Genomic DNA, 49,492 nt, shown 5'->3' with positions numbered 1-49,492 from the left:
TCTTGGAGTTATCCCAGAGCTGAGGGCAGGTTGCCCACGTGTTACTCACCCGTTCGCCGCTAGGGCACCACCCCGAAAGGTGGGCCTCGCTCGACTTGCATGTGTTAAGCACGCCGCCAGCGTTCGTCCTGAGCCAGGATCAAACTCTCCGTAGATGATTTGATCACAGGCTGAGACCAAGAGTTGGCACTCTCGTTCAATCAACCAAAGGAACCCAAACACCACGATCAAAGACCGCAGTGTCCAGGGATTTGTTACTTGGCACTGACTTTCGGCACGCTGTTGAGTTCTCAAGGAGCGGACGCGCACGAACCCCGACCAATTTCTTGGCCGTTGTCTCGTGGCGGTGATTTCCACTTTACACCAAGTTCCGCAGCAGTCGAACCTCGGGGGTTCATCCGGCGGTTTCCCAGGTCTTGCGACCCGGTCCGTTCTCGCTTGGTGCATGGAGAACGATACACGCCCTCAGAGGGGTCCTGCAGGGGGGGTCCCCGGGGGGTCTGCGAACGTCCCCCCGGCCCTGTTGACCAGCGAGAAGGCCGGTCAGGCCACCCCGCGGGGCCGGTACTGCACGCTCACCCGCGGACCGACGGGCTTCGTCGTCTTGGGGATGCAGTGCTCCCACGTCCGCTGGCACGAGCCGCCCATGACGACGAGGTCGCCGTGCCCGAGGGTGAACCGGAGGCTCTCCCCGCCACCGACGGGTCGCAGCATCAACGGGCGCGGCGAGCCGAGGGACACGATGGCCACCATCGTGTCCTCGGTGCGGCTCCGGCCCACCCGGTCGCCGTGCCAGGCCACACTGTCCCGACCGTCGCGGTACAGACACATGCCGGCGGTGACGAAGGGCTCGCCGAGCTCGGGCCCGTAGTGGCCGTTGAGCGCGCTGCGGGCATCGGTCAGCGCGGTGTGCGGCAGGACCTCGTCGCCGCCGTACCAGCGGAGGAGCCGTGGGACCGCCACCTCACGGTCGTACATCTGTCGCCGGTCAGCGCGCCAGCCGATGTCACCGAGCAACACGTCGAGCACGGCGTCGGAGCCCTCGACCCAGCCGGGCAGGTGGTCGACCCAGGCCCCTCGGGACAACTGGTGGCGGACGACGCGCCCCGGCAGGGGGGTGAGTGCGGCTTCCTCGGCGACGTCCCACATCGACGGCTGGTGCGCGAGCGACATGCACCGAGACTACTCCCGGTTTCGCACAGGTGTTCGAAACCCTGTGGACAACTGCAGCCTGGCCGACCTCGAGTGTGGGCACGGGCCGCGCGCTGGAGAGGAGACGGGCCGGCCGCCCCCTCGAGACCTCAGGCGCTGCCGACCTCAGGCGCTGAGCGCGAGGGCGAACGGCAGCACCGAACCCGCCCCGGCGAGGCGGAGCTCCCGCCCGGCGACGGTCATGGTCCAGCGGGAGTCGGCGAGGTCGTCGACCAGCAGCACCGGTGCGTCCCCGAGCTCGGCGAGCCGGTCGCGCAGCTCCGAGCCGACGACGATCCGCTGCCACACCCCGGCGAGGCGGAAGGCGCTGTTGCCCCCCGGCCCGCCGGTCGGGCCACCGTGCGCCAGCTCGAGGGTGCCCAGGTACGGCAACCGCCCGACCCGGGCCAGCCCCTGGGCCACGCCGGTGACCAGCGCCGGCCGGCGGCGGGACGGCATGGCGACCACAGCCCCTGGGCGCTGGGCCCAGTCCCAGGCGCCGAGCACCCGGGCGCAGGCCTTCAGCAGCTCCTCGTCCGGCGGGGCGTCGTCCGGCAGGCCAGGGCGGATCACCCGATGGCTGACCTCCAGCGCGGCGTCCGGGTCCTCCTCCAGCGGCGGGGCCTCGAGATCATCGGCCAGGGTGGCGACCCCGCCGACGCCGTCGTCCCCCAGCAGGGTGCGGAGCCGCTGACCCCAGCCGAGGTCGGTGAGCCGGGCCACGGCCCGGCCCGTGGCGATCTGCTCCCCCGGCGCGATCTTGCCCTTCACCTCGACACCGAGCCGGTCCGCGCCGGTGGGCCACTGGGCCCGGGGCGGGAGCTCCACGCCAGGCCGGTCGAGCCGCGCGGAGGCCGCCTCGGAGGCGGCAGCCGGGACGTCGGTGGCGTACCAGGGGCCGGCGCAGACGTCGCAGCGGCCGCAGGGTGCAGCGGTCGGGTCGTCCAGGGCCTCCTGCAGGAAGGCCATCCTGCACTCGGCGGTGCCGACCGGCTTGGCGTAGTCGAGCATCGAGCGCTGCTCGGCCTCCCGGGTGGCGGTGACCCGGGCGTACCGCTCGGCGTCGTACACCCAGGGCACGCCGGTGGACCGCCATCCGCCCTGCACTCGTTCCACCGCCCCGTCGACGGCGAGCACCTTCAGCAGCAGCTCCAGCCGCGACCGTCGGACGTCGGCGACGGTCTCCAGCCGGGCCACCGACCAGGCCCTGCCGTCGGCCATGGCGGTGAGCACTGCGGCCGCGTGGTCCTCCCGCGGCATGGACGAGGTGGCGAACCACTGCCAGATCGCGATGTCCTCCGGGCCGGGGAGGAGGAGCACGTCGGCGTGCTCGACGGCGCGGCCGGCGCGGCCGACCTGCTGGTAGTAGCTGACCGGGGACGACGGCGCCCCCAGGTGCACCACGAACCCGAGGTCGGGCTTGTCGAAGCCCATGCCCAGCGCGGAGGTGGCGACCAGCGCCTTCACCCGGTTCTCCCGGAGCGCCTCCTCGGCGTCCTTGCGATCGGCGTCGTCCAGGCGGCCGGTGTAAGCGCGCACCTCGTGGCCGGCGTCGCGCAGCAGCGCCGCCGTCTCCTCGGCCGCGGCGACGGTGAGCGTGTAGACGATGCCGCTGCCCGGCAGGTCGTCCAGGTGCGCGGCCAGCCAGGCCAGCCGCGCGCGGTCGGTGTCCAGCCGCAGGACGCCCAGCCGCAGCGAGTCGCGCGCCAGGGGCCCGCGCACCGTGGTGACGTCGACCCCGCCGGCGCCCAGCTGCTCGGCGACGTCGGCGACCACCCGCTCGTTGGCCGTGGCAGTGGTGGCCAGGACCGGGGTGCCGGGCGGCAGCTGGCCGAGCAGGTCACGGATGCGCCGGTAGTCGGGGCGGAAGTCGTGACCCCAGTCGGAGACGCAGTGCGCCTCGTCGACCACCAGCAGACCGCACCGCTCGACCAGGCCGGGCAGCTGCTCGTCGCGGAAGCGGGGGTTGGTCAGCCGCTCCGGGGAGACCAGCAGGACGTCCACGTCGTCGGCGGCCAGCCGGGCGTTGACGTCGTCCCACTCGGTGACGTTGCTGCTGGAGATCTCCACGGCCTTGATGCCGGCCCGCGCGGCCGCGGCCACCTGGTCGCGCATGAGCGCGAGCAGCGGGCTCACCAGCAGGGTCGGCCCGGCACCGCGGCGGCGCAGCAGTGCGGTGGAGACGAAGTAGACGGCCGACTTGCCCCAGCCGGTGCGCTGCACGACCAGCGCCCGCTGGTGCCGTTCGACCAGCGCGGTGACCGCGGCGTCCTGGCCCTCGCGGAAGACGGCGTCGGCGCGGCCGGTGAGCTCGCGCAGGACGCCGAGGGCCTCGTCGGCCAGGTCGGTCTCGACGGCGGTGCTCATGCCCCGACCCCCACCGTTGCGTGGCCGCCGGCCCGCCCAGCCGTGTGCGCCCTGCCGTCGCCTGCGGTGTTCATGCCCCGACCGTAGGCGGCGGCACCGACATCTCCGGACCTGGGCGTGCGGTGCCTGTGGACGACCGGTTGGATGGACCCCGATGCTGCCGCCCGACAACCACGTGCACTCGGAGTTCTCGTGGGACACGGGGCCCCGGGCCTCGCTGCTGCGCGCCTGCGAGCGGGCGGTGGAGATCGGGCTGCCGGCCATCGCGTTCACCGAGCACCTGGACTTCACCGTCTGGGACGCCGCCGACCGCGCGACCGCCCGCGGGCTCACCGACCGCCACCCGGCCAACCAGCTGCCGATCGACGTCGACCTGTACGCCGAGACGATCTGGGAGGCGCGTCAGCGCTTCCCGTCGTTGCGGGTCTGGTCCGGCGTCGAGGCCGGCGAGCCGCACCTGTTCGGGGCCAGCGTGGACGCCCACCTGAGCGCCGCACCGGTCGACCGGGTCCTGGGCTCGCTGCACTCCCTGCCGGTGGACGGGCGGCTGATGGGGGTCAACCGGCTGCTGCACGCGCCGGGCGTGGACGTGATCGAGACGATGCGCCGCTACCTGACCGAGATGGTCGCGATGATCGAGACCAGTGACGTCTTCCAGGTGCTGGCGCACTGCGACTACCCGCGGCGCTACTGGCCCGGCGGGCGCGAGCAGTACCCGGAGGCGCTGTTCCAGGAGGAGTACCGCGCGGTGTTCCGGGCGCTGGCCGCCAGTGGGCGGGCACTCGAGGTCAACACGACCAGCCCGCTGTGGTCGGTGGAGCTGCTCCGCTGGTACCGCGAGGAGGGCGGCGACGCGGTGAGCTTCGGCAGCGACGGGCACCAGCCGCACCTGGTCGGGCAGCGGTTCGACCTGGCGGTCGACGTCGTCGAGCAGGCCGGCTTCCGCCCGGGCCGCGACCGCTTCGACTTCTGGCGTCGGTGAGCCCGTTCCGGACTGATCGAGACCGGTTGGTGTCGATCGCGTCGGACGCTGCTGATGACAGGGGCATGACCGCTCCGGCAGCTCCTCAGGACGTCACCGACGCCGTCCCCTTCGGCCCGCTCACCTTCGTCCAGGAGATGGCCCGCGCCGGCCATGCCACCATCGCCCAGCTGTACGACGAGGCCCTGGCGGCCATCGCGGCGCTGGCCGAGAGCTGGGACCAGCCCGCCGCCGAGGCGCAGGTGCTGCGGATGAACGACCGGCCGGCCGTGCAGGTCCGACCGGTGGGATCCGCAGCCGCCTGAACCCCGGGTGCCCTGATCCGGCGAAGTCGCACCAGGTACTTCACCGCTAAGGCAACTTGCGGCTAGGGTCGCGCAATGGCCCTCCCGCGTCGCGTCGTCATCGCGCTGGGCGGGAACGCCATGACCGGTCCCGACGGGTCCGCCACGCCCGGCGCCCAGCGGGACGCCATCGCCGGTGCCGCCCGGCACGTGGCCGCCGTCGTCGACACCGGCGCGGAGGTCGTGCTCACCCACGGCAACGGCCCGCAGGTGGGCAACCTGCTGGTCAAGAACGAGCTGGCCGCGCACGAGGTGCCGCCGGTCCCGCTGGACTGGAACGTCGCCCAGACCCAGGCGACCATCGGCTTCACCCTCGCCGACGAGCTGGACGCCGCCCTGGCCGCCCTCGGCTCGGCGAAGCGCACCGCGGCCCTGGTCACCCGCACGCTCGTCGACCCGGCCGACCCGGGGTTCCGCACGCCGACCAAGCCGGTCGGCCGGCACCTGCCGCGGGAACGGGCCCAGCACTTCATCGACCTCGGCCAGGTCTGGGAGGACCGCGGCGAGCGCGGCTGGCGCCGGGTGGTCGCCTCCCCCGAACCGCTGTCGGTGGTCGACGTCCCGGCGATCTCCGCGCTGAGCGCGGCCGGCTTCGTCGTCGTCTGCGCCGGTGGCGGCGGCGTCCCCGTGGTCGACGACGGGCGGGACGGCGCTGCGCTGCGCGGCGTGGAGGCCGTCATCGACAAGGACCTCACCGCGGCGCTGCTTGCCCGCGAGCTGGACGCCGGCACGCTGGTGATCGCCACCGACGTCCCGCACGTGATGGTCGACTTCGGCAGCCCACGGGCCCGGCCGCTGGGCCGGGTCACCGCCGCGGAGCTGCACGCGCACGCGACGGCCGGCCAGTTCGCCCGCGGCAGCATGGGCCCCAAGGTCGACGCCGCGCTCCGGTTCGTCCAGCAGGGCGGCGACCGCGCCGTCATCACCTCGCTGGAACACATCGCCGACGCCGTCGCCGGTGACGACGTCGGAACCGTCCTCACCGCATAGGAGAAGCCGTGCCCGCACCGATCGAGGTCCGCAAGGTCCCCCTGCACAACGTCAGCGACGCCTCCGAGCTGGCCAAGCTCATCGACGACGGCGTCATGGAGGCCGACCGGGTCGTCGCCGTCATCGGCAAGACCGAGGGCAACGGCGGGGTCAACGACTACACCCGGATCATCGCCGACCGCGCCTTCCGCGAGGTGCTGCTGGAGAAGGGCACCCGCACCAAGGAGGAGGTCGGCGAGGTCCCGATCGTGTGGTCCGGCGGCACGGACGGCGTGATCAGCCCGCACGCCACGATCTTCGCCACGCTGCCCGAGGACGCCGTGGAGAAGACCGACGAGCCGCGGCTGACCGTGGGCTTCGCGATGAGCGAGGTGCTGCTGCCCGAGGACATCGGTCGGCTCACCATGGTCGAGAAGGTCGCCGCGGGCGTGCGCCGGGCGATGGCCGAGGCGGGCATCACCGACCCGGCCGACGTCCACTACGTGCAGACCAAGACGCCGCTGCTGACGATCGAGACGATCCGCGAGGCGAAGTCGCGCGGGCAGGAGACCTACTACGACGAGCCGCACGGCTCGATGGACCTCTCCAACGGCACGACGGCGCTGGGCATCGCGCTGGCCCTCGGCGAGATCGAGATGCCGGAGCAGAAGCAGGTCATGCGCGACTTCGACCTGTTCAGCGCGGTCGCCTCCTGCTCCTCGGGCGTGGAGCTGGACCGGGCGCAGATCGTGGTCGTCGGCAACGCCCGCGGGCACGGCGGCAACTACCGGATCGGCCACTCGGTGATGAACGACGCGCTCGACTCCGACGGCATCTGGGACGCCATCAGGGACGCCGGCCTCGACCTGCCGGAGCGGCCGCACACCTCCGACCTGGGCGACCGGCTGGTCAACGTCTTCCTCAAGTGCGAGGCCGACCCGACCGGCTACGTGCGCGGCCGGCGCAACGCGATGCTCGACGACTCCGACGTCTTCTGGCACCGGCAGATCAAGGCGACCGTCGGCGGTGTCGCCGCGTCGGTGACCGGCGACCCGGCCGTCTTCGTGTCGGTGGCCGCGGTGCACCAGGGCCCGTCCGGCGGCGGCCCCGTCGCCGCGATCGTCACGGCCTGAGGTACCGCGGACGGCGCCGGTCGGGGACACCCCGGCCGGCGCCGCTGTCGTGTCAGGGCGACGTCAGGCGATGCAGCTGGTGTCCTCGGCGGTGCGGTCGCTGGCGGCATAGGTGTTGCCCGGCGTCTCCGCGACCGGCGCGCTGACCGCGGCGCCGACGCCGTCGAAGTCCGAACCCAGCACCAGCTGCACCGTGCCGGCGGCGAGGGTGTCGTCGACGGCGACCGCCGCACCGGGCACCTGGGCGGCGACCGCCGCGGCCAGCGCCTCGTCCCCGGTCGCGTGGCTGATCGTGGTGACGTCGGTGGCGTCGGCGTTGCCGCCGCTGCTGGCCAGGAAGCCCTCACCGGCCAGGGCGTCGGCCGCGGTCGCCGCCGCGCCGGTGACCCCGGAGCCGTTGAGCACGCTGACCGTGACGTCGGCGGGGTCGGCCGTCTCCACCGGCGCCGCGGACGGCGCCGGCTCCGGATCGGCGCTCAGCGAGGCGAAGAACGCCTTCATGGCCGCCGGGTCGACCGGCTTCAGCACCTTTCCGGCGTCCTCGGTGCCGTCCTGCAGCCCGGGGATGGTCTGGAAGGTGATGTCGGCGGGCTGCACCGACTGCATCTGCGCCGCCAGGTCGAACAGGCTCAGCCCCTCGTCGACGGTGACGCTGGTGCCGACCTGCTCGATCACCTGGCGCTGCTTGGCCGGGTTGAGCAGCAGGTCCTCGGAGAGCACGTTGCGGATCAGCCCGGCGAGGAAGACCTGCTGGCGCACCTGCCGGTCGAGCTCGCTGTTCAGGCCGTACCGCTGGCGGACGAAGGCGAGCGCGTCGGCACCGCTGATGGTCTGCACGCCGGCCGCGAAGTCCGCCCCGGACGCGGGGTCGGTGGTGGCCTCGCACAGGTTCACCTCGACGCCGCCGACGATGCTGCTGATGTTGATGAACCCGAGCAGGTTGATCTCGGCGTAGTGGTCGATCTGGACGCCGGTCGCGCCGCTGATGGTCTGGATGAGCAGCCGCGCGCCGGCCGCCTCCTTCTCCGCTTCGCTGCCCTCGGCGGCGGCGTACCCGCGCCCGAAGGCGGAGTTCAGCTTGGACTCGCCGTACCCGGGGATGGAGACGTACAGGTCGCGCGGGATGGAGACGAATGCGGCGGCCGAGCCGTCGGCCGGCACGTGCGCCAGGATCATCGTGTCGGTGTTCAGCAGCCCGTCGGGGTCGCCGGTGCTGTACTCCTGGACCTGCTCGGGGGTCAGCCCGGCGCGTGAGTCGCGCCCGACCAGCAGCAGGTTCATCGCCTCGCCGGCGTGGTCGCCACCCTGGGCGTCGGAGTTGCCGTCGACGGGGATCGCGTCCGTGCGGCCGACTGCCGCCTCGGCCACCCGCCCGAGGTACCACCCCCACCCGCTGCCGGCCAGCACGAGCACGGAGAGGACGGCGGCCACGACTCGCACCACCACGGCGAGGCGCCGGGGGGCGCCGGCGGACGCGGCGTGCGGACCACGGGGGCGCCCGGCCCGCGGGTCCAGCCGTGGGGGCAGGCTCGGTGCGGGCTCATCCCGTGACATGGCTCGCCTCCGACGCCTCGCGTGACCTGATCGTCATCCCCACGGAGCGTCGCACACCCGGCTGTGCGATCGGCCGGGGCGCGCCACCCCTGGTCAGGGCAGGATCGTGTCCACGTAGCCGCCGTCGACCCGCAGCGCACCGCCCGTGGTGGCCGACGCCAGCGGCGAGGCGAGGTAGACGCACATGTTCGCGATCTCCTCGGGCTCGATCAGCCGCTGCAGCAGCGACTGGGGCCGGTGCGCGCGCATGAACTCGCGCTGGGCGTCGTCCCAGGGCAGGTCGTCGCCGACCAGCGACCGCACGAACTCCTCGACGCCACCGGTGTGCGTCGGGCCGGCGATCACCGAGTTGACCGTGACGCCGGAGCCTGCGGCCTCCTTGGCGAAGCCACGCGAGACCGCGAGCAGCGCCGTCTTCGACATCCCGTAGTGGATCATCTCGGCCGGGATGGTGACGGCCGAGTCGCTGGCGATGTACTGGATGCGCCCCCACCCGCGGTCGCGCATGCCGGGCAGGTACGCGCGGGTCAGCCGGACACCGGTGAGCACGTTGACCTCGAAGTAGCGGCGCCACTCGTCGTCGGTGATCTCCAGCGCGGGCCGGGCGCCGAAGACCCCGAGGTTGTTGACCAGCACGTCGACGTCCGGCACCGCCTCGAGCAGCGCCGCCGTCCCGTCCTCGGTGGTCACGTCACCGGCGACGGTGGTGACCTCACCGGTGATGCCGGCGGCGGCCGCCGTCAGCTTCGCGGCGTCGCGCCCGGTAAGGACGACGGAGGCCCCGGCCGCCGCCAGCCCGGACGCGATCGCCAGGCCGATGCCCTGCGACGAGCCGGTGACGAGGGCCTTCTTGCCGGTGAGGTCGATGCGCACGACCACTGCCAAGGCGGCGCCGGGGTGGGGTGTTCCCCGTTACGCGACCGTCGTCTCCAGGGTGACCGGGACGTTGCCGCGGGTGGCGTTGGAGTAGGGGCAGACCTGGTGCGCGGCCTCGACCAGCTGGTCCGCGGTGGCCTGGTCGACGCCACCGAGCTCGACGTGCAGCGCGACCTCGAGGCCGAAGCCGCCGGCGTCGTTCGGGCCGATGCCGACCTCGGCGGTCACCCCGGCGTCGCTGATCGGGGCCTGCTGCTTGCGGGCGATCATCTTCAGCGCGGACAGGAAGCAGGCGGCGTACCCGGCGGCGAAGAGCTGCTCGGGGTTGGTCGCCCCACCCTCGCCGCCCATCTCCTTCGGCGTGGCCAGGTCGAGGTCGACCAGCCCGTCGGAGGAGCGGGTGTGGCCGTTGCGGCCGTCCCCGGTGGCGGTGGCGACGGCGGTGTAGACGCTGGGCATGAGTGGTCCTCCAGATGATCGGGTGCGACTCGTCGACTACCCCCGCTCGCGCCGACCACGCGCCGACCTGCGTCACGCCCGCCGGCCCGGCCGGACGGCGTCCTGGTCAGGCCGCCCGGCCACCCAGCTCCGCCTTGACGTCGGCGGCGTACCGGTCGACGTACTCGGCACCGGAGAGCCGCTGCAGCTCGGCCATCACGCGGTCGGTGACGCTACGCAGGACGGCGCGGTCCTCGGCCGATGCCGACTGGTCGGCGAAGTCCATGGGCGGGCCGAACCGCACCACCACCCGCCCGGGCTTGGGCAGCCGGGCGCCGGCCGGGTAGAGCGCGTGGCTGCCGATCACGGCGACCGGCACGACGGTTACGCCGGTGGCCAGCGCGAGCCGCGCCACGCCCGTCTTGCCGCGGTGCAGCCGGCCGTCCGGGGATCGGGTGCCCTCCGGGTAGATGCCGAGCAGCCCGCCGTCGGCGAGCACCTCCCGGCCGCGCCGCAGCGCCGCCTCCGCGGCCGTGGCACCGCCGCGGTCCAGCGGCACCATGCCGATGCCCTCCAGCAGCAGGCGCATGACGTGCCCCAGCGGCCCGGGGCGGGTGAAGTACTCGCTCTTGGCCAGGTAGGTCACCCGCCGGCGGGTGAGCAGCGGCGGGAAGAACTGGTCGAGCGTGGAGGGGTGGTTGCCGGCGAGGATGACCGGGCCGTCGGCCGGCAGGTGCTCGATCCCCTCGACCCGGGGCCGGAAGAGCCCCAGCACCAGCGGCCGGGCCAGCGCGCGGACGACCGGGTAGGCGTCCACGGTCAGCGCTCGTCCGGCGCCCTGCCGGCGTGGTCGACCAGCTCACCGGCGCTCTCCGGCGTGCCGTGCATCCGGGCGCAGGACGCGCAGCAGAAGAAGACCCCGTCGGCCTCGACGCCGTGCCCGACCACCTTCACCCCGCAGTGCTCGCAGACCGGGGCCAGTGAGTGGATGGCGCACTCGAAGCTGTCGAAGGTGTGCACCGCCCCGGCGGCGTGCACCTCGAAGCTGAGCCGGTAGTCGTTCCCGCAGACCTCGCAGCTGGCCATGGGGTTCCTCTCGCTCGTCGGGTGACCGGCGCTGGTCACGTGCGAGGCGGGCTACCCGACGACGCCGCCGGGTAACAGTCGCCGCTCACGCCGAGGCGCGGTAGAGCAGGAAGGCCACGTCGTCGTCGGGGGCGTCGGCCAGCAGCTGGTCGGTGAGCAGCCCGGCGAGGGCCGGGGTCGCCAGGTGGCGGCCGCTGACCAGGGCCTCGACCGCGCGGGTCGTGCCCTCGTCGATCGCCTCGTCCCGGCGCTCGACCAGGCCGTCGGTGTACAGCAGCAGCGTCGAGCCGGGCGGCAGGCTCACCTGCGCCTCCGGGCGGTCGCCCTCCAGGACGGCCAGCGGCAGCCCGCCCGCACCCTCCAGCAGGTCCGACCGGCCGAGCTCGTCCACCAGCACCGCCGGCGGGTGGCCGGCGCTGCTGTAGCGCAGCGTGAGGGCCGCCGGGTCGATGACGGCACAGAACACCGTGCTGCAGGTCGCCCCGGGCACCAGCGCGGCGAACCGGTCGAGCGCGGACAGCACGTGCGCCGGCGAGCGGCTCTCCAGCAGCAGTGCCCGGCCGGCGCTGCGCAGCTGGCCCATCACCGCCGCCGCGTCCAGGCCGCGGCCCACCACGTCGCCGACGACGACGCCGTAGCGCCCGCCGGGCAGGTCGACGACGTCGTACCAGTCCCCGCCGACCTCCAGCGTGCCGGCGGCCGGCTGGTAGTGGACGGCGAACCCCTCGGGCAGGGCGGTGGGGCCGAGCACGGCGCGCTGCAGGGTGACCGCCACCTCGGTGAAGAACTGCGCGCGGGCCCGGGCCAGCTCGGCCAACTCCGCCGTGCGCCGGCGTTCCAGCTCCACCGCGCGGGCGTCGGCCACCGCGGCGGCGACCTGACCGGCGGCGAGGTCGAGGAAGGTGCGGTACTCGGCGTCCAGCCGCAGGTGCGGGCTGACTCCGATGACCACGGCCCCGACCGGCTCGGCCGCCCCGGCAAGCGACAGCGGGAGCACCACGGCGGTGTCCACCTGGGCCTCCCCCACCGGGCTGGCGCCGGCCCGGGCGAGCCCGGGCAGTGACCCGGCCAACCCGGAGACCTCACGCGCGGTGCCGTCCCTCACGACGGCGCGCACCGCAGCGTGCAGCGGGCTCCCGGCCACGGCATCGTCCTCGGCGACACCCGAGCTGGCGACGCGCACCAGCCCGTCACCCTCACCCACGAGGTAGGCGATGGCGACCGGGGCGTCCTGGCGGGCGGCCGCCAGCACCTCCAGCGCCGCGGCGCAGGCCGCCACGGAGCTGCCGTGCACCGAACGGGGCAGGCTGCCCAGCCGCTGCAGGACCGTCATCCGCCGGGCGGCGAGCACGCGGGAGGTCGTCTCCACCACGGTGTTCAGCAGACCGGCGACACGGCCGTCGGCCTCGCAGACCGGTGAGTAGGAGAAGGTGAAGTAGCACTCCTCCGGAAAGCCGTACCGGGTCATCACGAGCAGGAGATCCTCGAAGTACGTGGACCCGCCGGCGAAGACGACGTCGATCGGCTCGCGGATCTGCTCCCAGACGTCGGGCCACACCCCGGGCACGCGCCGGCCCAGCGCATCCGGGTGCCGCGGGCCCAGCAGGGCGGAGTAGCGGTCGTTGTAGACCATGACCAGCTCCGGGCCCCACATGAGGAGCATCCCGAAGGGCGAGTTCAGCACGGTGCTGACCGTGCTGCGCAGTGTCGGTGACCAGTCCTCGACCGGGCCGAGCGACGTCACCGACCAGTCGTGGTCGAGCACCATCTGCTGCAGCTCGGTGCGCGCCGCACCCGGCAGCAGCTCGGCCAACTGGTCGTTCAGTGCGGCACCTCCACCCTGGACGCGGAGGAGACACCCGCGCTCACCACGGGAGATGGTCGCACGTCACGACGTCCGGCCGGTCGGGCCAGCGGTCAGCCCCCGGCGGGTACGGGCCGTGCTGCCTGGACGTAGCCGACCTCGATCCCGGCGTCCGGCCGGGCGCCCAGCCGGACGGCGGCGACCGCGGCACAGAGCAGGGCGGCGGCCGCCCAGGTCTCGATCAGCTCCTCGGCGTGCGAGACCAGGACGTACAGCGCCCCGTCGCCGACCTGGTCGAGCACCAGACCGCCCACCGACTCCAGGCCGACGGCGGCGGCCAGCAGGGAGGCCACCCCCAGCAGCAGCCAGCGGCTGGACCGGGGCGGCAGCCGGCGGGCCGCCACGACGGCGACGGCCGCCAGCCCGGCGGCGAGCACCAGCCCGGGCAGCACCCAGGCGAAGTGCAGCCCGCCCTCCCCGGCGCCCAGCGACCGGCCGAGCGGCTCGAGCTGCTCGTGCACGGCGAGCAGGTCGTCCATGGAGAGCAGGGCCAAGGCCGTCGCGGTGAGCGCCCAGGGCCAGGCCGGCCGCCCTCCCCGGTGCGCCAGAGCACCGGCACCGGCGTGCAGGACGGCGCCGGCACTCAGCACGGAGACGTTGAACCAGGTGTGCAGGCTGCCCTCGGCGCGCACGTCGAGCAGCTGCACCAGCGGGGACGACGGGTCGCGGAGCACGTCCCACGGGGTGATCCGCAGCAGCACCAGGCTGACCGAAGCGAGCAGGGCGCCGACCGCTGCCAGAGCCAGGAAGACCACCCCCGCCCGGCGGTCGGTCGCCGTCCGGACACCTGCCGTCCACCTGGTGTTCCCCACCCGGGCACGCTAGCCCACCGGTTGGCCTTCCCAAGGATCAGGCGGCGCGAGACTCCTCGGCCAGCGCGGCGAGGGCCTGCTCGAAGCAGGCCTGCGGGGGCTGGACCAGCCCGGCACCGACCTGGCCGGTGCCGGCGACCCGCCCGGCCATGCCGGTGTTGATCTGCGGCAGCCAGCCGGTGCGGGCGACCTGCAGGACGTCGATCCCGGTCGGGGAGCCGCGGAAGCCCATGATCGGGATCTGCATCGCCGGGTTCTCGGCCAGGGTGAGCTGGTACATCCGCTCGGTGGTGGCCAGCGCGTCGGGCACGGTGCCGCCGACGAACCGGACGATTGCGGGGGCCGCGGCCATGGAGAACCCGCCGACGCCGTAGGTCTCCATGATCGCGGAGTCGCCGATGTCGGGGTTGGCGTCGTCCGGGCCGTAGTCGCCGAGGAAGAGCCCGACCGGGGTGTTGGCCGGGGCGGTGAACCAGCGGTCGCCGGTGCCGGCGGTCTGCACGCCGAACTCGGTGCCGTTGCGGGACATGACGGTGACCATCGTCGAGCCGGCGACGTCGCGGGCGGCGTCCATCGCGAGCTTGGCGGTGGGCATGCCGAGGTTGAGGTAGAAGTGCTCGTTGCCGCCGATGAAGCGCAGCACCTCGGCGACGTCCCGCGCCGGCGCGTCGACCGCGACGATCGACGGCGAGAGCTCGCGCAGCGCCATCAGCGAGCCGGCGCGGTTGCGGTTGTGCCCCTCGTCGCCCATCTGCAGCATCTGGGCCAGGATCGCCTTGACGTCCAGCGGCTCCGGGCGGCTGCGGACCGCCTGCTGCAGCACCGGGCCGAGCACGTCGCGCATCCACCGCAGCCGGGTGAGCACCTCGTCGCTGAAGGCGCCCATCCGCAGCACCTTGCCCAGGCCCTCATTGAGGTTGCACCAGGCCTGGCCGCCGCCCGCCGGGTCCGCCAGGCACCACATCCACATCGACGGGCTGGTCACCCCGGCCATCGGCCCGACGGTGCGGTGGTGGTGGCAGGGGTCGAGGGCTATCTCCCCGGCGGCGAGCACCCGCTCGGCATCCTCGACGGACGACGCCCAGCCCTCGAACAGGCAGGCGCCGATCAGAGCCCCGCGCATCGGGCCGCTGGCGGTCTCCCAGGTGAGCGGCGGGCCGGAGTGCAGCAGCATCCGGTCGGGCAGGTCGAGCACCTCCCGGGCCGGGCGGACGTCGACCAGCACCGAGCCCGCGGCGAGCACCCGCTCGACGGCGACCCGGTTGGCCGCGGCCCGGCGCGGGTCGAGCGCCAGCTGGGTGAGGTCGTCGGCGCTGCCGAAGCCCGGCGGGCGCCAGTCGACGTCGGTGACGCCCGCGCCCTGCTGGCGGAGCGCGGCGGAGAACACCTCCACGCCGGCGGCGACGATGGTCGGCGGGGCGGACAGCAGTCCACCGAGCGGCTCGGTCATGCCTGGTCTCCCATCAGCGCGAGGGCGTGTCGGACGGCGGCGGCGTTGGAGGCGAAGACCGCGGCGCCGGCCTCGGCGAGCGCGTCGGCCTGCCGCGACCAGCCCTGCGGGTCGGCCTCGGTGCCGACCAGCGCGACGACGGCGGGCAGCCCGGCGGCCTGCAGCGCGGGCACCAGGCTCGCCGCCGGGTCGGGGTCGGCGCCGTGCCCGAGGACGACGTCGAGCAGCAGGACGGCGGGCTCACCGCTCTCCGCCAGCCCGGCGATCGCCTCCAGGCGCAGGGTCGGGTCGATCATCGGGTGGGCGCGGCCGACGGTGAGCGCGTCGTCACCGAAGTCGATGACCACGTGCCCACGCGCACCCAGGTCGGTGCCGAGGTCGAGCTCGGGGCGCAGCGGGGTGTTGGACCGGACGTCGCCCAGCACCGGGGCGGCGATCAGCATCGCCTCGTCGGCGAGGGTGCCGCCGGAGTAGAAGCCCTTGAGCACCGCACCGGCCGGCACCGCGTCCGCCGTCCCCGGGCGGGACGGCCACTGCGGGACGGCGACGCCCAGGTCGGCCAGCAGTGCCTCGACTGCAGCGGTGAGATCGGGCTGCTCGGCACTGAGCGCGGCGGAGCGGACCGGGACGTCCAGGGCCTGCGCGACCTCGGCGACCCGCGCCGCGACCGAGGGGGCCGGGGGCTTGGACACCAGCAGCACGTGCTCGGTGGCCGGGTCGGCGTTCAGGGCGGCCAGCGCGTCGAGGGTGGCCAGCCCGCCGACGGCCTCGGACAGGTCGCGGCCGCCGACGCCGAGTACGTGCGAGACGCCCACGCCGGCCGCGTCGAGCAGGCAGCTGACCTGCTGGGCGCCGGTGCCGCTCGCCGCGACGAGGCCGACCGGCCCGCGGCGGACGACGTTGGCGAAGCCCAGGGCGAGGCCGGAGACGATCGCCGTCCCGCAGTCGGGGCCCATGACCAGGACGCCGGCGTCGTTCGCGGCGCGCTTGAGCGCCACCTCGTGCTCGACCGGCACCCCGTCGCTGAAGACCAGCACCGAGCGGCCGGCGGCGATGGCGTCGGCGGCCTCGGCGACGGCGTACTGCCCGGGGACGCTGACGATCGCCAGCGCCGGGTCGGCGGCGCCGTCCAGGCCGGCGCCGATGGTGCGGGCCGGGATGGTCTGCGCCTCGCCACGCTCGGCACGGGCGGCCAGCGCGGCGTCGACGGCGGCGACCGCGGCGGCCAGCTCGGCGTCGTCCGTGGCGGTGAGCGCGATGAGCAGCTGGTCGGGCGTGGCGTCGCCGTCCGGGGCCAGGCCCATGCCGGCGGCGAGCTCGAGGTTGAGCGGCGTGGCCATCGCGACGACGACGGCATGCACGCCGGGCCGGTCGCCGATCTCGCGGCTGACCTGCATCAACCGGACCGAGTCGGCGTAGACGCCACTGCGCAGGGAGACGTGCCGGACGCCCGGGGAGTCGCTCACCCTCGCGGACGCTACCGGAGGAAGTCTCTCAGCGGTGAGGGACTTCGACGCCTCGAACCGCGTCACGAAGATTTAGCACTGAGGTACTTCCCGAGCGCCGGGAGCGGTGACAGAGTCGAGCCTTCCCGCCGCCGGCGGCCGATGCTCGGAGGTGACCCGCACCCGGTGAAGCCCGCTCCGTTCAGCTACGCCGATCCCGGCTCGGTCGAGGAGGCGCTCGACGTCCTGACCGCCGAGGGCGAGGGCGCGAAGGTGCTCGCCGGCGGGCAGTCGCTGATCCCGCTGCTGTCGATGCGGCTGGCCGCGCCGACCACGCTGGTCGACATCAACCGGGTGCCCGGTCTGGACGGGATCACCGCCGGCCCTGACGGCGTCCGGGTCGGCGCGCTGGTGCGGCACGCGCGGCTGCTGGCCTCGGCCGAGGCGGCCGGCGTCCAGCCACTGCTGCGCCGGGCGACGGCGAACGTCGCACACCCGGCGATCCGCAACCGCGGGACGACGGTCGGCTCGATCGCGCACGCCGACCCGTCGGGCGAGATGACCGCGGTGCTGGCGCTGACCGGCGGCTCGGTCACGGTCGCGACGCCCGGCGGGCGCGAGACGGTCGGCTGGGGCGACTTCTTCCTCGGGCCGCTGGAGACCTCGGTGCACGGGCCGGCCGTCGTGCTGGACGCCTTCTTCCCGGCACTGCCGGAGCGGTCGGGCACCGCGTTCGCCGAGATCGCCCGGCGCAAGGGCGACTACGCGGTCTGCGGCGCGGGCGTCGTCGTCACCCTCGACGCCGACCGGCGGGTGGAGTCGGCACGGGCGGCCTACCTCTCGGTCGGGCTGGTGCCCGAGGTGCACGACCTGACCGACGCGGTGGGCGGCCAGCCGGTCGACACCGCCGACTGGGCGGGGGCCGGCGAGCTGGCCCGCGGCCTGGTCGACCCGGACGGCGACCTGCACGCCAGCGCGGACTACCGGCGGCTGCTGGTCGCCACCCTCACCGCCCGCACGCTGGCCGACGCCGGCGCCGAGGCGCTCGCCCGGATGGAGGCGGCATGACCGACACGGAACGGGCGATCTCCGTCGTCGTCAACGGTGTTCCACGTGAAGCGACCGTGCCGGTGCGCTGGCTGCTGTCGGACGCGCTGCGGCACGGGTTGGGGCTGACCGGCACGCACGTGGGCTGCGAGCACGGCGTCTGCGGCTCGTGCACCGTGCTGGTCGACGGCCAGCCGACCCGCTCCTGCCTGGTGCTCGCCGTGCAGATGGACGGGCACGAGATCACCACGGTCGAGGGGCTGTCGCGGTCGGACAACCGGGGCGGGCAGGTGCTGCACCCGATCCAGGAGGCGTTCCGGGAGTGCCACGCGCTGCAGTGCGGGTTCTGCACGCCGGGCTTCCTGACCACGATCGCCGCGGGGCTCGACGCCCGTGACCCGTCGGTGGAGATCACCGACGAGGAGGTCGACGAGCTGGTCGGCGGCAACCTGTGCCGCTGCACCGGCTACGCCAACATCAAGAAGGCCTGCCGGCACGCGGCGGCGAGGATGCGCGACGCTGCCGCAACCGACGTGGAGGCCGCCCGGTGACCACGAAGTTCTTCGGTGAGCCGGTGCGCCGGCGGGAGGACGCGCGGCTGATCATCGGCCAGGGGCGCTATCTCGACGACATCGGTTCGGACGCCTACGCGGCGGCGTTCGTCCGCAGCCCGTACGCGCACGCCCGCATCCTGGACATCGACGTCAGCGCGGCGATGGACGTCGAGGGCCTGCTGGCGATCTACACCTACGAGGACCTCACCGGCCCGATGGCCGAGCCGCTGCCGGTGCTCATCCCGCACCCGCAGCTCACCGCCCCGCGCACCGGGTACCCGCTGGTGCGCGACGTCGCCCAGCACGTGGGTGAGCCGATCGTGATGGTGGTGGCCACCGACCGGTACGTCGCCGAGGACGCCGCCGGGCTGATCGAGGTCAGCTACGAGGAGCTGCCGGTGGTGGTCGGCGTCGACGCGGCCGAGGCCGCCGAGCACACCGTGCACGACGACGTCCCGGACAACATCGCCGCCCGGCACCACCAGGAGACCGGGGACGTCGAGGCGGCGCTGGCCGCGTCGGCGCACACGTTGGCCTTCACCCAGTACTTCGAGCGCAGCGCGTCCATGCCGATGGAGGGCAAGGGCGTGCACGCCCGCTGGGACGACGCCGACTCCTCGCTGCGGGTCTACTCCTCCACTCAGGCCTCGACCTCGGTGCGCGCGGCGATCGCGGCCAAGCTCGGGCTGTCGCTGGAGAAGGTCGAGGTCATCGCCCCCGACGTCGGCGGCGGCTTCGGCGTGAAGATCGTGCACCCGTGGCCGGAGGAGCTGCTCGTGCCGATGGCCGCCCGGCTGCTCGGCCACGAGGTGAAGTGGACCGAGGACCGGCGCGAGCACTTCATCTCCAGCGCACACGAGCGTCAGCAGCGGCAGGAGATCACCGTCGGGTTCGACGACGACGGACGGATCACCGCCCTCGACGTCCTGGTCTGGCACGACAACGGCGCGTACACGCCCTACGGGATCATCGTGCCGATCAACACGGCCACCCAGCTGCTCGGCCCCTACGACATCCCGGTCTACCGGGCGGTCGTGAACAGCGTCTACACGAACACTGTCGTCGTCACGCCGTACCGCGGGGCCGGGCGGCCGCAGGGCTGCTTCGCGATGGAACGCACGATGGACCGGATCGCCCAGGAACGCGGCATCGACCGGGCGCTGGTGCGCGAGCGGAACCTGATCCAGCCCGACCAGTTCCCCTACGACTGGGGCCTGACGTTCCAGGACGGCCGGCCGCTGGTCTACGACTCCGGCGACTACCCGGCGATGATCGCCAAGCTGAAGGCGCTGGTCTCCTGGGACACCTTCGCCGAGCGGCGGGCCGCGGCCGAGGCGCGCGGGAAGCTGCTGGGCATCGGCATGGCGCCCTACGTCGAGGGCACCGGGCCGGGGCCGTACGAGGGCGCGCACGTGCAGGTGCTGGGCAGCGGCAAGGTGCTGGTCTCCACGGGGCTGACGTCACAGGGCCAGGGGCACGAGACGGTGTTCGCCCAGCTGGCGGCCGCGGAGCTCGGCGTCCCGCTGGAGGACGTCGAGGTGACCACCGGCGACACCCGGCGGTTCGGCTACGCGGTCGGCACGTTCGCCTCGCGCGCCGCGGTGGTCAGCGGGAACGCCGTGGCCCTGGCGGCTCGCGGGGTGCGCGAGAAGGCGCTGCGGATCGCCGCCGAGGTGCTGGAGGCCGACCCGGCCGACCTGGAGATCGACGAGGGCCTGGTCCAGGTCAAGGGGACGCCGGGGGCCTCGATCCCGCTGCGCACCGTCGCCGTGCTGTCGAACCCGCTGCGGTACGCCTTCGACGAGGCGGCGCGGCAGGCCACTCAGTTCTCCGGGCCGGGCGACGACTCGAAGCCGCCGGTGGCGGTCGGGGACGCGCCGGGGCTGGAGCACACCGACTACTACTCCCCGCTGCGCTCGACCTTCGCCTCCGGCGCGCACGCCGTGGTCGTGGAGATCGACCCGGCGACCTGGGAGATCGCGATCGAGCAGTACGCGGTGGTGCACGACTGCGGCACGATCATCAACCCGATGATCGTCGAGGGCCAGGTGCACGGCGGGGTGGCGCAGGGCGTGGGCGGGGCGCTGTACGAGCGGATGGCCTACGACCGCGACGGGCAGCTGACCAACGCCTCGTTCATGGACTTCCTGATGCCGTACGCCTCCGAGGTGCCCGACATCGACATCGACCACCAGTCGACGCCGTCCCCGCTGAACGAGCTGGGCATCAAGGGCGCCGGCGAGGCCGGCGTCATCCCCGGGTCCGCGGCGATCGCCTCGGCCATCGAGGACGCGGTGGGACGGCGGATCGCGGCGATGCCGATCTCCCCCACCGAGCTGTACGACCTGGTGCGCTCGGACGCCGAGCGTGTGATCAACAACCCGAGTGGAGCGATGGCGTGAACCTGGACGGCAGTGCGGTGCTCTCGGCGGCCCCGGAGCAGGTGTGGGCGGTCATCACCGACCCGGCCGTGCTGGCGCGGACGATCCCGGGCTGCGAGTCGCTGCAGCAGGTCGGCGAGGACAGCTACACGATGGTCGTCTCCGCCGGGGTCGGCGCGATCCGCGGGAAGTACGCGGGCGAGGTGCGGCTTTCGGACCTCTCGTTCCCGAAGTCGTACGTGATGCACGCGTCCGGCTCGGGCGGGCCGGGGTCCGTGCGGGCGACGGTGCAGATCAACCTCGCGCCGTCGGATGACGGAACGGAGCTGACCTACTCGGCGGACGCCGTGGTCGGTGGTGCGGTCGCCGGGGTCGGGCAACGGATGATCACCGGCGTCGCGAAGAAGATGGCCGGGCAGTTCTTCTCCGCGGTGGACAAGGAGCTGTCCGAGCCCAACGTCGTGGCCGAGGTGGTGGCCCTCCCGGTCGCCCAGGACGGTTCCGCGGAACCGTCCGCTGCGGCGCTCGGCGCGCCGACGACCTTCGCGAAGGCCCCGGCCGCGCCGGATGCCTGGGTGTCGGCCGAGGCGAGGCCCCTGCTGGTCGGTGCCGCCGGCGGCGGCCTGCTCACCCTGCTGGGCGTCTGGATCGGCTACCTCCTCGGTCGCCGCACCTGAGGCGATCGACGCCGCACGTCACCGCACCGAGCGCGGCGGGCTGATCGATCCACCACCCCGGCAAGCAACCACATCGGGCACTGGCTGAACGCTGCCAGATCCACCGGCGGCACCAGAGGGGCGAACCTCGATCAGGCTCGCGAGACGTGCAGCAGCCCATCCCGGTGGCTGACGAGGAACCGGTGCTCGGTCGACGTCCAGGCGTTGCCCATGGTCGGGGCATCGGCGGCCCACCGGCACGCCTGGTCCAGCACGCCTTCGGCGAGCTGCTGCGCGATGGAGGTGCACTGCTCCGCTGGTATAGCCGTCCAGCGCATGAGCAGCCCCGCAGCAGCAGGTGAAACGCGACCGGTGGAGTACCCGGCGCGGGCATCGCCGAGCCACAGCACGTCGAAGACCGCCGACACCCCTGGCCGAGGCGGGAGGTCTGGTGGGCCCAGGCTGAGCGAGTCGATGACCGCGCCCGCCCGCCGCAGCGCCTTCTCGATCCGGTCCCTGCCCAACGGGTAGGCCCAACCACGAGGCAGACGGGCCTTGCGGTACTCCCGCCAAGGCGGATCGGGCGTCACGTCCGCCTCGGCGCTCGGCCGGGCAACGGCCAGTAGAACTCCCAACCGGCCTCCCCCCGCACGATCCGGTCGTTGGCCTCCGCGTTGTCCGCGGCGACGTTCTGCGCCACGTGCTCGACCGCCCAGTCCCAGCTCTCCCGGGCATCCGGATCGTCGTCGAAGCTCGACCCGTGCCCGAGGAGCCGGACCATGTGCGCCTGACCGTCAGCGTCCGGCGCATCGTCCGGCGGTTCGATGCGCGCTCGGCTTGCCAGGTCCGCTGCAGTGGTCGCCGGGCACCCAACAGCGACCAACGCTGAGGCCAGCGCTGAGCGCCACATCTCCACCGCCACGGCGCGGACGGTAGCGGCGCGGCAACCGGACCGCCGCGCAGCGACCCGGTCAGGGGGGCGGGGTCGGGCGGGCGGGCGCTCGACGGCCAACGCCTGGCGACCACGCGGTCGAGGGCACGGGCGCGCGCGGTAGCCGGGCGGGGCCCTGGCGATCGGGACCGACCGCTGGTCAGGGGTCGAGGGCGTAGGCCATGCGCTCGACGGCGGCGCGGAGGCGGTCAGGGGCGTTGGCGGCGTAGCCGAGGACGAGGCCGGGGTCGCCGGGGGTCAGGCGGTGCCAGGACAGCGGGTGCGCGACCACCCCCGCGTCGCGGATGGAACTGGCCAGCTCGACGTCGTCGGCGTCCGAGCCGGGGAACGTGATGAGCACGTGCAGCCCGGCCGCCACGCCGGCGAACCGGGCGTGGGGCAGGTGCTGGGCCAGCGCGGTCACCAGCGCGTCCCGCCGGGCCCGCTGCCGCCCGCGCACCAGCCGCAGGTGCCGGTCGTACTCACCTGACCGCAGCAGCTCCGCCAGTACCAGCTGCGGTAGCGCCGGGCTGCCCAGGTCGCTCGCGTGCTTCGCCGCCACCAGGTCGGCGTCCAGGGACGACGGCGCGACCAGCCAGCCCAGCCGCATCCCGGGTGCCAGCGTCTTCGAGGTGCTGCCGGTGTGTGCGACGTGCTCCGGCGCCGACGGCTGCAGCGCCGGCACCGGCGCCCGGTCGTACCGGTGCTCGGCGTCGTAGTCGTCCTCGATCACCAGCCCGCCGCCGTCCCGGGCCCAGCCCAGCAGCTCCCGCCGCCGCCCGGGCGACAGCACCACCCCGGTCGGGAACTGGTGCGCCGGAGTCACCATCACCGCCGGCACGGCCGGCATCGCAGCGACGACCAGGCCGTCGGCGTCGACCGGGACACCGACCGGCCGGAGCCCCCAGTGGGCGAACTCCTCCCGCGCTCCCCGCGACCCCGGGTCCTCCACGCCGATCCTGTCGGCGCCACGCGTGCGCAGGGTCTGGGCCAGCAGCGCCAGCGCCTGGGCCACCCCGGACACCACCAGGAGCTGCTCCGGTGCGACCCGCAGCCCCCGGCTCCGGCCGAGCCACCCGGCCAGCTCGCCCCGCAGCCGAGCGCTCCCCCGCGGGTCGCCGTAGCCCAGGTCCGCCGCCGACGCGTCCCGCAGCACCGCCCGCTCCGCCCGTAGCCAGGCCGCTCGCGGGAACGCCGCCAGGTCGGGCACCCCCGGCGACAGGTCGATCTCGCCCTCCGCCGCCGGTCGGTTCGTCGGCAGGGGCAGGCGCACGGGGCCGGCGGGGGTGTCGACGGCGGGGCGGGCAGGCGCCGCGACCGACCGGGGCAGGACGACGGTGCCCGACCCGGTCCGGGCCGCGACCAGCGCCTCGTCCACCAGCCGTTGGTAGGCCTCGACCACCACCCCGCGGGCGATGCCCAGGTCACCGGCCAGGGCGCGGGTGGCCGGCAGCCGGTCGCCCGCCGCCAGCCGACCGTCCAGCACCGCCGCCCGCACCTCCGCGGTCAGCCAGTCGGTCAGCCCGCGCGCCGGCGCGGCCGCCGGGTCGAGCTGGAGGAAGTCGGCGCCGCGCATTGGTCCACTCCCGATGACGGTGATTGGCCCTCCACGGTGGACCAGGCGGCAAGCAGCATGGCAGCCATGACGGTCACGGCGGAAGCGGCCCAGCAGCAGTCGGCGGCCGCCGCCGTCCTCACCGGGGCGACCGCGATGGGCTTCGTCGGCAGCAGCGTGGCGATCTCCGCCGTCCTCTCCGATGCGCCGCTGTTCACCGTCCAGTCGCTCCGGTACGCCGCGGCCTGCCTGGTCCTCCTCGGCTTCGCCCGGCTGGCTGGACGGTCGGTGGCCAGACCCCGCGGAGCGGAGTGGGCCTGGCTGCTCGGCATCGTCGGCACGGGGATGGTGCTGTTCAACGTGGCGCTGGTGCGCGGGTCCGAGCACGCCGAGCCGGCCGTGCTCGGGGTGGCCGTGGCCAGCGTGCCGATTGCGCTCGCGGTGGTGGGGCCGCTGATGACCGGACGGCGCCCCGAGGCGCGGGTGCTGCTGGCGGCCGCGGTGGTCACCGTCGGCGCCGGGCTGGTGCAGGGGCTGGGCCGGAGTGATGCCGTCGGACTGGCCTGGGCGGTCGTCGTCCTGGCCTGCGAAGCAGCGTTCACGCTGCTCGCCGTCCCGCTGCTCGCCCGGCAGGGCGCGTGGGGCGTCTCGGTGCACACCACCTGGCTCGCGGCCGTGGTGTTCGGCGTCCTCGGGCTGGCCACCGAGGGTCCCGCGGCGGTCGCGGAGCTGACCGGCGGTGAGCTCGCCGCGGCCGGCTACCTGGCCGTCGGGACGACCGCGCTCGCCTTCGTGCTCTGGTACTCCGCGGTCGGCCGGCTGGGCACCGCCCGCGCCGGCCTGCTGACCGGCGTCGCCCCCGTCGCCGCCGCCGGGGTCGGCGTGGCGATGGGGGCGCCCGCGCCCGGGCTGCTCGTCTGGCTGGGCATCGCCGTGGTCGGTGCCGGCCTGGCCCTGGGCCTCAGCGCCCGCGCACGTTGACCGCCCCGTCGCCAGCAGTCGCAGCCCCCCGACCGCGCCGCGGCGGACCTCACCGCGCCGGTGCAGCGCCAGGGAGTCGCCGGCCGAGGAAGTCGCGGATCAGCTCGGCGACCTGGTCACCGGCGCTCTCCAGGAGGAAGTGCCCGCCGTCCAGCAGGTGGACCTCCGCGTCGACGGCGTCGCGGGCGAAGCTGCGCCCGCCCTCGGGGCCGAAGATCTCGTCGCCCTTCCCCCAGACGGCGAGCACGGGGACCCGGCTGTCGCGCAGGTACTGGTGCAGCGCCGGGTACATCGGCGGGTTGGTGCGGTAGTCGCGGAACAGCGCCAGCTGGACGAGGTCGTTGCCGGGGCGCGACACCAGGGCGTGGTCGTGGTGCCAGGTGTCCGGGCTGACCACGGTCTCGTCGGCGACCCCGTGCAGGTACTGCCAACGGATCGCATCGAGGCTCAGCGCCGGCCGGATCGCCGCCTCGGTCTCCGCGTTCGGGTCCCGCGCGTAATCCCAGACCGGGGCCCAGAAGCTCTCGACGAAGCCGGCCTCGTAGCCGTTGCCGTTCTGCGTGACGATCGCGGTGACCACCGCCGGGTCGCGCAGCGCGAGTCGCCAGCCGACCGGGGCGCCGTAGTCCTGGACGTAGATCGCGTACCGGGTCACGCCCAGCTCGCGCAGCAGGCCGGCGGTCAGGTCGGCCAGCGCGTCGAAGGTGTACTCGAACTCCGTGACCGGCGGTGCGTCGGACAGCCCGAAGCCCAGCATGTCCGGCGCGATCACCCGGTGGCGGTCGGCCAGCTGCGGGATCAGCTCGCGGAACATGAACGAGCTGGTCGGGTACCCGTGCAGCAGGACCACGACCGGCGCGTCGACCGGGCCTGCCTCCCGGTAGAAGAGCTGCCGCCCGTCGATGACGGCGGTCCGGTGGTGAACGCGAGCCATGATGTCTAACCCCTCTGAGTCAGGTTGATGGTTAGGAACGTGGCAGACGTCCGCGTAACCTGTCAACCAGACCAAGGGGGTTAGATGTACCCGGTGGACCACTCACCCGCCGACGAGGCCTTCCTGCTCGACCTGCTGAACACGACGCCGGTCGTGGACGGCGTCCAGCGGGACCTGCTGGACGGCGATCCCGGCCGGGCGTGGCTGCGGGACCACGGCGGCGACGGCTCGGCGGCCGAGCAGCAGGCGACCCGCACCGCCCGGAACGCACTCCAGGCCGTCGCTCGCGGTGACGAGCCGGCCCGGTCGCTGGCGCCACTGCTGTCCGACGTCCGCCTGGCGCCCGCGATCGGGGACGACGGCATCAGCTGGATCCCCACCGACGTCCCGCCGGCCCGGGGTCTCGCAGTCCGCGCCGTCCTGGCCTGGGACGCGGTACGGCGCACCCATCCCGGGCGACTCCGGCCGTGTGCCAACGACGAGTGCGCCCTGTTCCTCCTCGACCGCAGCAAGCCCAACCGGGCCCGCTGGTGCTCGATGGCCACCTGCGGCAACCGGATGAAGGCCCGCCGGCACCACGAGCGCACCCGCGCCGGAGCATCCGGCCCCGAGTCCCGAGGCTGACGCTCGGCCCAACCCGTCAGCGCCGCGAGCTGCTGACGCGCAGGCCGTCGAGCGCGGTAGTCAGGATCGGCCGCGAGTAGTCGGGGTCGCCGTGGATCGCGCTGACCGCGATCACCATGTCGAGCACCTGCTCCAGCGACAGGTCGCCGCGGATCTCCCCGGCCTCCTGCGCGGCGGCTAGCAGCGGCCGGCCGGCGGCCAGCACCCGCTCCCGGCTGCGGTCCAGCACCGGGCCGGGGCCCTCCGCCTGGGCGAGCAGCTCGCCGGCAATCTCGTGCTTGGTGGTGAAGAAGCCCGCGAAGTGGTGGACCCAGGCGAGGAACCGTTCGCTGGGCGACCCGTCGACCGAGGCAGCGGCCGCACAGACGGCGTCCACCTGGTCGGTGTAGAGCGCCTCCAGCAGGTCCCGCCGTCCGGGAAAGTTGCGGTACAGCGTGGCCATCCCGACGCCGGCGCGGCGGGCGACCTCGGCCATCGACAGCGGGGGGCCCGGTTCGGCGAAACCGGTGCGCGCGGCGGCGAGGATCCGCTCGCGGTTGCGCTCGGCGTCGGCACGTCTGACAGGCATGACTCCCTAAGTGGACAGGTTGTCCGGTACGGTAGATGGACAGGCTGTCCACTTCGGGCAGATCGTACCCACCGCGAGGAGCACACCGTGGAACAGCGACCCCTGGGCCGGACCGGCATGTCCGTCAGCCAGCTCTGCCTCGGCGCGATGATGTTCGGCGCCGTCGGCAACCCCGACCACGACGAGGGCGTGCGGATCGTGCACCGCGCCCTCGATGCGGGCGTCACGCTCATCGACACCGCCGACGTCTACTCCGGCGGCGAGTCCGAACAGGTCGTCGGCAAGGCCCTGGCCGGCGGACGGCGCGACGGCGTCGTCCTGGCCACCAAGGTCGGACTGCCGTTCGGGCAGGACCCGAACCAGCGCGGCACGTCCCGGCGCTGGATCACCGAGGCCGTCGAGGGCTCGCTGCGCCGGCTGGGCACCGACTGGATCGACCTCTACCAGCTGCACCGGCTCGACCCGGACACCGACGTGGACGAGGCGCTGGGCGCACTGTCGGACCTGGTGCACGCCGGCAAGATCCGCGCGTTCGGCGCCTCCACGGTGCCGGCCTCGGAGATCGTCGAGGCGCAGTGGACCGCCGAGCGCCGCGGCCGCGAGCGGTTCCGTACCGAGCAGCCGCCGTACTCGATCCTGACCCGGGCGATCGAGACCGACGTCCTGCCCACCGCCCAGCGGCACGGGATGGGCGTGCTCAGCTACAGCCCGCTGGCCGGGGGCTGGCTGTCGGGCAAGTACCGGAAGGGCCAGGAGGTCAGCGGGCCGGGCTCGGTCGGCCGCGCGCAGCGGTTCCCCGGCGTCTACGACGCCGCGAACCCGGCCAACGCCGCCAAGCTCGACGCCGCCGACGCCCTGGGCTCACTCGCCGACGAGGCCGGACTGAGCCTGGTGCAGCTGGCGATCGCGTTCGTCGTCCGGCACCCGGCAGTCACGTCGGCGATCGTCGGCCCGCGCACGATGGACCACCTGGATTCCTACCTGGCCGCCGACGGGGTCGAGCTCCCCGACGACGTGCTGGACCGGATCGACGCCATCGTCCCGCCGGGGCACACGGTGAACGTCGGCGACAACATGTGGACGACGCCCGCACTCACCCCGGCGGCCCGGCGCCGCTGAGCCGACGACCGGCCGGGCCGGCTGCGCACCGGCCCGGCCGGTCAGTGCGCGACGCACAGCGCGGACGACCGAGGGGGCACCCGACGCCGGGTCGCGGTGGATCAGCGCACCGCCACGTGCAGGTGGTCGTCGTGCACCGCGTTGGCGAACGAGCGGGGCCCGGGGCCGTCCAGGTCCAGCCCGGTCGGCATGCCGACCTGGGTGACCCCGGGGACGGCCAGCACCAGCTCACCGAGCTCGCGCACCTGCTCCGGCGTCAGATCGTGCACCGGGACGCCGTCGAACGCCCAGATGTCGAACGCGCGGCCGGAGGAGTGCGCGCTGACCGGGGGCGCGGGACGGTCGTCGATGACGGTGTAGGGGTGCCCGGTCTGCAGCACGCTGATCTGGATGGGCACCTGCCGGGCCACGGCGATGGCGGCGTCCAGCATCTGGTCCTGCGCCAGGCCCGCGGCGATGTCCCACCGGGCGCTGTCCGGGAGCAGCAGACCCGGCTCGGCCAGCGCCGCCGCCGCGGAGCCGGACAGCTCGGCCGGCGGGTCGACCGGCGCGCCACCGGCGGAGGCCAGCTCGACCACCGCCCAGCCGTGGTCACCCCGGGCCAGCCGGACGTCGAGGGTGCGCACCTCGGTGCGCACTGCGCCGTCGACTCCGGTGCGCACCTGCTCGGCGACCACCATGGCACTGGCGTACGTGGGTGCGGCGATCGGGCGGAGCCCGCCGAGCTGGACGAAGAGCACCCGCACCCGCGAGGAGGCGTCGGCCCGGCCGAGCGAGGCCGCGATCTCCTGCTCGGGCCCCGGGAGCGCGGCGGCCCGAACGGAGGGAGCCGCCGGGTCGTAGGTGCCGAGGTCCTCCACGAAGTGCGCGGCCGCCGTCTTGAGCTCTGCCTCGACCTCGTTGCCCGCGGCCACGAACCGGGGCGGGACCGCCGGCAGCACCGGCTCCACCGGCGCCGGGGCGACGGTCGCCGGCGCCGGCTGCACCTGCGACGACTGCCCCGCCGCCCCGCCGGCCGCCGTCGGCTCGGCTGCCGAGGACGTCGCTGCGCAGCCGGCGAGGAGCAACGCGGTCGCGGCTGCGGCGACGACGCTGCCGCCGCGGCGCGCGCGGGCGGGGCGACCAGGAACCGGGACACGGGGAGCAAGTGGCATCGAGGAGGAGAACGGCACGAGCGGCCGCATTCGTTCCCCATCCCCGGGTACCTGCTGGCGATGCGACGACGGACACCGCTGCTCACTGCGCTGGCGCTCACGCTGCTGACCGGCTGCGGCAGTGGGGAGAGCGGTGTCGGGACCTCGGCACCACCGTCCACGGAGGCCGGTGGCCCGTCCACGGAAGCAGCGGCCGGGTTCGAGCGGCTGCCGGTCACCACCACCGAGGACTACCCGGCCTCCAGCCGCATCGCGCAGTGGCGCGAGCAAGTGCCCGACCTCCAGGAGCTGAGCATCCCGTCCACCGCCGACGGGACGGAACAGCCGGCCTTCTTCGTCGCGCCCCCGGAGGACGCCGGACCTGCTCCCCTGCTGGTCGTGCTGCACTCCTGGAGCTCGGACTGGCGGCAGGAGAACGGCATCCCCTACGCCCAGTTCGCCCAGCAGGAGGGGTGGGCGATGATCGCCCCCGATTTTCGCGGGATCAACCAGCGGCCCGAGTCGACCGGCTCGGACCTGGTCGTCCAGGACGTGCTCGACGCCGTCGACGAGGCGGACCGCCGCGCCGACGTCGACCCGGAGCAGGTCTACCTGGTCGGCTTCTCCGGCGGCGGCCACCTGGGCCTGCTGATGGCCGGCCGGCACCCCGACCGCTTCGCCGGAGTGGTCTCCTGGGTGCCGATCCACGACCTCACCGAGTGGTACGCCCACCGCCTCCAGCAGCCCGACGGTGACTACGTCGGGGAGATCGTCGCCTCCTGCGGCGGTGACCCGAGCCAGCCGGGCCCGGCCCGTGCAGAGTGCTTGGACCGCAGCCCCGTCACGTACCTGGACGCCGCCCGGGACTCCGACACCGCCTTCTACCTCGCCGCCGGCATCGACGACCAGAACGTGCCGCCGGACCACACGCTCGAGGCGTTCAACCAGCTCGCCCCGGACGCCGCGGTCGCTCCGGAGGCCGTCGAGTCCGTCGCCGGCAACGAACTGCCGTCCGAGCTGGGCGTCGACCCCGAGGTGGACATCTTCTTCGGCTCCGAGGACCCCGACGTGGTCTTCGCCCGGTCCGCGGACGACGTGACGGTGGTGCTCTTCGACGCCGGGCACGCCATGGTGTTCAACCCGGGGATGGCCTGGCTGGTCGACCAGGCCGCGAGCTGACGGCCCGCCCCGCTCGAGCAGGACGGACCGGCCGGCGGAGTGTCGCGTGCACGGCGTCGGCGGCCGGCTCGGTGACGTGGGCGATGCCGTCGACGACCCACCGACCTCCTGCCCGTCCGGGACCTGCCCGTCCGCCGCAGCAGGACCGTCGCCCTGGACGGCGTGACGGCCAGACTGTCGGACGCCGCGGTCGTGCACGCAGACGCCGTGCTGGCGCTCGACCACGGCCGCGTCGTCGACGCCCCGCCGTCAGTCCAGGACGGCAGTGACCTGCACCTCGACCAGGAAGTCCGGGTCGAAGAGCACCGAGACGCCGATCAGCGAGGCCGGCGCGGCCGGGGTGACGCCCAGCTCGGCGGACGCCCGGGCCACGCCCTCGAGGAAGGCGGGCATCTTGTCCAGGGTCCAGTCGACGACGAACACCGTCATGGTGGCGACGTCGGCGAAGGTGGCACCGGCCGCGGCCAGGGCGGTGCCGGCGTTGCGGTAGGCCTGGGCGACCTGAGCGGCGAAGTCACCAACGCCGACCTTCTCCCCCGACGCGTCGACGGCGACCTGCCCGGCGACGAACACCTGCCGCGACCCGGTCGCCACCGAGAGCTGGTGGTAGACGTCCGGCGCCGGCAGACCGGCCGGGTTGACCAGGGTGATCGCCATGCTGACTCCTCATCCGAGCGGCCCGGCGGATCCGGGCTGGCGCTAAACATAGCAGCGTTATGGCATGTAGTGTCCAGCTCGTGGCCCGCCCGAAGGACCCGGCGGTCCGCACCCTGCTCATCGAACGGGCAGCCGCGATGCTGCGGGCGCGCGAGCCGATCACGCTGCGCTCCCTGGTCGCCGGAACCGGCGTCTCGACGATGGCCGTCTACACGCACTTCGACGGCATGGACGGGCTCTGGCAGGCGCTGCGCCAGGAGGGCTTCACCCGGCTCGGCGCCCGGTTCACGACCGTCCCGGAGTCCGCCGACCCGGTGCGCGACCTGACCACCCTCTGCGCGGCCTACCTCGACCACGCCCTCACCCACCCCGACCTGTACCGGGTGATGTTCGACGCCAGCGTCGACCTGGAGGACCTGCCGGCCGCCGACGCGACGTTGGAGCACCTGGTCCAGGCCGCCCGCCGGTGCCAGGACGCCGGGCGGTTCCGCGCCGACGTCGTCCCGCTGGACCTGGCGATCCAGAGCTGGACCGTCGGCCACGGGCTGGCCTCACTGGTGGCCACCGGCCCCTTGCCGCCCGAGACCCTGGGCCACGGCCCGGTCCTGCTGGGTGCACTGTTCACCGCCAGCGGCGACGACCCCGACCGGTGCCGCGCCTCGGTCGAGCGGGGCTGGCACCACCCGGCCGCCGACGACGAACGGCCCCACCCCGCCTGACGTCAGCGGCGGGCCGAGCTCCAGCCCTGGGCCCGCAGCCGGTCGAAGCCGTCGAGCAGCAGGTCGAGGGCGAACTCGAACTCGAACTGCTCGTCACAGCCGGCGCCCACGCCGGACGGGTCACCACCGGTCGCCGCCACGGCGATCTCCAGGATGTGCGGGTACCGCGCCGCGAACTCCGCGGCCAGCGCCTGCTGTTCCTCGGCCGACGGCGGCACGGCACCGGCGGCCGGCGGCTCGTCGAACAACTCCGGGCTGAACCCCCAGATCCGGTTGCCCAGCGCGTGCATCACGTGGTGGGTCAGGTCGGCGGAGAACCCGCCGCGGCGGAACGTGCCGGCGAGGGAGTCCATGTACCCGAGCACGGCCGGGGTCCGGCGGGTGCGGGACTCGATGGCCTGCCGGGCCCACGGGTGCCGCAGCACCGCCCGCCGCGCCGAGAGCACCCGCGCCCGCACCGCCGGCTGCCAGTCCAGCGCCGGGTCGGCGGGCTCGAACTCCCCGACGACGACGTCGACCATCCCGTCGAGCAGCTGGTCCTTGTTCGCCACGTGCTTGTACAGCGCCATCGGGACGACGCCCAGCTCCTGGGCCAGCCGCCGCATGCTCACCGCGTCGACCCCCTCGGCGTCGGCGAGGCCGACGGCGGCACGAAGCACCCGATCGGTGCTCAGCGGCGTCCGCCGCCCCGGAGGAGCCACCCGGGCAACCTACCCCGTTGACAGGTGTACGCCGTACACCTAGCTTCCTCGCTATCGAGGTGTACGCCGTACACCTCTCGTCGAGGGGAGGCGCCGTGCGCGCCAGCAGCCGGCAGTGGTGGGTCCCGGCCGGGGTCGTCCTGCTCAGTCTCGTGCCGGTCCTGGCCGGCGCGGTCCGCCTGACCGAGCTGGCCGGCGACCCGGAGGTGGCGGTCGCCAACGCCCGCTTCGTCGCCTCACCGGTCCCGGTCGTGGTGCACATCGTCAGCGCGACGCTCTACTCCCTGCTCGGCGCGTTCCAGTTCGTCCCACGCATCCGCCGGCACCGGCCGCGCTGGCACCGGCTCGCCGGGCGGGTCCTGGTGCCCGCCGGTCTGCTGGCCGCGCTGTCCGGCCTGTGGATGACGCTCGCCTACGCACGGCCGCCGGCGGACGACGTGCTGCTCACCCCGATGCGGCTGTTCTTCGGCGCCGCGATGGCCGCCTGCCTGGTGCTCGGCGTGCTGGCCATCGTGCGGCGGGACGTCCCGGCCCACCGCGCCTGGATGGCCCGCGGCTACGCGATCGGCCTCGGGGCCGGCACGCAGGTGCTGACCCACCTGCCCTTCGTGCTGGCGGGCGCCGAGCCCGGCGGCCTCGGGCGAGTCCTCGCCATGCTGGCCGGCTGGGTGGTCAACCTCGCGGTGGTCGAGTGGGCTCTCCGCCGCCGACCGGCCGCGGCACGCCCGACCCCGGCACGAGCCCCTGCCGGGCCGGTCCCCGTGGCCGGCCGCCCGCGCTGAGCGGGGCACCGGGCCGGCGCGCCGGCCGCGGCCGGGCCGGCGCGGGGCCGGCCCGGCCCGGCCGAACGTCAGGAGGCCGCGTAGGCCACGGCGACGTCGAGCACCCAGGTGACGCCGAACCGGTCGGTGAGCATCCCGTAGAGCGGGGCCCAACCGGCCGGCGCCAGCGGCTGCACGACGGTCGCGCCCTGCGACAGCGCCTGCCAGTACCGGGTGATCTCGGCGGCGTCCTCGCCCTGCACCGACACGAAGAACGGCCGCTCCCCCGGTGCGTACGGCAGGCTCCCCGGCACGTCGTAGGCCATCACCCGGAATCCGTTCTCGGCGGCGACCTGGCCCCACATCACCTGGTCGACCTCGGCCGGGTCCTGCACGGCACCGGCGTCGGCGTAGGTGACGACGGCGAGGTCGCCGCCGAACACCGACCGGTAGTGCTCCAGCGCCGCGCGGGCGTCGCCGCGGAAGTTCAGGTGGGTCGTCGTCTGCACGCTCATGGTCGGCTCCTCGCCGGTCGGATGGGGAGCTCGTCTCCCCGGTACGGACGACGCCAGGAACGAGCAGTGCCAGTTCTTGGCCGCAATCCGGCCACCTGCTGGACGGCGCGGCGTGACGTCCCGCACGAGCGCGACCGGCAAGATCCGGGCCGATCCGTTCCGCACTGGGACGGCAGCCGGTGGGAGGCCCGAGTGCAGGTCCGCACGCTCGTCTCGCTCCTGGTGCTGGCCGGCGCGGGGCTGACCGGTTGCACGGCCGGTGCGGCCGAGCGCGTGGCCGTGAGCAGCTCCGCTCCCCCGGCGGCACCCACGCCGGTCCCGGCGCCCAGTGAGCCGACGCCATCCCCCGACGAACGACCGATCCCGGTCCAGCAGGACGCCGGCTACGCCGACGCGGTCGCGACCTTCGGCGAGGAGCGGGTGCGGGCCCTCCTGCTGGACGACGCCAGGATCGCCCGGATCGCGCTGGCCGACTGCCTGCGCTGGACCACCGGCGAGCTGCACCCCGAGCTGACCGCACTGGTCAGCCCGGAGCTGCTGGATCGGGTCCAGCAGGAACTCGACCGGCCGGACGACGGCCCGCCGCCGAGCCTGCTGTCGGACCTGCCCGAGGACGACGGCAACGGCAACGACGAGGCCGCCGCGGTGGTCGACGGCTGCGACGACAGCGCGCCGCTGCGCTACTAGACCGGGCTGTTCGAGCCGCCGCTCCGGGTGGACCGCACCGGCGACCAGCCCCGGCTCGTGCTGGTGGCGAGCTTCGCCATGAACGTGACGTTCGGCGACCTCGTGGTCGGCGCCGGTCAGGACTGGACGTTCACCTCCGAGCCCACCGCGACCGGGTGGCAGCTGGTCGACGCGGAGACCGTGGCGAACGTGAACTGGCACCCGGCCCGGCCGGGCTGACCAGCGGCGTCAGCTGCGCCGACGGCGCCGGGTGCCCGCGATGACCAGGACGGCGCCCACGACGAGGAAACCGGTTGCGACGCCCCACTGACCGGGGTCGTCCGACCGCCCGATGTCCCACAGGACCACCTCGACGGCGCCCAGCACGAACAAGAGGCCGAGCACCGTCCGGTCGCGCGACCGTGAGCGCTTCCCCGCCGGCGTACGGGCCATGCGCCGACCCGAGACGACGAGTGATGCGCCTGCCAGGACCAGCAACGCAGCGCCGGCCACCCGCGGTGCGGTCGCGTCACCGGCGGCCAGCAGCAGGGCGAGGCACGCCACGCCCGCGACCACGAGACCGATCCCGGTGATCAGGCGGTCGGTGCGTGGGCTCACGGGGGCTCCTCCCGGCGACGTCGGACGGTCGCAAGCTACCGGCCGAGGCGGCGTTCCATCACGTGCCCGGTGGCCTGGAAGGACTCGTTGCCGACCAGCCCGCCGGTCTTCGTCTCCACCAGGGTGAACCCGGAGCGCTCGTAGAGCCGCCGGGCCGGGTTGCCGTCGAGCACGGTGAGCTCCACCCGGTCGACCCCCGCCGCCTCGGCGTGGGCGAACAGCTGCCCGATCAGCGCCGTCCCCACGCCCCGCCCTTGGTGGCTGGGGTGCACGTACATCCAGGTCAGCTCGCCGTCGGCGAAGGCCAGGAAGCCGACGACGGCACCGTCGAGCTCAGCGACCCACAGCTGGTCGTCGAACAGGCCCTCGTCCTCGGCCGTCTGCTGCAGGGTCAGGAAGGCCTCGACCCCCACCGACCACCCGAGCTCCTGGAGCCGGGCGGCGTCGTGCACCCGCGCGATGGCGTCCCAGTCGGCCGACCGGTACTCGCGGATGTCGATCATGGCCGGGACTGTGCCGACGGGGCCGGTGCGTCGTCCAGTGAATTGCCCACGAGGTACCCGTGACGAACCGGTCACGGTCGGCGCCGTGACTGCCGAGAACTCAGCACATGAGCAACCACGCCCTCGTCGATGACCTCCAGGCGACCACGGACGTGCAGGTCATCGCGGAGATGGCGACCGCCGTCCTGGAGACGATCGACCGCCTCCACACCGACGGCCTCACCGCCCTCACCACCATCGCGGAGACGCCGGTGCGGCTGGAGCTGCCCCCGGTCGCCGAGGCGCCGGCTCCGGTCGAGGCCGAGCTGACCGAGGCCGAGCCCGTCGAGCTGACCGAGGACGAGCCCGTCGACGACGAGCCCATCGAGGCGGAACTGGTCGAGGAGGCCCCGGACCTCGAGGCCGAGGACGTCGTCCGGATCGCCGAGCCGCTGTGGGTCGTGCCCCCGCCCCGGGGCCGGCACCTCGCCGAGGCCCTGACCGACCAGCTCCCCGCGCAGAGCGTCGCCTGACCTGCTCGCCGCCGGTCACCGATCGTCGCCTCCCGGGCCGGGAGACGACCATCAGTGACCAGCGGCGGGGTCAGGCCCGGGCGGCGGCCGGCGCCAGCTGGGCGAGCGCGGCGTCGACCCGGTCCAGGGCGGCCGCGCTCGTCGTCGCGTGCACGCTCAGCCGCACCCGCTCACCGTGCCGGGTGCAGGTGACCCCGGCCCGGCCCAGCGCCGCGTGCAGCTGCGACCCGTCGACCCCGGGCACCCGGAACGCCACGATGCCGGCCCGCTCGTCCGGCGCCCGGGACGACGTCACGTCCACCCCACGCCGGTCCAGCACCGCCAGCAGCTCGTCGACCCGCGCCGCGATCCGGCCGGCCACCCACGCCGGGCCGGCCTGCTCGAGCAGCTCCAGCCCCGCGGCGAGGCAGGCCTGCGCGATCGGGCTGGTGTTCGTCGTGGTGAACCGGGCGGCGCCGTCGGCGAGGGGGTGCTCCAGCCCGTCGTAGTCGGTGGCGCCCTGCACCCCGGTCCAGCCGGCCAGCAGCGGGTCCAGCCGGTCCAGCGCGCGGTCGGACACCGCGACCACGCCGGTGCTCCAACCGCTGCGCAGCCACTTCTGACCGCCGGCGACCAGCACGTCGGCCGCCGTCCAGTCCTGCTCGACCGCGCCGACGCCCTGGATGCCGTCGACCACCAGCAGCCGGTCGCCGAGGACGTCGCGCAGCCCGGCCAGGTCGGCGCGGTACCCGGTGGCGAAGTCGACCGCGCTCACCACCAGCGCGGCGGCGTCCCCGTCGGCCAGCGCGGCCCGGACGGCGTCCGGCGTCACCGGCCCGGCCGGCAGGTCGACGACGTCCAGCCGGCCGGCGGCCTCCGCCCGCCACCAGGGGTAGAGGTTGGCCGGGAACTCCGCCGGGCTGACCAGCACCGGCCCGCGCACCGCGAACGCCGCCTGGAACAGCCCGGCCGAGGTGCTGGGCGAGTAGACGAGGTTGCCGGGCGCGAAGCCGAGCAGCCGCGACGCCGCGGCCAGCGCCCGGGCCTCGGCGCCCATCAGCTCGTCGACCGTGCCCAGGCCGGCGGTGGAGACGGCAGCCAGCGCACCGGCCCCGGCCTCCACCACCGGCCGGGACGGCGGGCCGACCCGGGCGAAGTCGAGATAGCCCTCGTCCTCGGCGAAGCAGGCCAGGTAGCCAGCGCTCACGCGGTCACCCGGGCCAGGAACGACCGGGTGCGCTCGTGCTGCGGCGCCCCGATCACCTGCTCCGGCGGCCCCTCCTCGACCACCACCCCGCCGTCCATGAACACGACGCGGTCGGCGACCTCGCGGGCGAAGGCGATCTCGTGGGTCACCACCAGCATCGTCATGCCCTCCTGCGCCAGCTCGGTCATCACCGCCAGCACCTCCCCCACGAGCTCGGGGTCCAGTGCGCTGGTCGGCTCGTCGAAGAGCAGCAGCTTGGGCCGCATCGCCAGCGCCCGGGCGATCGCCACCCGCTGCTGCTGCCCGCCGGAGAGCCGGTCGGGGTAGGTGTCGACCTTGTCGGCCAGGCCCACCCGGGCCAGCAGCTCCCGGGCGTAGGCCTCCGCCTCACGCCTGGGCACGCCGCGCACCTGCACCGGCCCCTCGGTCACGTTCGCCAGCACGGTGCGGTGCGGGAAGAGGTTGAACCGCTGGAACACCATGCCGATGTCGGCCCGCTGCCGGGCGACGTCGGCCTCGCGCAGCTCGTGCAGCCGGCCGCCCTCGTGCCGGAAGCCGATCGGCACGTCGTCCACCCAGATCTCGCCGCTGTCGGCGGCCTCGAGGTGGTTGACGCAGCGCAGCAGCGTGCTCTTGCCGGCCCCGGAGGCACCGAGCAGGACGACGACCTCACCGCGGCGCACGGTCAGGTCGACCCCGCGCAGCACCTCCAGCGACCCGTAGTGCTTGCGCAGCCCGCGGGCCCGCACGAGCACGTCGCCTCCCGCGCTCATCGGGAGCCCCGCATGAACGGCGGGGTGCGCAGCGAGCCGCCGACCTTGGCCCACACCGACCCGCGGGTGCCGACCGGCCGGATCGAGGCGTTGTAGTGCCGCTCCAGGTAGTACTGCCCGACGTTGGCCACGCTCACCACCACCATGTACCAGACGGCCACGGCCAGCAGCGTCTCCATGACCGCGAGGCTGCGGCTGGACAGCGCGTTGGCTGCGTGGATGAGCTCGGTGAAACCGATGACCGAGGCGATCGACGTCCCCTTGAGCATGTTGATGAAGTCGTTGCCGGTCGGCGGGATGATCACCCGCATCGCCTGCGGTAGCACGACGCGGCTCAACACCTTCGCCGGCCCCATGCCGATCGACTTGGCCGCCTCGGTCTGCCCGCGGTCGACGCTGGTCAGCCCGGCGCGGACGATCTCGGCCATGTAGGCGCTCTCGTTGAGCCCCAGCCCCAGCAGCGCCGCCAGGAACCCGGTCATGATCACGTTCGCCGGCTGGTCGAGCAGGTAGGCGTCGGTGAACGGGACCGGGATCGTGAACGTCGGGAAGACGAGCGCGATGTTGTACCAGAGCAGGATCTGCAGCAGCACCGGCAGACCGCGGAAGACCCAGATGTAGGCCCACGACACCCAGCGCAGCACCGGGTTGGCCGAGGTGCGCATCAGGGCCACGACCGTGCCGATGACGATCGCGCCGGCCTGGGCGATCACCGCCAGCACGATGGTGTCGACCAGACCCTCCAGGATCACGTCCTGGGTGAGCAGGTCCGGGATGCTGGCGTAGTCGATGTCGCCCCGGGAGATGGCCTGGAACAGCAGCCCCAGCACGGCCAGGACGGCGAGCCCGGCGACCCAGCGCCCCCAGTGCCGGATCCGCACCTGGGGCAGCAGCTCGCTGTCCCCCGGTGCGTCGACCGGCCTGGTCAGCGCCGCGCCGGCGCGATCAGCCACCGTTGACGGTCGCCTGGTCGACCGCGCCGGAGGTGACGTCCCACGCCTCGAGGATCTCGCCGTAGGTGCCGTCGTCGATCAGCTGCTGCAGCGCCTGCTGGATGGCGTCGCGCAGCGCGGTGTCCTCCTTGTTCAGGCCGATCCCGTACGGGCCACCGTTGATCGGGTCCTGGTCGACGGTCTCGAAGTACTCGCCGTCGCCGGCGGTCTGGGAGATGTAGACGGCGGTGGGCAGGTCGTTGAGGATCGCGTCGACCCGGCCGGTGCGCAGCTGGGTCTGGTTCTGCGAGTCGCTCGGGGTCGCCGTGACCTCCAGCGGCTCCTCGCCGTTCGCCTCGCACTCGGCGGACTGCTCGGCGGCGAAGTCCTCCTGCGTCGTCCCCTGGACGACGGCGATCGCCTGGCCGCACAGGTCGGCGCTGGCCTCGATCCCGGCCGGGTTGCCCTTCTGCACCATGATCGTGATGCCGGACTCGAAGTAGTCGACGAAGTCGATCGACCCCTGCCGCTCGGCGGTGTCGTTCATCCCGGCGATGGTGGCGTCGACCCGGCCGGTCTGCAGGCCGGTGATCAGCGAGTCGAAGGCCATGTCGGAGTACTCGACGTCCAGGCCCAGCTTGTTGCCGATCGCGGTGATGATGTCGACCTCGAAGCCGACCGGGGTCGAACCGTCCTCGGCGTAGAAGTTGTTCGGCGGCGACTGCACGTTCGAGCCGATCGACAGCGCGGTCAGGTCCGCGGGCAGCCCCTCGGCCAGCGCCGGGTCCTCCTCGACGCCACCGACGACGTCGCTGGTGTCGGGCACCGAGGAGTCGGCGCTGCTGCCGCCGCTGCCGGAGTCGGCGGCGGCGTCGTCGTCGCTCCCGCCGCAACCGGTGAGCAGCAGGGCGGTGGTGAGCGCAACCGGGACGGCGGCGCGGAGGGGCAGGCGGGTTCGGGACACGGGCTTCTCCTGGGGGTCGGGACGAACGGTCATCGGGCGTTCCGGACAGGTGGCGACGGGTCGCCCGGCGGTGGACTCGACCGCCGCACGACCAGACGGGTGGGGACGACGACCGACCGCGGCGGCAGGCCCGGTGCGGCGATCCGCTCGAAGAGCAGGTCGACCGCGGCCTGGCCGATGCCACCGGCATCCTGGGCGACGGTGGTCAGCGGCGGGTCGAGGACGTCGGCGAGGTCGAGCTCGTCGAACCCGACGTGCGCGGGGCGCGGGCCGGGGTGCTCGTGCAGGTGGTGCAGCAGCGCGACGCTGGCCCGGTTGTTGCCGGTGACCACGGCGGTCACGCCGTCGGCGGTCCAGCCGGTCACGGCCGCGGCGAGGGCGGCGGGGTCGAGCGCACCCAGGGAGACCAGGCTGTCGAGGGGCAGGCCGTCGGTGGGCAGGTCCAGTTCGGCACAGGTGGCGAGGAAGCCGTCGCGACGCTGGCGGGAGGTCCAGAACCGCTCGTCGTCGCCGAGGTAGGCGATCCGGCGGTGACCCTGCCCGGCCAGGTGGCGCACGGCCGCGGCGATGCCGCCGGCGTTGTCCGAGAGCACCTCGTCGATGCCGTGGTCGGCGCTGGGCCGGTCGAGCAGCACGGCCGGGACGTCGGGCGGCAGGTTGGCGGTGAGCACCTCGTCGCCGACCAGGTTCGGGGCGATGAGCAGGCCGTCGACCCGGCGGGCGGCGAAGGCCTGCACCAGCCGGCCGGCCCGCTCGGGGTCGCCGTCGGCGGAGCCGGTGAGCAGCAGGTAGCCGCGCTCGCGGGCGCTGCGCTCGACCGCAGCGGTGACGGCGGAGTAGAAGGAGCCGGCGAGGTCCTCCAGGACCAGGCCGATGCTGGCGGTGCTGGTGCCCCGGCGCAGGTGGCTCGCCCCGTCGTGCCGGCGGAAGCCCAGCTCGGCGATGGCCCGCTGCACCCGCTCCACGGTCTCCGGGCGCACCCCGGGCTCGCCGTTGACGACGCGGCTGACCGTCTTCTGGGAGGTGCCGGCGGCCTGGGCCACGTCGACCATCGTGGGCAGCCGGCCGGCCCCGCGAGCAGCGGTCTGACCGGCGTCGTCCGCCGATGACAACGTAGTCATCGGCTGGTCGGGTGCACCCGATGACAACGTAGTCATGCGGGGGATCGTCGGGGTGACGGCGACCACATGTCAAGGGCCTGAACGGTCCGCAACGGTTCCGTGACCGAGCGGCCGCGCTGACCACTGGCCCCTGAAGGGGCCAGTGGTCCGCGCACAGCGGGTCAGCTCTGGCTGAGCTGCAGGGTCGGGTAGTCGGTGTACCCCTCGGCACCGGCGGCGTAGAAGGTCGCCGGGTTCGGGATGTTCTCCGGGTGCGCGCCGACCCAGCGCTCGACCAGGTCGGGGTTGGCGATGGCCATCCGGCCGACGGCGACGGCCTCCGCGTGCGCGGCGTCGATCAGCTCGATCGCCTCCGCACGGGTGGTCACCGCGCCGAAGCCGCTGTTGGCGATCAGCGGGCCGGCGAAGCGGCGGCGCAGCTCCTGCACGAACTCACCCGCCGGCTCGGCGTGCAGCACCGACAGGTAGGCCAGGCCCAGTGGGCGCAGCGCGTCGAGCAGTGCGCCGTAGGTGGCCCGGACGTCGTCCCGGTCGGTCTCCAGCGCGCCCTGGATGTTGTGCTCGGGCGAGATCCGCAGCCCCACCTTGCCGGCGCCGATCGCCTGGGCGACCGCGGTGACGACCTCGGCGACGAAGCGGGCCCGGTTCTCCGGCGACCCGCCGTAGGCGTCGTCCCGCTGGTTCGATGCCGGGGAGAGGAACTCGTGCAGCAAGTAGCCGTTGGCGCCGTGCACCTCGACGCCGTCCAGGCCGGCCTCGACCGCCCGGCGGGCGGCGGCCACGAAGTCGTCGCGGACCTCGCGGGCCTCCTCGACGGTGAGCGCGTGCGGCACCGGGTAGGCCTGCTTGCCCTGCTCGGTGTGGCCGGCGCCCTCGATGGCGATGGCGCTGGGTGCCTCGACCCGGCGGCCGCCGTTGACGTCGGGGTGGGTGACCCGGCCGGCGTGCATCACCTGCATCACGATCCGGCCGCCGCGGGCGTGCACCGCCTCGGCGACGCGGCGCCAGCCGGCCACCTGCTCGTCGGTGACGATGCCGGGCTGGCCGACGAAGCCCTGCGACTCGAACCGCGGGTAGGTGCCCTCAGTGATGATCAGGCCGAGGCCCGCGCGCTGCGCGTAGTGCTCGACGATCAGGTCGTTCGGGACGCCGGATGAGCCGGCGCGCATGCGGGTCAGCGGGGCCATGACGACGCGGTTGGCGAGCTCGAGGTCGCCGAGCGTCACGGGGGAGAACAGGTCCATGACCGGTGCAAGGTCGTTGCTCTGACGAACGATTCCGGCTTCCGGCCGATTGCGGCGATCGTCACGTCCTGCCCGACCGTTGGTGGAACACAACCACCTGCCGCTGCGCTGACGCCTGCCAGACGTCCCCTTCAGCGAGGAGCAGACATGGCCAGGACCTGGTTCATCACCGGCGCATCGCGCGGGTTCGGCAAGGAGTGGTCGATCGCGGCGCTCGAGCGCGGTGACCGGGTCGCGGCCACCGCCCGCGACACGTCGTCCCTGGACGACCTGGTGCAGCGGTTCGGCGACGCCGTGCTGCCGATCCGGCTCGACGTGGACGACCGGGACGCCGTCTTCGCCGCCGTCGCCCGGGCGCACGACCACTTCGGCGCCCTGGACGTCGTGGTGAACAACGCCGGCTACGGCCAGTTCGGCATGATCGAGGAGATCTCCGAGGCCGAGGCGCGCGCCCAGTTCGACACCAACGTGTTCGGCGCGCTGTGGGTCACCCAGGCCGCGCTGCCGTTCCTGCGCGAGCAGGGCTCGGGCCACGTGCTGCAGGTGTCGAGCATCGGCGGCGTCTCCGCGTTCCCGAACATCGGCATCTACAACGCCTCGAAGTGGGCGCTGGAGGGCTTCAGCCAGTCGCTGGCCGCGGAGGTCGCCGACTTCGGCATCAAGGTCACGCTCATCGAGCCCGGCGGCTACTCCACCGACTGGGGCGGTGCCTCCGCCGCGCACGCCACGGAGAACCCGGCCTACGACGACTTCCGGGTCAAGGCCGCCGAGCAGCGCAAGCAGCGGCTGGGCGGCACCCCGGGCGACCCGGTCGCCACCCGCGAGGCCGTGCTCACCCTGGTCGACGCCGAGAACCCGCCGCTGCGGGTCTTCTTCGGCGAGGCACCGCTGGGCATCGCCACCCGCGACTACGAGTCCCGGCTGGCCGAGTGGAACGCCTGGGACGCCCTGTCCAAGAAGGCCCACGGCTGACCCCGCGGACGTGACCCCTACCGGCTGACCGGCGCCGAGTGACAGCTCAGCGGGCTCTCGTGGACTGGAGAGCCCACTCAGCTGTCACTCGATGAAACCGACGCCCCCGCGGCTGCCCCCAACGGCGGGAGCGCCGCGTCCCCGGCCCCCCGCGGGGTGATCCGCGCCGAGTGACAGCTGAGCGGGGTGTCCCCCGGCACGGGAGCCCGCTCAGCTGCCACTCGATGAACCCGACGCCCACGCGCGGGCACCGGCCCCGCGGGTGTCAGTCGCTGTGCCGGGCTCCGACGACGGCGACGGCGAGCAGGCCGCCGAGCAGCCAGAACGCCGCGGACACCCCCGCCGCACCGGCGAGCAGACCGGCCGCGGCGGGGGTGCCGACCAGCCCGACCCGGTTGCCCACCAGGCGCAGCGCCAGCGCCGTGCCGCGGGCGTCGTCGGGCACCGCCCGGATGATCAACGTCATCAGCAGCGGCTGGCCCACGCCGAGCAGGAAGCCGATCAACGCCAGCAGCGCGCCGAGCAGCCACACGTTGCCGGTGGCCGGCAGGAAGGCCACGGCGATCCCCGACCCGACGGTGCTCAGCACCACCAGCCGGGCCCGCCCCAGCCGGACCAGCATCTTCTGCACCAGCACCCGGGAGGCGACGGTCGCCCCGGCCCGGACGCTCAGCAGCACCCCGACGACCGCCGGTGATATGCCGCGGCTCTCCCCCAGCAGCGGCAGGTAGGCGGTGAGCAGGTCGACCGCCGCGGCCAGCACGAGGCTGGCGAAGATGCCGGTGCTCACCGCCGGGCGGGACAGCAGCCGGAACGCCGAGGTCCGGCCGTTCGGCCGGGCGGCGGCCGCCGGGAAGCGCCGGCCGACCGCCAGCCACCAGGCCGCCGGGACCGCCAGCGCGCACAGCCCGGCGCTCAGCAGCAGCGCACGCGCAGTGCCGGTCGAGAGCTCCCCCGGCGCGGTGGCGAGCACCGCCCCGGCCAGCGCCGGCCCGACCAGCTGACCGGCCGAGACGACGGCGGTGAACAGCCCGAACCCGGAGTCCAGCCGGTCGCCGGGCAGCCGGGCGACGACGTTCTCCCCGCCGACGATGCAGCCCAGGTTGCCCAGGCCGAGCACCACGTTGCCGATGCCGAGCGCGAGCAGCGACCCGCTGGTGGCCAGCAGCAGGCAGCCGGCCACCAGCAGGACGACGCCGCTGACCAGGATCGGCTCGGGCCGCCACCGGTCGGCCGCCCGGCCCAGCGGCAGCGCCACCACCATCGGCAGCAGCGCGAACGCGGCGGTGAGCAGCCCGATCTCGGTGGCCCCGGCCCCCAGGTCGATCGCCCGGTAGGCCGACACCGGCCGGGCCACGGCGATCGCCGCCTGGATCAGCGCCATCACACCCAGCAGCTGGAACAGCCAGCGGGGCGCGCGCCCGGGCGTGGACGCGGCGGGGCCGGACGTCGACACTCCTCGACTCCCCGTCCCCGTCGGCGACCCCGTCCCGGGACCGACCCTCAGCGCATCCGCGCCCCGCGCCTCCCCGCCCGCGGGGCAGGGGGCCGATCAGCGCTCCGTCGTCCGATGCTCTCCCGCGGATCCCGACCGGCCCCGGCCCCGCCCTGAGGGCGGGGTCGTTCCTCAGTCGGTCAGGCGGCGGCCGGTGCTGGTGGAGAAGACGTGCTCCTCACCGGGGCGGATGGTCAACCAGACGTCGCCACCCTTGGCCGGGGGCTTCCGGGCGTCGACCCGGGCCACGATCTGCGACGTGTCCCCGCCGTGCAGGTGCTCGGCCAGCTGCTCGTCGGCGATCGTGGCGTAGACGAACGCGTCGGACCCCAGCTCCTCGACCAGGTCGACCCGCACCTTGAAGCCCTGCCCGGGCTGGGCGATCTCCAGTGCCTCAGGCCGGAACCCGAGCGTGACGGACTGGTCCGACCCTGCCGCGGCCACCGTCTCGCGGGGCAGCGGGACGACGATGTCACCGAGCCGGGCGCCGCCCTCGACCAGCGGCACCTCGGCCAGGTTCATCGCCGGCGACCCGATGAAGCCGGCGACGAAGACGTTGGCCGGGCGGTCGTACATCTCCCGCGGGCTGGCGACCTGCTGGAGCAGACCGTCCTTGAGCACCGCGACCCGGTCGCCCATGGTCATGGCCTCGACCTGGTCGTGGGTGACGTAGACAGTGGTGATGCCCAGCCGGCGCTGCAGCGAGGCGATCTGGGTGCGAGTCTGCACGCGCAGCTTGGCGTCGAGGTTGGACAGCGGCTCGTCCATCAGGAACACCTGCGGCTTGCGGACGATCGCCCGGCCCATCGCGACGCGCTGGCGCTGACCACCGGAGAGCGCCTTGGGCTTGCGGTCCAGGTAGGGCTCCAGGTCCAGCAGCTTGGCCGCCTCGACGACCCGCTCCCGACGCTCCTCCTTGCCCATCCCGGCGATCTTCAGCGCGAAGCCCATGTTGTCCGCGACGCTCATGTGCGGGTACAGCGCGTAGTTCTGGAACACCATCGCGATGTCCCGGTCCTTGGGCTCGACGTCGGTGACATCCTTCTCGCCGATCCGGATGGCGCCGCCGTCGATGTCCTCCAGGCCGGCGAGCATGCGCAGCGAGGTGGACTTGCCGCACCCGGACGGGCCGACGAGCACCAGGAACTCGCCGTCCTCGATCTGGAGCTCGAGCGCGTCGACGGCCGGCTTGTCGCTGCCGGGGTAGAGCCGGGTCGCCTTGTCGTAGGTGACCGATGCCATGGGGAGCTCCCTTGCTCTCTGCTGTCGTACTCGTCCGGCCTGTGACTGCCGTCACCGTACGGCAAGCGCTTTCTCCGATCAATGCCCGGCGCTCAGCCGGTCAGCTCCTCGAGCCGGTCGGTCGCGAACACCAGCCCGTGCCCCGGTGCGGTCTCCGCCCGGAGGACGCCGCCGGCGATGGTCACCCCGCTGGGCTCGGCCAGCGCGCCGAGTGCGGCGAACGAGGCGTCCTCGACGTCCTCGACCATCGTGGTCAGCGGCAGGCACATCGCCAGCTGCCCGGAGACGTCCGGCAGCAGGTGCGGCGCCACCGGCACGCTCGCCGCGGCCGCGAGCTGGGCGATCCGCAGGAACGGGGTGATCCCGCCGACCCGCACCACGTTGGGCTGGACGACGTCGGCGGCGCCGGAGGCCAGCAGTGCCCGGTACTGGAACGCCGTGTAGACGTTCTCCCCCACCGCGATCGGCACGCCCAGCCCGGCGTCGTGCAGCCGGCCCAGCGCCGGCAGGTCGTCGGCGACCAGCGGCTCCTCGACCCAGTACAGGTCGAAGGGGGCCATCGCCCGGACCGCGCGCAGCGCCGTCGGCAGGTCCCAGCGCTGGTTGGCGTCGACCATCAGCCGCCGGTGCGGCCCGAGCACCGCCCGGACGGCGGCCACCCGCTCGACGTCCTCGGCCAGGTCGGGGCGGCCGACCTTGATCTTCACCGCGGTACAACCGTCGGCGACCCAGCGCTCGGTCTGGGCGACCAGCTCGTCGAGGGAGTAGTGGAAGTTGACCCCGCTGCCGTAGACGGCGACCGAGTCGCGCCGGCGGCCCAGGTGGTCCACCAGGCTCTGCCCGGCCGCCTTGGCCGAGAGGTCCCACAGCGCGGTGTCGACGGCGGCGATGGCCATCGTGGTCAGCCCGCCGCCGCCGGCCTCGTGCAGGTGCCACCACAGCCGGTCCCAGACGACGCCGGGCTCGACCGGCCCGCCGACGACCACCGGGACGACGTCGTGGTCGACCAGCGCCTGCAGCGCCCGGGCCCCGATCGACGGCGTCCAACTGAAGCCGGTGCCGGTGCGCCCGTCGCTGGTCTCCAGCTCGGTGACCAGCAGGTGCAGCGCCGGCACATCGGCGCCCCAGGGGCGGGACAGCGGGAGCCGGAACAGCCGGCTCGACAGCCGGGTGACGGTGGTCATCGCAGCTCGGTCCGCCAGCTGCGGGACGCCGTCCAGCCCAGCAGGCGCTCCGCCTTGGCGCTGCTGAACGCCGGGCTGGTGCCGGTCAGCCCGGCGGCCAGCTCGGGCGCGACCCCGGAGAACTCGGGCAGCAGCTCGGCCAGCGGCGCATCGGCCAGCGCGTCCTGGGCGCCGACGAAGTACACCTCGCCGTTGGGCACCTCGCCCGCCTTGCGCAGCAGCGTGTCCAGGAAGTCCGCGCAGTCCCGGGCGTCCACGTAGTTGAACAGCGTGACCCCGCCGTACCGGGGGTCGGCGATCCGCTCGCGCACGGTGTGCCCCTGCTGGGTCGGGGCGCCTGCCCACTCCTCCGGCGCGATCACGAAGCACGGCCGGAACGCCGCCAGCCGCACCCGGTCGCCGTACTGGGCGGCGAACATCTGCATGGTCTGCTCGGCGGCGAGCTTGGACAGCCCGTAGGCGTTCCACGGCCGCGGCGGGTGGTCCTCGTCCAGCGGGAGGTACCGCGGCGTCCACCCGGCGGGGCTGCCGTAGCCCATGACGGTGGGGCTGCTGGCGGTCACCACCGTGCCGACGCCGAGGTCGATCGACGCCTGCAGCACGTTGTAGGCCAGCGCGCTGTTGGTGGCGTGGATGACCGACTCGGGCCGGCTGAACGGGACGGCGATCGCGGCCAGGTGGACGACGGCGTCCGGCCGGTACCGGGCCATCACCCCGTAGGCCTGTCCGAGGTCGGTCAGGTCGGCCGGGAACGTCGCGGCGGCCTTCTCCAGCGGCGCCGCGGTCACGTCGACCGAGATCACCTCGTGGCCGGCGTCGGCCAGCCCGTCGACGACGCTGCGGCCCAGGCGACCGGCACCCCCGGTGACCAGCACCCTCATGCGGGCACCACCACGTCGAGGTAGCGCTGCTTCACCGTCTCCACGACCTCCGCCTTCGGCTGGGCCCAGACGTCGGCGTTGAAGATCTCCACCTCGACGTCCCCGGTCCAGCCCGCGGCCTCGACCGCGGCGACGAACGGCGGGAAGTCGATCACGCCGTCGCCCATGTACCCGCGGGCCATCAGCGCGTCGGCCGGGATCGGCATCAGGAAGTCGCAGACCTGGAAGGAGGCAATCCGGTCGCCCGCGCGGGCGATCGAGGCCCAGACCTCCGGGTCCCACCACAGGTGGAAGGTGTCGACGACCACGCCGACCTGCGCCGACGGGAAGGGCGCGGCCAGGTCGAGGGCCTGGGCGAGGGTGGAGAGCACGGCCCGGTCGGCGCAGTACATCGGGTGCAGCGCCTCCAGGGAGAGCCGCACCCCGCGCTCGCCGGCGTAGGGCGCGAGCTCGGCCAGCGCCTCGGCCACCCGCTCGCGGGCACCGGCCAGGTCACGGGAGCCCGCAGGGAGCCCGCCGACCACCATCACCAGCGACTCGGCGCCCAGCGTGGCGGTCTCGTCGATCGCGCGGCGGTTGTCCTCGAGCGCCGCGGCCCGGGCGGCCGGGTCGGTCGCGGTCAGGAACCCACCACGGCAGTGCGAGGTCACCCGCAGACCGGCGTCCCGGATGAGCTTCGCCGAGCGCTCCAGGCCGAACTCGGCGACCGGCTCGCGCCAGGTGCCCAGCGCGGACAGCCCGGCGGCGGCCACCCCGTCGACGAAGTCGGGCATCGACCAGCCCTCGACCGTCTTGTGGTTGATCGACAGCCGCGCGAGCCGCGGATCGCCGCTCACTGTTCGATCCCCACGGTCTGCAGGTAGGTGCGCATCCGGCCGGCGGCCAGCTCCGGGTCGGGCAGCAGCCCGGCCGCGTCGGCCAGCCGGAACACCTCGGCCAGGTGCTGGGGGCTGCGCGAGCTCTCCAGCCCGCCGACCATCCGGAAGCCGGGCTGGTGGCCGGCCAGCCAGGCCAGGAAGACGATGCCGGTCTTGTAGTAGTACGTCGGCGTGCCGAACAGGTGCCGGGACAGCGCCACCGTCGGCTCGAGCAGCCGGTCGTAGGCGGCGACGTCACCACGGTCCAGCGCCTGCAGGGCGGTGGACGCGGCCGGGGCGATCGCGTCGAAGATGCCCAACAGGGCGTGCGAGTACGACTCGCCGTCCCCGCGCACCAGGGACGGGTAGTTGAAGTCGTCGCCGGTGTAGAGCCGGACGCCGGCGGGCAGCCGGCGGCGCATGTCGACCTCGTGCGCCTCGTCGAGCATGGAGACCTTGATGCCGTCGACCTTGGCGCTGTGGTCGGCGATCACCTGCAGCACCGTGTCGGTGGCCTCGGTGAGCTGTGCCGAGCCCCAGTAGCCGGCCAGCGCGGGGTCGAACATGGGCCCGAGCCAGTGCAGGACCACCGGCCGGGACACCTGCTCCAGCAGCCGGGCGTAGACCTTGGCGTAGTCCTCCGGGCTGCGGGCGACCCGGGCGAGCTGCCGGCTGGCCATCAGGATCACGGTCGCGCCGGCGTCCTCGACCACCTCGATCTGCTCGAGGTAGGCGGCCAGCACCTCGTCGGTGCTGGCCAGGTCGGCCGGCGCCTGGTCGGTGCCGGCGCCGCAGGCGAGCAGCCCACCGCAGGCC

General features: G+C 74.0%; 52 protein-coding genes and 1 rRNA gene (1 of these 53 cut by a window edge). 18 read left to right on the top strand and 35 right to left on the bottom strand.

Annotated elements, in window-relative coordinates; genetic code table 11:
* From Q1A09_RS19530 to Q1A09_RS19520, 3 genes are all read right to left on the bottom strand, one after another.
* Positions 1–155, bottom strand: a 16S ribosomal RNA gene (locus Q1A09_RS19530); the annotation flags it as partial.
* A gap of 388 nt (positions 156–543) precedes the next feature.
* On the bottom strand, positions 544–1,173 hold the full coding sequence (locus Q1A09_RS19525; protein ID WP_299958900.1) for an alpha-ketoglutarate-dependent dioxygenase AlkB: 630 nt from the start codon (positions 1,171–1,173) through the stop codon (positions 544–546).
* Positions 1,174–1,317: 144 nt separating this feature from the next.
* The gene (locus Q1A09_RS19520; protein WP_299958897.1) at positions 1,318–3,558 is read right to left on the bottom strand and encodes an ATP-dependent DNA helicase RecQ; all 2,241 of its coding nucleotides are present in this window, start codon (positions 3,556–3,558) and stop codon (positions 1,318–1,320) included.
* 154 nt (positions 3,559–3,712) lie between these two features.
* Between Q1A09_RS19520 and Q1A09_RS19515 the strand changes: the two genes are divergently transcribed.
* The 4 genes from Q1A09_RS19515 to Q1A09_RS19500 all read left to right on the top strand — a co-directional run bounded on the left by Q1A09_RS19515 (position 3,713) and on the right by Q1A09_RS19500 (position 6,986).
* Positions 3,713–4,540, top strand: coding sequence for a PHP domain-containing protein (locus Q1A09_RS19515; RefSeq protein ID WP_299958893.1), 828 nt, complete (start codon positions 3,713–3,715; stop codon positions 4,538–4,540).
* 65 nt (positions 4,541–4,605) lie between these two features.
* Positions 4,606–4,845, top strand: coding sequence for a hypothetical protein (locus Q1A09_RS19510; protein WP_299958890.1), 240 nt, complete (start codon positions 4,606–4,608; stop codon positions 4,843–4,845).
* Between the two features lie 75 nt (positions 4,846–4,920).
* Positions 4,921–5,874 (top strand): carbamate kinase, encoded by a 954-nt coding sequence (locus Q1A09_RS19505; protein WP_299958887.1) that lies wholly within the window; start codon positions 4,921–4,923, stop codon positions 5,872–5,874.
* An 8-nt stretch (positions 5,875–5,882) separates the two neighbouring features.
* Positions 5,883–6,986, top strand: coding sequence for a ring-opening amidohydrolase (locus Q1A09_RS19500; protein ID WP_299958884.1), 1,104 nt, complete (start codon positions 5,883–5,885; stop codon positions 6,984–6,986).
* A 63-nt stretch (positions 6,987–7,049) separates the two neighbouring features.
* On the opposite strand, the gene Q1A09_RS19495 is transcribed toward Q1A09_RS19500, so the two are convergent.
* The 9 genes from Q1A09_RS19495 to Q1A09_RS19455 form a co-directional block, all read right to left on the bottom strand.
* Positions 7,050–8,417, bottom strand: coding sequence for an LCP family protein (locus Q1A09_RS19495; protein ID WP_299958881.1), 1,368 nt, complete (start codon positions 8,415–8,417; stop codon positions 7,050–7,052).
* Positions 8,418–8,633: 216 nt separating this feature from the next.
* Positions 8,634–9,413: an SDR family NAD(P)-dependent oxidoreductase gene (locus tag Q1A09_RS19490; protein WP_299958878.1), complete on the bottom strand. Its 780-nt coding sequence runs from the start codon at positions 9,411–9,413 to the stop codon at positions 8,634–8,636.
* Between the two features lie 39 nt (positions 9,414–9,452).
* Positions 9,453–9,875 (bottom strand): organic hydroperoxide resistance protein, encoded by a 423-nt coding sequence (locus Q1A09_RS19485; RefSeq protein WP_299958875.1) that lies wholly within the window; start codon positions 9,873–9,875, stop codon positions 9,453–9,455.
* Between the two features lie 106 nt (positions 9,876–9,981).
* Positions 9,982–10,671, bottom strand: a complete 690-nt coding sequence (locus Q1A09_RS19480) for a 1-acyl-sn-glycerol-3-phosphate acyltransferase (protein ID WP_299958872.1) — start codon at positions 10,669–10,671, stop codon at positions 9,982–9,984.
* Between the two features lie 2 nt (positions 10,672–10,673).
* Positions 10,674–10,940 (bottom strand): hypothetical protein, encoded by a 267-nt coding sequence (locus Q1A09_RS19475; protein WP_299958869.1) that lies wholly within the window; start codon positions 10,938–10,940, stop codon positions 10,674–10,676.
* 85 nt (positions 10,941–11,025) lie between these two features.
* Positions 11,026–12,753 (bottom strand): SpoIIE family protein phosphatase, encoded by a 1,728-nt coding sequence (locus tag Q1A09_RS19470; protein ID WP_299958866.1) that lies wholly within the window; start codon positions 12,751–12,753, stop codon positions 11,026–11,028.
* Positions 12,754–12,857: 104 nt separating this feature from the next.
* On the bottom strand, positions 12,858–13,616 hold the full coding sequence (locus tag Q1A09_RS19465; protein WP_299958863.1) for a hypothetical protein: 759 nt from the start codon (positions 13,614–13,616) through the stop codon (positions 12,858–12,860).
* A 37-nt stretch (positions 13,617–13,653) separates the two neighbouring features.
* Positions 13,654–15,066 carry a DUF1116 domain-containing protein gene (locus Q1A09_RS19460; protein ID WP_299958860.1) on the bottom strand — a complete coding sequence of 471 codons (1,413 nt, stop codon included), beginning with the start codon at positions 15,064–15,066 and terminating at the stop codon, positions 13,654–13,656.
* Positions 15,063–16,532, bottom strand: coding sequence for an FdrA family protein (locus Q1A09_RS19455; RefSeq protein WP_299958857.1), 1,470 nt, complete (start codon positions 16,530–16,532; stop codon positions 15,063–15,065). Before Q1A09_RS19455 ends, Q1A09_RS19460 begins: the two co-directional genes overlap by 4 nt.
* Before the next feature lie 165 nt (positions 16,533–16,697).
* Between Q1A09_RS19455 and Q1A09_RS19450 the strand changes: the two genes are divergently transcribed.
* The 4 genes from Q1A09_RS19450 to Q1A09_RS19435 are packed head-to-tail and all read left to right on the top strand — an operon-like array spanning position 16,698 to position 21,170.
* Entirely contained in the window at positions 16,698–17,579 is an 882-nt protein-coding gene (locus Q1A09_RS19450; protein ID WP_299958854.1) for a xanthine dehydrogenase family protein subunit M, read from the top strand.
* Positions 17,576–18,109 carry a (2Fe-2S)-binding protein gene (locus tag Q1A09_RS19445; RefSeq protein WP_299958851.1) on the top strand — a complete coding sequence of 178 codons (534 nt, stop codon included), beginning with the start codon at positions 17,576–17,578 and terminating at the stop codon, positions 18,107–18,109. The genes Q1A09_RS19450 and Q1A09_RS19445 overlap by 4 nt, the downstream gene beginning before the upstream one ends.
* Positions 18,106–20,514, top strand: coding sequence for an aerobic carbon-monoxide dehydrogenase large subunit (gene cutA, locus Q1A09_RS19440; RefSeq protein ID WP_299958848.1), 2,409 nt, complete (start codon positions 18,106–18,108; stop codon positions 20,512–20,514). The genes Q1A09_RS19445 and cutA overlap by 4 nt, the downstream gene beginning before the upstream one ends.
* On the top strand, positions 20,511–21,170 hold the full coding sequence (locus Q1A09_RS19435) for a carbon monoxide dehydrogenase subunit G (RefSeq protein WP_299958845.1): 660 nt from the start codon (positions 20,511–20,513) through the stop codon (positions 21,168–21,170). The genes cutA and Q1A09_RS19435 overlap by 4 nt, the downstream gene beginning before the upstream one ends.
* Positions 21,171–21,301: 131 nt before the next feature.
* Here Q1A09_RS19435 and Q1A09_RS19430 read toward each other — a convergent pair whose 3' ends face one another.
* From Q1A09_RS19430 to Q1A09_RS19420, 3 genes are all read right to left on the bottom strand, one after another.
* Entirely contained in the window at positions 21,302–21,673 is a 372-nt protein-coding gene (locus tag Q1A09_RS19430; RefSeq protein WP_299958842.1) for a hypothetical protein, read from the bottom strand.
* A gap of 62 nt (positions 21,674–21,735) precedes the next feature.
* Positions 21,736–22,071, bottom strand: coding sequence for a hypothetical protein (locus tag Q1A09_RS19425; protein WP_299958839.1), 336 nt, complete (start codon positions 22,069–22,071; stop codon positions 21,736–21,738).
* Between the two features lie 169 nt (positions 22,072–22,240).
* The gene (locus Q1A09_RS19420) at positions 22,241–23,656 is read right to left on the bottom strand and encodes a PLP-dependent aminotransferase family protein (RefSeq protein ID WP_299958836.1); all 1,416 of its coding nucleotides are present in this window, start codon (positions 23,654–23,656) and stop codon (positions 22,241–22,243) included.
* Positions 23,657–23,722: 66 nt separating this feature from the next.
* Between Q1A09_RS19420 and Q1A09_RS19415 the strand changes: the two genes are divergently transcribed.
* Positions 23,723–24,616 (top strand): DMT family transporter, encoded by an 894-nt coding sequence (locus Q1A09_RS19415; protein ID WP_299958834.1) that lies wholly within the window; start codon positions 23,723–23,725, stop codon positions 24,614–24,616.
* Positions 24,617–24,665: 49 nt separating this feature from the next.
* On the opposite strand, the gene Q1A09_RS19410 is transcribed toward Q1A09_RS19415, so the two are convergent.
* The gene (locus Q1A09_RS19410) at positions 24,666–25,550 is read right to left on the bottom strand and encodes an alpha/beta fold hydrolase (protein ID WP_299958831.1); all 885 of its coding nucleotides are present in this window, start codon (positions 25,548–25,550) and stop codon (positions 24,666–24,668) included.
* Between the two features lie 93 nt (positions 25,551–25,643).
* Here Q1A09_RS19410 and Q1A09_RS19405 point away from each other — a divergent pair, with 93 nt between their 5' ends.
* Complete coding sequence (locus tag Q1A09_RS19405; RefSeq protein WP_299958828.1) at positions 25,644–26,174, top strand: CGNR zinc finger domain-containing protein; 531 nt, start codon at positions 25,644–25,646, stop codon at positions 26,172–26,174.
* A 16-nt stretch (positions 26,175–26,190) separates the two neighbouring features.
* On the opposite strand, the gene Q1A09_RS19400 is transcribed toward Q1A09_RS19405, so the two are convergent.
* Entirely contained in the window at positions 26,191–26,742 is a 552-nt protein-coding gene (locus tag Q1A09_RS19400; RefSeq protein ID WP_299958825.1) for a TetR/AcrR family transcriptional regulator, read from the bottom strand.
* 87 nt (positions 26,743–26,829) lie between these two features.
* On the opposite strand from Q1A09_RS19400, the gene Q1A09_RS19395 reads away from it, so the two are divergent.
* The gene (locus tag Q1A09_RS19395; protein WP_299958820.1) at positions 26,830–27,861 is read left to right on the top strand and encodes an aldo/keto reductase; all 1,032 of its coding nucleotides are present in this window, start codon (positions 26,830–26,832) and stop codon (positions 27,859–27,861) included.
* 101 nt (positions 27,862–27,962) lie between these two features.
* On the opposite strand, the gene Q1A09_RS19390 is transcribed toward Q1A09_RS19395, so the two are convergent.
* Positions 27,963–29,045: a hypothetical protein gene (locus Q1A09_RS19390; protein WP_299958819.1), complete on the bottom strand. Its 1,083-nt coding sequence runs from the start codon at positions 29,043–29,045 to the stop codon at positions 27,963–27,965.
* A gap of 30 nt (positions 29,046–29,075) precedes the next feature.
* Between Q1A09_RS19390 and Q1A09_RS19385 the strand changes: the two genes are divergently transcribed.
* Complete coding sequence (locus Q1A09_RS19385) at positions 29,076–30,173, top strand: S9 family peptidase (RefSeq protein WP_299958817.1); 1,098 nt, start codon at positions 29,076–29,078, stop codon at positions 30,171–30,173.
* 249 nt (positions 30,174–30,422) lie between these two features.
* On the opposite strand, the gene Q1A09_RS19380 is transcribed toward Q1A09_RS19385, so the two are convergent.
* A complete protein-coding gene (locus tag Q1A09_RS19380; RefSeq protein WP_299958816.1) occupies positions 30,423–30,830 on the bottom strand; it encodes a RidA family protein in 408 nt (135 codons plus the stop codon).
* 80 nt (positions 30,831–30,910) lie between these two features.
* On the opposite strand from Q1A09_RS19380, the gene Q1A09_RS19375 reads away from it, so the two are divergent.
* Positions 30,911–31,549, top strand: coding sequence for a TetR/AcrR family transcriptional regulator (locus Q1A09_RS19375; RefSeq protein WP_299958813.1), 639 nt, complete (start codon positions 30,911–30,913; stop codon positions 31,547–31,549).
* 2 nt (positions 31,550–31,551) lie between these two features.
* Here Q1A09_RS19375 and Q1A09_RS19370 read toward each other — a convergent pair whose 3' ends face one another.
* A complete protein-coding gene (locus Q1A09_RS19370; protein ID WP_299958810.1) occupies positions 31,552–32,208 on the bottom strand; it encodes a TetR/AcrR family transcriptional regulator in 657 nt (218 codons plus the stop codon).
* A 137-nt stretch (positions 32,209–32,345) separates the two neighbouring features.
* On the opposite strand from Q1A09_RS19370, the gene Q1A09_RS19365 reads away from it, so the two are divergent.
* Positions 32,346–33,032: a DUF2306 domain-containing protein gene (locus tag Q1A09_RS19365; protein ID WP_299958808.1), complete on the top strand. Its 687-nt coding sequence runs from the start codon at positions 32,346–32,348 to the stop codon at positions 33,030–33,032.
* Between the two features lie 68 nt (positions 33,033–33,100).
* On the opposite strand, the gene Q1A09_RS19360 is transcribed toward Q1A09_RS19365, so the two are convergent.
* Entirely contained in the window at positions 33,101–33,526 is a 426-nt protein-coding gene (locus Q1A09_RS19360) for a VOC family protein (RefSeq protein WP_299958805.1), read from the bottom strand.
* Between the two features lie 192 nt (positions 33,527–33,718).
* Here Q1A09_RS19360 and Q1A09_RS19355 point away from each other — a divergent pair, with 192 nt between their 5' ends.
* Both Q1A09_RS19355 and Q1A09_RS19350 read left to right on the top strand, forming a co-directional pair.
* Positions 33,719–34,213, top strand: a complete 495-nt coding sequence (locus tag Q1A09_RS19355; RefSeq protein ID WP_299958802.1) for a hypothetical protein — start codon at positions 33,719–33,721, stop codon at positions 34,211–34,213.
* Between the two features lie 27 nt (positions 34,214–34,240).
* Positions 34,241–34,432 carry a hypothetical protein gene (locus Q1A09_RS19350; protein ID WP_299958799.1) on the top strand — a complete coding sequence of 64 codons (192 nt, stop codon included), beginning with the start codon at positions 34,241–34,243 and terminating at the stop codon, positions 34,430–34,432.
* A gap of 9 nt (positions 34,433–34,441) precedes the next feature.
* Here the strand turns inward: Q1A09_RS19350 and Q1A09_RS19345 are convergent, their stop codons facing one another.
* Positions 34,442–34,810 (bottom strand): hypothetical protein, encoded by a 369-nt coding sequence (locus Q1A09_RS19345; RefSeq protein WP_299958797.1) that lies wholly within the window; start codon positions 34,808–34,810, stop codon positions 34,442–34,444.
* 35 nt (positions 34,811–34,845) lie between these two features.
* Entirely contained in the window at positions 34,846–35,313 is a 468-nt protein-coding gene (locus Q1A09_RS19340; protein WP_299958794.1) for a GNAT family N-acetyltransferase, read from the bottom strand.
* Between the two features lie 107 nt (positions 35,314–35,420).
* Between Q1A09_RS19340 and Q1A09_RS19335 the strand changes: the two genes are divergently transcribed.
* Complete coding sequence (locus Q1A09_RS19335) at positions 35,421–35,825, top strand: hypothetical protein (protein WP_299958791.1); 405 nt, start codon at positions 35,421–35,423, stop codon at positions 35,823–35,825.
* A 70-nt stretch (positions 35,826–35,895) separates the two neighbouring features.
* Here Q1A09_RS19335 and Q1A09_RS19330 read toward each other — a convergent pair whose 3' ends face one another.
* The 6 genes from Q1A09_RS19330 to Q1A09_RS19305 all read right to left on the bottom strand — a co-directional run bounded on the left by Q1A09_RS19330 (position 35,896) and on the right by Q1A09_RS19305 (position 42,045).
* Positions 35,896–37,011 carry an aminotransferase class V-fold PLP-dependent enzyme gene (locus Q1A09_RS19330; protein WP_299958788.1) on the bottom strand — a complete coding sequence of 372 codons (1,116 nt, stop codon included), beginning with the start codon at positions 37,009–37,011 and terminating at the stop codon, positions 35,896–35,898.
* Entirely contained in the window at positions 37,008–37,784 is a 777-nt protein-coding gene (locus Q1A09_RS19325) for an amino acid ABC transporter ATP-binding protein (RefSeq protein WP_299958786.1), read from the bottom strand. Before Q1A09_RS19325 ends, Q1A09_RS19330 begins: the two co-directional genes overlap by 4 nt.
* Positions 37,781–38,737, bottom strand: coding sequence for an amino acid ABC transporter permease (locus Q1A09_RS19320; RefSeq protein ID WP_299958783.1), 957 nt, complete (start codon positions 38,735–38,737; stop codon positions 37,781–37,783). Before Q1A09_RS19320 ends, Q1A09_RS19325 begins: the two co-directional genes overlap by 4 nt.
* Positions 38,730–39,680, bottom strand: a complete 951-nt coding sequence (locus Q1A09_RS19315; protein ID WP_299958780.1) for an ABC transporter substrate-binding protein — start codon at positions 39,678–39,680, stop codon at positions 38,730–38,732. The genes Q1A09_RS19320 and Q1A09_RS19315 overlap by 8 nt, the downstream gene beginning before the upstream one ends.
* A gap of 29 nt (positions 39,681–39,709) precedes the next feature.
* Positions 39,710–40,801 (bottom strand): LacI family DNA-binding transcriptional regulator, encoded by a 1,092-nt coding sequence (locus Q1A09_RS19310; protein ID WP_299958777.1) that lies wholly within the window; start codon positions 40,799–40,801, stop codon positions 39,710–39,712.
* A 161-nt stretch (positions 40,802–40,962) separates the two neighbouring features.
* Positions 40,963–42,045: an alkene reductase gene (locus Q1A09_RS19305; protein ID WP_299958775.1), complete on the bottom strand. Its 1,083-nt coding sequence runs from the start codon at positions 42,043–42,045 to the stop codon at positions 40,963–40,965.
* 147 nt (positions 42,046–42,192) lie between these two features.
* Here Q1A09_RS19305 and Q1A09_RS19300 point away from each other — a divergent pair, with 147 nt between their 5' ends.
* The gene (locus tag Q1A09_RS19300; RefSeq protein WP_299958772.1) at positions 42,193–43,017 is read left to right on the top strand and encodes an SDR family oxidoreductase; all 825 of its coding nucleotides are present in this window, start codon (positions 42,193–42,195) and stop codon (positions 43,015–43,017) included.
* 265 nt (positions 43,018–43,282) lie between these two features.
* Here the strand turns inward: Q1A09_RS19300 and Q1A09_RS19295 are convergent, their stop codons facing one another.
* From Q1A09_RS19295 to Q1A09_RS19270, 6 genes are all read right to left on the bottom strand, one after another.
* Positions 43,283–44,473 carry an MFS transporter gene (locus Q1A09_RS19295; RefSeq protein WP_299958769.1) on the bottom strand — a complete coding sequence of 397 codons (1,191 nt, stop codon included), beginning with the start codon at positions 44,471–44,473 and terminating at the stop codon, positions 43,283–43,285.
* 171 nt (positions 44,474–44,644) lie between these two features.
* Positions 44,645–45,754, bottom strand: coding sequence for an ABC transporter ATP-binding protein (gene ugpC / locus Q1A09_RS19290; protein ID WP_299958766.1), 1,110 nt, complete (start codon positions 45,752–45,754; stop codon positions 44,645–44,647).
* Positions 45,755–45,846: 92 nt separating this feature from the next.
* Positions 45,847–46,938: a mandelate racemase/muconate lactonizing enzyme family protein gene (locus tag Q1A09_RS19285; RefSeq protein WP_299958763.1), complete on the bottom strand. Its 1,092-nt coding sequence runs from the start codon at positions 46,936–46,938 to the stop codon at positions 45,847–45,849.
* Positions 46,935–47,819, bottom strand: coding sequence for an NAD(P)-dependent oxidoreductase (locus Q1A09_RS19280; RefSeq protein ID WP_299958761.1), 885 nt, complete (start codon positions 47,817–47,819; stop codon positions 46,935–46,937). The genes Q1A09_RS19285 and Q1A09_RS19280 overlap by 4 nt, the downstream gene beginning before the upstream one ends.
* Entirely contained in the window at positions 47,816–48,655 is an 840-nt protein-coding gene (locus Q1A09_RS19275; RefSeq protein WP_299958759.1) for a sugar phosphate isomerase/epimerase, read from the bottom strand. Before Q1A09_RS19275 ends, Q1A09_RS19280 begins: the two co-directional genes overlap by 4 nt.
* A protein-coding gene (locus tag Q1A09_RS19270) for a dihydrodipicolinate synthase family protein (RefSeq protein ID WP_299958757.1) crosses the window boundary here: on the bottom strand, positions 48,652–49,492 show its 3' portion. The gene runs 326 nt beyond the window's last position; the window shows 841 of its 1,167 coding nt (coding positions 327–1,167); its start codon lies off the right edge, out of view; the stop codon is at positions 48,652–48,654. Before Q1A09_RS19270 ends, Q1A09_RS19275 begins: the two co-directional genes overlap by 4 nt.

It is taken from the genome of uncultured Modestobacter sp. (genome assembly GCF_947486615.1).
Lineage (GTDB): Bacteria > Actinomycetota > Actinomycetes > Mycobacteriales > Geodermatophilaceae > Modestobacter.
The sequence above is the reverse complement of the archived record's forward strand: the minus strand, read 5'-3'. Positions and strand labels throughout refer to the sequence as shown.

Coding starts and splice junctions, on each gene's coding strand:
- Q1A09_RS19525 (WP_299958900.1), bottom strand. CDS start 1,173: ATGTCGCTCGCGCACCAGCCGTCGATGTGGGACGTCGCCGAGGAAGCC.
- Q1A09_RS19520 (WP_299958897.1), bottom strand. CDS start 3,558: ATGAGCACCGCCGTCGAGACCGACCTGGCCGACGAGGCCCTCGGCGTC.
- Q1A09_RS19515 (WP_299958893.1), top strand. CDS start 3,713: ATGCTGCCGCCCGACAACCACGTGCACTCGGAGTTCTCGTGGGACACG.
- Q1A09_RS19510 (WP_299958890.1), top strand. CDS start 4,606: ATGACCGCTCCGGCAGCTCCTCAGGACGTCACCGACGCCGTCCCCTTC.
- Q1A09_RS19505 (WP_299958887.1), top strand. CDS start 4,921: ATGGCCCTCCCGCGTCGCGTCGTCATCGCGCTGGGCGGGAACGCCATG.
- Q1A09_RS19485 (WP_299958875.1), bottom strand. CDS start 9,875: ATGCCCAGCGTCTACACCGCCGTCGCCACCGCCACCGGGGACGGCCGC.
- Q1A09_RS19475 (WP_299958869.1), bottom strand. CDS start 10,940: ATGGCCAGCTGCGAGGTCTGCGGGAACGACTACCGGCTCAGCTTCGAG.
- Q1A09_RS19460 (WP_299958860.1), bottom strand. CDS start 15,066: ATGACCGAGCCGCTCGGTGGACTGCTGTCCGCCCCGCCGACCATCGTC.
- Q1A09_RS19445 (WP_299958851.1), top strand. CDS start 17,576: ATGACCGACACGGAACGGGCGATCTCCGTCGTCGTCAACGGTGTTCCA.
- Q1A09_RS19420 (WP_299958836.1), bottom strand. CDS start 23,656: ATGCGCGGCGCCGACTTCCTCCAGCTCGACCCGGCGGCCGCGCCGGCG.
- Q1A09_RS19415 (WP_299958834.1), top strand. CDS start 23,723: ATGACGGTCACGGCGGAAGCGGCCCAGCAGCAGTCGGCGGCCGCCGCC.
- Q1A09_RS19410 (WP_299958831.1), bottom strand. CDS start 25,550: ATGGCTCGCGTTCACCACCGGACCGCCGTCATCGACGGGCGGCAGCTC.
- Q1A09_RS19400 (WP_299958825.1), bottom strand. CDS start 26,742: ATGCCTGTCAGACGTGCCGACGCCGAGCGCAACCGCGAGCGGATCCTC.
- Q1A09_RS19390 (WP_299958819.1), bottom strand. CDS start 29,045: ATGCGGCCGCTCGTGCCGTTCTCCTCCTCGATGCCACTTGCTCCCCGT.
- Q1A09_RS19385 (WP_299958817.1), top strand. CDS start 29,076: ATGCGACGACGGACACCGCTGCTCACTGCGCTGGCGCTCACGCTGCTG.
- Q1A09_RS19380 (WP_299958816.1), bottom strand. CDS start 30,830: ATGGCGATCACCCTGGTCAACCCGGCCGGTCTGCCGGCGCCGGACGTC.
- Q1A09_RS19360 (WP_299958805.1), bottom strand. CDS start 33,526: ATGAGCGTGCAGACGACGACCCACCTGAACTTCCGCGGCGACGCCCGC.
- Q1A09_RS19340 (WP_299958794.1), bottom strand. CDS start 35,313: ATGATCGACATCCGCGAGTACCGGTCGGCCGACTGGGACGCCATCGCG.
- Q1A09_RS19335 (WP_299958791.1), top strand. CDS start 35,421: ATGAGCAACCACGCCCTCGTCGATGACCTCCAGGCGACCACGGACGTG.
- Q1A09_RS19325 (WP_299958786.1), bottom strand. CDS start 37,784: ATGAGCGCGGGAGGCGACGTGCTCGTGCGGGCCCGCGGGCTGCGCAAG.
- Q1A09_RS19310 (WP_299958777.1), bottom strand. CDS start 40,801: ATGACTACGTTGTCATCGGCGGACGACGCCGGTCAGACCGCTGCTCGC.
- Q1A09_RS19305 (WP_299958775.1), bottom strand. CDS start 42,045: ATGGACCTGTTCTCCCCCGTGACGCTCGGCGACCTCGAGCTCGCCAAC.
- Q1A09_RS19300 (WP_299958772.1), top strand. CDS start 42,193: ATGGCCAGGACCTGGTTCATCACCGGCGCATCGCGCGGGTTCGGCAAG.
- ugpC (WP_299958766.1), bottom strand. CDS start 45,754: ATGGCATCGGTCACCTACGACAAGGCGACCCGGCTCTACCCCGGCAGC.
- Q1A09_RS19285 (WP_299958763.1), bottom strand. CDS start 46,938: ATGACCACCGTCACCCGGCTGTCGAGCCGGCTGTTCCGGCTCCCGCTG.
- Q1A09_RS19280 (WP_299958761.1), bottom strand. CDS start 47,819: ATGAGGGTGCTGGTCACCGGGGGTGCCGGTCGCCTGGGCCGCAGCGTC.